The sequence below is a fragment of the Microbispora amethystogenes genome (assembly GCF_016863015.1).
GTDB classification, from domain to species: Bacteria; Actinomycetota; Actinomycetes; order Streptosporangiales; family Streptosporangiaceae; genus Microbispora; species Microbispora amethystogenes.
In genome coordinates, this window is the sequence record NZ_BOOB01000037.1 from 1 (window position 1) to 56,005 (window position 56,005).

The 56,005-nt window shown below is 71.9% G+C and carries 54 protein-coding genes and 1 pseudogene (1 of these 55 cut by a window edge); 32 read left to right on the forward strand and 23 right to left on the reverse strand.

Annotation, left to right across the window (positions count from 1 at the left end; translation table 11 throughout):
- The coding region (locus Mam01_RS23080; protein WP_204287308.1) for a GntR family transcriptional regulator at positions 1–712 on the reverse strand (712 nt) is incomplete at its 3' end.
- Positions 713–1,173: 461 nt separating this feature from the next.
- Here Mam01_RS23080 and Mam01_RS23085 point away from each other — a divergent pair.
- From Mam01_RS23085 to Mam01_RS23110, 6 genes are all read left to right on the forward strand, one after another.
- A complete protein-coding gene (locus Mam01_RS23085; RefSeq protein WP_204287309.1) occupies positions 1,174–2,538 on the forward strand; it encodes an extracellular solute-binding protein in 1,365 nt (454 codons plus the stop codon).
- Complete coding sequence (locus Mam01_RS23090; protein ID WP_204287310.1) at positions 2,535–3,485, forward strand: carbohydrate ABC transporter permease; 951 nt, start codon at positions 2,535–2,537, stop codon at positions 3,483–3,485. The genes Mam01_RS23085 and Mam01_RS23090 overlap by 4 nt, the downstream gene beginning before the upstream one ends.
- Positions 3,485–4,396, forward strand: coding sequence for a carbohydrate ABC transporter permease (locus Mam01_RS23095; RefSeq protein ID WP_204287311.1), 912 nt, complete (start codon positions 3,485–3,487; stop codon positions 4,394–4,396). The genes Mam01_RS23090 and Mam01_RS23095 overlap by 1 nt, the downstream gene beginning before the upstream one ends.
- Positions 4,396–5,463 (forward strand): ABC transporter ATP-binding protein, encoded by a 1,068-nt coding sequence (locus tag Mam01_RS23100; protein WP_150934170.1) that lies wholly within the window; start codon positions 4,396–4,398, stop codon positions 5,461–5,463. Before Mam01_RS23095 ends, Mam01_RS23100 begins: the two co-directional genes overlap by 1 nt.
- The gene (locus Mam01_RS23105) at positions 5,463–6,539 is read left to right on the forward strand and encodes an ABC transporter ATP-binding protein (protein WP_204287312.1); all 1,077 of its coding nucleotides are present in this window, start codon (positions 5,463–5,465) and stop codon (positions 6,537–6,539) included. The genes Mam01_RS23100 and Mam01_RS23105 overlap by 1 nt, the downstream gene beginning before the upstream one ends.
- A gap of 208 nt (positions 6,540–6,747) precedes the next feature.
- A complete protein-coding gene (locus tag Mam01_RS23110) occupies positions 6,748–8,208 on the forward strand; it encodes an NAD-dependent succinate-semialdehyde dehydrogenase (RefSeq protein WP_150934172.1) in 1,461 nt (486 codons plus the stop codon).
- Here the strand turns inward: Mam01_RS23110 and Mam01_RS23115 are convergent.
- Entirely contained in the window at positions 8,184–8,369 is a 186-nt protein-coding gene (locus Mam01_RS23115) for a hypothetical protein (protein WP_204287313.1), read from the reverse strand. The two genes, Mam01_RS23110 and Mam01_RS23115, sit on opposite strands and share 25 nt — an antisense overlap.
- On the opposite strand from Mam01_RS23115, the gene Mam01_RS23120 reads away from it, so the two are divergent.
- Positions 8,368–9,603, forward strand: coding sequence for an iron-containing alcohol dehydrogenase (locus Mam01_RS23120; protein WP_204287314.1), 1,236 nt, complete (start codon positions 8,368–8,370; stop codon positions 9,601–9,603). The genes Mam01_RS23115 and Mam01_RS23120 overlap by 2 nt on opposite strands.
- 179 nt (positions 9,604–9,782) lie before the next feature.
- On the opposite strand, the gene Mam01_RS23125 is transcribed toward Mam01_RS23120, so the two are convergent.
- Positions 9,783–12,674: a hypothetical protein gene (locus Mam01_RS23125; protein ID WP_204287315.1), complete on the reverse strand. Its 2,892-nt coding sequence runs from the start codon at positions 12,672–12,674 to the stop codon at positions 9,783–9,785.
- A 338-nt stretch (positions 12,675–13,012) separates the two neighbouring features.
- Between Mam01_RS23125 and Mam01_RS23130 the strand changes: the two genes are divergently transcribed.
- The gene (locus tag Mam01_RS23130; RefSeq protein ID WP_204287316.1) at positions 13,013–14,770 is read left to right on the forward strand and encodes an AfsR/SARP family transcriptional regulator; all 1,758 of its coding nucleotides are present in this window, start codon (positions 13,013–13,015) and stop codon (positions 14,768–14,770) included.
- A gap of 55 nt (positions 14,771–14,825) precedes the next feature.
- On the opposite strand, the gene Mam01_RS23135 is transcribed toward Mam01_RS23130, so the two are convergent.
- From Mam01_RS23135 to Mam01_RS23160, 6 genes are all read right to left on the reverse strand, one after another.
- Positions 14,826–15,005 (reverse strand): hypothetical protein, encoded by a 180-nt coding sequence (locus tag Mam01_RS23135; RefSeq protein ID WP_204287317.1) that lies wholly within the window; start codon positions 15,003–15,005, stop codon positions 14,826–14,828.
- A gap of 109 nt (positions 15,006–15,114) precedes the next feature.
- Positions 15,115–15,585 carry a S26 family signal peptidase gene (locus tag Mam01_RS23140; RefSeq protein ID WP_204287318.1) on the reverse strand — a complete coding sequence of 157 codons (471 nt, stop codon included), beginning with the start codon at positions 15,583–15,585 and terminating at the stop codon, positions 15,115–15,117.
- Positions 15,582–17,465, reverse strand: a complete 1,884-nt coding sequence (locus Mam01_RS23145) for an ABC transporter ATP-binding protein (protein ID WP_239101536.1) — start codon at positions 17,463–17,465, stop codon at positions 15,582–15,584. Before Mam01_RS23145 ends, Mam01_RS23140 begins: the two co-directional genes overlap by 4 nt.
- A complete protein-coding gene (locus Mam01_RS23150) occupies positions 17,462–18,004 on the reverse strand; it encodes a TlpA family protein disulfide reductase (RefSeq protein ID WP_204287319.1) in 543 nt (180 codons plus the stop codon). Before Mam01_RS23150 ends, Mam01_RS23145 begins: the two co-directional genes overlap by 4 nt.
- A 6-nt stretch (positions 18,005–18,010) precedes the next feature.
- Complete coding sequence (locus Mam01_RS23155; protein ID WP_204287320.1) at positions 18,011–18,577, reverse strand: MauE/DoxX family redox-associated membrane protein; 567 nt, start codon at positions 18,575–18,577, stop codon at positions 18,011–18,013.
- Between the two features lie 128 nt (positions 18,578–18,705).
- Positions 18,706–19,944 carry an APC family permease gene (locus tag Mam01_RS23160; protein WP_204287442.1) on the reverse strand — a complete coding sequence of 413 codons (1,239 nt, stop codon included), beginning with the start codon at positions 19,942–19,944 and terminating at the stop codon, positions 18,706–18,708.
- A 177-nt stretch (positions 19,945–20,121) separates the two neighbouring features.
- Between Mam01_RS23160 and Mam01_RS23165 the strand changes: the two genes are divergently transcribed.
- The 4 genes from Mam01_RS23165 to Mam01_RS23180 all read left to right on the forward strand — a co-directional run bounded on the left by Mam01_RS23165 (position 20,122) and on the right by Mam01_RS23180 (position 23,748).
- Positions 20,122–20,301 carry a MiAMP1 family antimicrobial peptide gene (locus Mam01_RS23165; RefSeq protein ID WP_204287321.1) on the forward strand — a complete coding sequence of 60 codons (180 nt, stop codon included), beginning with the start codon at positions 20,122–20,124 and terminating at the stop codon, positions 20,299–20,301.
- Between the two features lie 67 nt (positions 20,302–20,368).
- Positions 20,369–20,818 (forward strand): helix-turn-helix transcriptional regulator, encoded by a 450-nt coding sequence (locus Mam01_RS23170; RefSeq protein ID WP_204287322.1) that lies wholly within the window; start codon positions 20,369–20,371, stop codon positions 20,816–20,818.
- A 5-nt stretch (positions 20,819–20,823) separates the two neighbouring features.
- Positions 20,824–21,234, forward strand: coding sequence for a VOC family protein (locus Mam01_RS23175; protein ID WP_204287323.1), 411 nt, complete (start codon positions 20,824–20,826; stop codon positions 21,232–21,234).
- Positions 21,235–21,366: 132 nt separating this feature from the next.
- The gene (locus Mam01_RS23180) at positions 21,367–23,748 is read left to right on the forward strand and encodes an ATP-binding cassette domain-containing protein (RefSeq protein WP_204287324.1); all 2,382 of its coding nucleotides are present in this window, start codon (positions 21,367–21,369) and stop codon (positions 23,746–23,748) included.
- Positions 23,749–23,794: 46 nt separating this feature from the next.
- On the opposite strand, the gene Mam01_RS23185 is transcribed toward Mam01_RS23180, so the two are convergent.
- Complete coding sequence (locus Mam01_RS23185; protein ID WP_204287325.1) at positions 23,795–24,415, reverse strand: dihydrofolate reductase family protein; 621 nt, start codon at positions 24,413–24,415, stop codon at positions 23,795–23,797.
- Between the two features lie 154 nt (positions 24,416–24,569).
- On the opposite strand from Mam01_RS23185, the gene Mam01_RS23190 reads away from it, so the two are divergent.
- Positions 24,570–25,190 carry a TetR/AcrR family transcriptional regulator gene (locus Mam01_RS23190; RefSeq protein WP_204287326.1) on the forward strand — a complete coding sequence of 207 codons (621 nt, stop codon included), beginning with the start codon at positions 24,570–24,572 and terminating at the stop codon, positions 25,188–25,190.
- Positions 25,187–26,602, forward strand: a complete 1,416-nt coding sequence (locus tag Mam01_RS23195; RefSeq protein ID WP_204287327.1) for an MFS transporter — start codon at positions 25,187–25,189, stop codon at positions 26,600–26,602. The genes Mam01_RS23190 and Mam01_RS23195 overlap by 4 nt, the downstream gene beginning before the upstream one ends.
- A 12-nt stretch (positions 26,603–26,614) precedes the next feature.
- Here Mam01_RS23195 and Mam01_RS23200 read toward each other — a convergent pair whose 3' ends face one another.
- Entirely contained in the window at positions 26,615–27,700 is a 1,086-nt protein-coding gene (locus Mam01_RS23200) for a methyltransferase domain-containing protein (RefSeq protein ID WP_204287328.1), read from the reverse strand.
- A gap of 403 nt (positions 27,701–28,103) precedes the next feature.
- Here Mam01_RS23200 and Mam01_RS23205 point away from each other — a divergent pair, with 403 nt between their 5' ends.
- Positions 28,104–28,895, forward strand: a complete 792-nt coding sequence (locus Mam01_RS23205; protein ID WP_204287329.1) for a putative protein N(5)-glutamine methyltransferase — start codon at positions 28,104–28,106, stop codon at positions 28,893–28,895.
- Here the strand turns inward: Mam01_RS23205 and Mam01_RS23210 are convergent.
- Positions 28,892–29,551: a TetR/AcrR family transcriptional regulator gene (locus Mam01_RS23210; RefSeq protein ID WP_204287330.1), complete on the reverse strand. Its 660-nt coding sequence runs from the start codon at positions 29,549–29,551 to the stop codon at positions 28,892–28,894. The two genes, Mam01_RS23205 and Mam01_RS23210, sit on opposite strands and share 4 nt — an antisense overlap.
- A gap of 68 nt (positions 29,552–29,619) precedes the next feature.
- On the opposite strand from Mam01_RS23210, the gene Mam01_RS23215 reads away from it, so the two are divergent.
- Entirely contained in the window at positions 29,620–30,879 is a 1,260-nt protein-coding gene (locus Mam01_RS23215) for an FAD-dependent oxidoreductase (protein WP_204287331.1), read from the forward strand.
- Here the strand turns inward: Mam01_RS23215 and Mam01_RS23220 are convergent.
- A complete protein-coding gene (locus Mam01_RS23220; protein WP_204287332.1) occupies positions 30,800–31,720 on the reverse strand; it encodes a pentapeptide repeat-containing protein in 921 nt (306 codons plus the stop codon). The genes Mam01_RS23215 and Mam01_RS23220 overlap by 80 nt on opposite strands.
- 202 nt (positions 31,721–31,922) lie before the next feature.
- Between Mam01_RS23220 and Mam01_RS23225 the strand changes: the two genes are divergently transcribed.
- The 7 genes from Mam01_RS23225 to Mam01_RS23255 all read left to right on the forward strand — a co-directional run bounded on the left by Mam01_RS23225 (position 31,923) and on the right by Mam01_RS23255 (position 37,622).
- The gene (locus Mam01_RS23225; protein WP_204287333.1) at positions 31,923–32,171 is read left to right on the forward strand and encodes a hypothetical protein; all 249 of its coding nucleotides are present in this window, start codon (positions 31,923–31,925) and stop codon (positions 32,169–32,171) included.
- 85 nt (positions 32,172–32,256) lie between these two features.
- Positions 32,257–33,222 (forward strand): tetratricopeptide repeat protein, encoded by a 966-nt coding sequence (locus Mam01_RS23230; protein ID WP_204287334.1) that lies wholly within the window; start codon positions 32,257–32,259, stop codon positions 33,220–33,222.
- Positions 33,223–33,232: 10 nt separating this feature from the next.
- Entirely contained in the window at positions 33,233–34,351 is a 1,119-nt protein-coding gene (locus Mam01_RS23235) for a SagB family peptide dehydrogenase (protein ID WP_204287335.1), read from the forward strand.
- 100 nt (positions 34,352–34,451) lie between these two features.
- Positions 34,452–35,012: a helix-turn-helix domain-containing protein gene (locus tag Mam01_RS23240; RefSeq protein WP_150934194.1), complete on the forward strand. Its 561-nt coding sequence runs from the start codon at positions 34,452–34,454 to the stop codon at positions 35,010–35,012.
- The gene (locus Mam01_RS23245) at positions 35,005–35,856 is read left to right on the forward strand and encodes an SRPBCC domain-containing protein (RefSeq protein ID WP_239101537.1); all 852 of its coding nucleotides are present in this window, start codon (positions 35,005–35,007) and stop codon (positions 35,854–35,856) included. Before Mam01_RS23240 ends, Mam01_RS23245 begins: the two co-directional genes overlap by 8 nt.
- 110 nt (positions 35,857–35,966) lie before the next feature.
- A complete protein-coding gene (locus Mam01_RS23250; protein ID WP_204287336.1) occupies positions 35,967–36,449 on the forward strand; it encodes a cation:proton antiporter regulatory subunit in 483 nt (160 codons plus the stop codon).
- A 9-nt stretch (positions 36,450–36,458) separates the two neighbouring features.
- Positions 36,459–37,622, forward strand: a complete 1,164-nt coding sequence (locus Mam01_RS23255; protein WP_150934197.1) for a cation:proton antiporter — start codon at positions 36,459–36,461, stop codon at positions 37,620–37,622.
- Here the strand turns inward: Mam01_RS23255 and Mam01_RS23260 are convergent.
- Together Mam01_RS23260 and Mam01_RS23265 are read right to left on the reverse strand one after the other, a co-directional pair.
- The gene (locus Mam01_RS23260) at positions 37,594–38,403 is read right to left on the reverse strand and encodes a cytochrome c oxidase assembly protein (protein WP_204287337.1); all 810 of its coding nucleotides are present in this window, start codon (positions 38,401–38,403) and stop codon (positions 37,594–37,596) included. The genes Mam01_RS23255 and Mam01_RS23260 overlap by 29 nt on opposite strands.
- Positions 38,400–38,945, reverse strand: coding sequence for a DUF2243 domain-containing protein (locus Mam01_RS23265; RefSeq protein ID WP_239101538.1), 546 nt, complete (start codon positions 38,943–38,945; stop codon positions 38,400–38,402). The genes Mam01_RS23260 and Mam01_RS23265 overlap by 4 nt, the downstream gene beginning before the upstream one ends.
- Before the next feature lie 153 nt (positions 38,946–39,098).
- Between Mam01_RS23265 and Mam01_RS23270 the strand changes: the two genes are divergently transcribed.
- A complete protein-coding gene (locus Mam01_RS23270; RefSeq protein WP_204287338.1) occupies positions 39,099–39,527 on the forward strand; it encodes a glutaredoxin domain-containing protein in 429 nt (142 codons plus the stop codon).
- A 371-nt stretch (positions 39,528–39,898) separates the two neighbouring features.
- On the opposite strand, the gene Mam01_RS23275 is transcribed toward Mam01_RS23270, so the two are convergent.
- Positions 39,899–40,645 carry an MBL fold metallo-hydrolase gene (locus Mam01_RS23275; RefSeq protein ID WP_204287339.1) on the reverse strand — a complete coding sequence of 249 codons (747 nt, stop codon included), beginning with the start codon at positions 40,643–40,645 and terminating at the stop codon, positions 39,899–39,901.
- Positions 40,646–40,803: 158 nt separating this feature from the next.
- Here Mam01_RS23275 and Mam01_RS23280 point away from each other — a divergent pair, with 158 nt between their 5' ends.
- From Mam01_RS23280 to Mam01_RS23300, 5 genes are all read left to right on the forward strand, one after another.
- Positions 40,804–43,023, forward strand: coding sequence for an ATP-binding protein (locus tag Mam01_RS23280; RefSeq protein ID WP_204287340.1), 2,220 nt, complete (start codon positions 40,804–40,806; stop codon positions 43,021–43,023).
- A gap of 114 nt (positions 43,024–43,137) precedes the next feature.
- Positions 43,138–43,647 (forward strand): alpha/beta fold hydrolase, encoded by a 510-nt coding sequence (locus Mam01_RS23285; RefSeq protein ID WP_204287341.1) that lies wholly within the window; start codon positions 43,138–43,140, stop codon positions 43,645–43,647.
- A gap of 46 nt (positions 43,648–43,693) precedes the next feature.
- Positions 43,694–46,507 carry a helix-turn-helix transcriptional regulator gene (locus Mam01_RS23290; RefSeq protein ID WP_204287342.1) on the forward strand — a complete coding sequence of 938 codons (2,814 nt, stop codon included), beginning with the start codon at positions 43,694–43,696 and terminating at the stop codon, positions 46,505–46,507.
- Positions 46,508–46,667: 160 nt separating this feature from the next.
- Positions 46,668–47,477: an alpha/beta hydrolase gene (locus tag Mam01_RS23295; RefSeq protein WP_204287343.1), complete on the forward strand. Its 810-nt coding sequence runs from the start codon at positions 46,668–46,670 to the stop codon at positions 47,475–47,477.
- A gap of 19 nt (positions 47,478–47,496) precedes the next feature.
- Positions 47,497–48,282: an SDR family NAD(P)-dependent oxidoreductase gene (locus Mam01_RS23300; RefSeq protein ID WP_204287344.1), complete on the forward strand. Its 786-nt coding sequence runs from the start codon at positions 47,497–47,499 to the stop codon at positions 48,280–48,282.
- A gap of 17 nt (positions 48,283–48,299) precedes the next feature.
- On the opposite strand, the gene Mam01_RS23305 is transcribed toward Mam01_RS23300, so the two are convergent.
- Both Mam01_RS23305 and Mam01_RS23310 read right to left on the reverse strand, forming a co-directional pair.
- Positions 48,300–49,445 carry an RNA polymerase sigma factor gene (locus Mam01_RS23305; RefSeq protein WP_204287345.1) on the reverse strand — a complete coding sequence of 382 codons (1,146 nt, stop codon included), beginning with the start codon at positions 49,443–49,445 and terminating at the stop codon, positions 48,300–48,302.
- The gene (locus tag Mam01_RS23310) at positions 49,442–49,849 is read right to left on the reverse strand and encodes a YciI family protein (RefSeq protein WP_204287346.1); all 408 of its coding nucleotides are present in this window, start codon (positions 49,847–49,849) and stop codon (positions 49,442–49,444) included. The genes Mam01_RS23305 and Mam01_RS23310 overlap by 4 nt, the downstream gene beginning before the upstream one ends.
- 199 nt (positions 49,850–50,048) lie before the next feature.
- On the opposite strand from Mam01_RS23310, the gene Mam01_RS23315 reads away from it, so the two are divergent.
- On the forward strand, positions 50,049–51,002 hold the full coding sequence (locus Mam01_RS23315) for a tyrosine-type recombinase/integrase (RefSeq protein ID WP_204287347.1): 954 nt from the start codon (positions 50,049–50,051) through the stop codon (positions 51,000–51,002).
- 6 nt (positions 51,003–51,008) lie between these two features.
- Here Mam01_RS23315 and Mam01_RS37395 read toward each other — a convergent pair whose 3' ends face one another.
- Positions 51,009–51,683 (reverse strand): class I SAM-dependent methyltransferase, encoded by a 675-nt coding sequence (locus Mam01_RS37395; RefSeq protein WP_204287348.1) that lies wholly within the window; start codon positions 51,681–51,683, stop codon positions 51,009–51,011.
- A 62-nt stretch (positions 51,684–51,745) separates the two neighbouring features.
- Positions 51,746–52,324 carry a TetR/AcrR family transcriptional regulator gene (locus Mam01_RS23325; RefSeq protein ID WP_204287349.1) on the reverse strand — a complete coding sequence of 193 codons (579 nt, stop codon included), beginning with the start codon at positions 52,322–52,324 and terminating at the stop codon, positions 51,746–51,748.
- A gap of 129 nt (positions 52,325–52,453) precedes the next feature.
- Between Mam01_RS23325 and Mam01_RS36855 the strand changes: the two are divergent.
- Positions 52,454–53,653 (forward strand): annotated as a pseudogene (locus Mam01_RS36855) (MFS transporter); the annotation flags it as partial.
- 130 nt (positions 53,654–53,783) lie between these two features.
- On the opposite strand, the gene Mam01_RS23330 reads toward Mam01_RS36855, so the two are convergent.
- The 3 genes from Mam01_RS23330 to Mam01_RS23340 all read right to left on the reverse strand — a co-directional run bounded on the left by Mam01_RS23330 (position 53,784) and on the right by Mam01_RS23340 (position 55,745).
- A complete protein-coding gene (locus Mam01_RS23330; protein ID WP_239101539.1) occupies positions 53,784–54,320 on the reverse strand; it encodes a GNAT family N-acetyltransferase in 537 nt (178 codons plus the stop codon).
- 238 nt (positions 54,321–54,558) lie between these two features.
- Positions 54,559–55,158 (reverse strand): DUF4865 family protein, encoded by a 600-nt coding sequence (locus tag Mam01_RS23335; RefSeq protein ID WP_239101551.1) that lies wholly within the window; start codon positions 55,156–55,158, stop codon positions 54,559–54,561.
- A 20-nt stretch (positions 55,159–55,178) separates the two neighbouring features.
- A complete protein-coding gene (locus tag Mam01_RS23340; RefSeq protein ID WP_204287352.1) occupies positions 55,179–55,745 on the reverse strand; it encodes a TetR/AcrR family transcriptional regulator in 567 nt (188 codons plus the stop codon).
- Between the two features lie 208 nt (positions 55,746–55,953).
- Between Mam01_RS23340 and Mam01_RS23345 the strand changes: the two genes are divergently transcribed.
- A protein-coding gene (locus tag Mam01_RS23345; RefSeq protein ID WP_150934510.1) for a lysophospholipid acyltransferase family protein crosses the window boundary here: on the forward strand, positions 55,954–56,005 show its beginning. The gene runs 572 nt beyond the window's last position; the window shows 52 of its 624 coding nt (coding positions 1–52); its start codon is at positions 55,954–55,956; its stop codon lies off the right edge, out of view.

Below are 56,005 nucleotides of genomic sequence, written 5' to 3' on the forward strand. Positions count from 1 at the left end.
CCTCGTCGAACAATCGCCGGAACCGTTCGCCGGACCGCAGGATGTGCTGGCGCATGGCATAGGCGGCGGCGTCGGGGTCACGCGCGGCGATCGCGGCCAGGACTTCTTCGTGCTCTGCCATGGCCAAGTAGGTGACCTGGGTGTCGTGGAGAAGCCGGAACAGGTGCACGTGCGTGTGCAGGCGAGCGAGTGCTTCGCGGATGACCTGGTTCTCCGCGCTCAGGGCGACGAGATCGTGAAAAGCGGCGTCGCGTAGCCCGAAGGCGCCGTAGGCCATGAGCCCGTTGCCGCCCCCCTCCAGCTCCGCCATCTCCTCCAGCATTCGTCGCAGGCCGGCCACCTGCTTGGAGGATGCGCGTTCGGCGGATCGGCGCGCCGCCGCCGGCTCGAGGAGAAGGCGGAGCTCAAGCATGTCCTCGAATCGCTGACGGGTGATCTGGGGGGGAATGCGATAGCCGGCGTGGGGCACACGCACGACCAGGCCCTCGGCCTCCATACGGTTCAGAGCGTCTCGGATCGGCGTCTGTGAGACCCCCAGCTCTCGCGCCAGGACGTCAATCGTGACGCGGGAGCCAGGCTCGATCCGTAGCGACATCAGCTGTCCGAGCAGTGTGTCGTACACCTCGTCGGCGAGCCGGCCGCGAGATCTTCGCGGCGGCGTTCCGCCCGTCATGGCCCCACGGCGCCGCGCGATCATCACTTCGTCGTCCATCGTGACGTGAGGCCTTTCTTACGTTTTCGGAAAGCTGTTGACTTCGGTCGCAACGCTGCGGGATGTTGACGCCCCCACTCGGATCGTATAGGAAAGGTGGCGGATGCCAGCCATCCTTCACCCTCGCGAAATCCCCCCGTCATCTGCTCCGCTTCGATCAGTTGGAGCTCCAATGAGCATGCTCGACGTCCTACTCGGTTCGCCCCCGGGCCGATAAGGACCAAAGGACTTCTTGACTGCTTGAAGCCCCATCACGTCGCGGCGTACCCGTGACGCCGGTCTGCGGGTCAGCCCTGCGACAGCCGGCAACACGCCTGAACACCCCCAGCAACTGCTCGGCGAACCACGCAGCAGGGCTCCAGAACCTCCCCACCCAGAAAGCAGGCACGAAGATGCGGTATCCAAGGCGAATAGGACGACTGTCCGTTCCCAGTCGCAAGGCGCAGCTGGCGGCGGCGGCCATGTTGGTGGCCACGACCATGGCGGCCTGCGGCGGTGGCGGCGAGGACGACGGCGCGACGTCGAGCGCCCCCAAGGCGCCGGCGACCATCCCGGAGCTCACCAAGGACCCGCTGACCCTCAGCTTCATCTGGTTCGACTGGCCCCCCGCCCACGCGCTGGAGGACTTCGCGAACGCGGAGTACACCAAGGAGCGGTCGAACGTGACCATCAAGGTCAAGACCGTGCCGAACGCGAACTGGCACGACGCGATGTTCACCCAGTTCGCAGCGCGCAAGACCGACTTCGACATCCCGATCCTGGACTCGCAGCACATCGGCGAGGCCGTGACGAACGGCAACATCCTCGACATCACCGACTTCGTCAAGAAGAACATCGATGTCAAGGCCTACAACCCGTACCTCCTGGCGGCCTACGGCCAGTACCCCCAGGCGGAGACCGGCAAGCGCGACGAGAACGCCAGCCTGTACGGACTGCCACTGCTCGGCGACACCTGGACGATGATCTACCGCAAGGACCTGATCGGCGACAAGCCGCCGCAGACCTGGGACGAGATGATCTCCGTCGCCGAGAAGTGCCAGGCGGACAACCCCGGCGTCAGCGGGCTGGCTTTCCACCAGGCCAACGGCTCCGACGCCGCGGCCGTGACCTACAACACGGTCAACGGCGTCTACGGCGGCAACCTCTGGGACGCCAAGTCGCGCAAGATCGACGGCGTCGTCAACGACGCCGCGGGCCAGGAGGCGATGGACGTCCTGGTCAACAAGATGAAGCCGCTGACCGCCAAGGGCTCCGGCAACTGGTTCATCGACGAGGTGAACGCGGCGGTCGCCCAGGGCAAGGCATGCATCGCGTTCAACTGGATCGCCGCGAGCGGCGGCCTGCTCGACCCGAAGCAGTCGACGCTCGGCACCACCCGGGAGCAGATTCTCGACAAGCTGGGCTTCGCCCCCCTGCCGAGCCAGAAGACGAACCTGGTGCCTCTCGGCGGCATGGGGATGCACATCTCGGCCTACTCGCCCCAGGCGAACCAGGCGGAGGCCCTGAACTTCATGAAGTGGTTCGAGCAGGCTGACATCCAGAAGAAGTGGGCCGCGGCCGGTGGCGTGCCGGCGCGTACGGACGCCCTGGAGTCGCCCGAGTTCCTCAATGCCGGGCCGTTCAACAAGGTGTACGCCGACTCGGTTTCGCGGATGCGGGACATGTGGAATGTGCCCGAGTACGCGCGCCTCATCGACATTGAGAACACCAACGTGAACGCGGCTCTCAACGGCGCGAAGAAGCCGAAGGACGCGCTCGACGACATCGCCAAGGAGCAGCAGGCCGTGCTCGACTCCGGCAACCGCAAGGGTGGCGGCGGACTGTGAGTGAGTCCGCTCCTCTGACGATCGACCAGCCCGGGCAGGTGGCGTCCGCGACGCCGCCTGCACCGGGCCGGTCCCGCCGCCTGAGCGACCGCTGGCTCGCCGGGGCCTTCATCTCCCCCGCGTTGCTGCTGTTGCTCGCGATGTCGGTGTTCCCGTTGCTGTGGGCGTTGTACCTGTCTTTCACCGACTACTCGGCCACCCGCGGGGGGCCCGCCCATTTCGTCTGGTTCGAGAACTACACCGCCATCCTGACGTCGGCGCAGGTCCACCTGAGGGCCCTGACGACGTTGATCTACGTGGTCGGCGCGGTCGCCCTGCAGACCACGCTCGGTTTCTCCATCGCCTACCTGATCTCACGGCGCACGCACGGGCGAGGAGTGCTGACCACTCTGTTCCTGGTTCCGATGATGCTGTCGCCGGTCGTGGTCGGGTTGTTCTGGCGATTCATGCTCGACGCGCAGTTCGGCGTGATCAACAGCATGCTCGGCTCACTCGGCCTGGGGCAGGTGGAGTGGCTCACCCGGCAGGGAACGGCATTGCTTTCCCTGATCGTGGTCGACACCTGGCAGTGGACGCCGTTCATCATGCTCATCGCACTCGCGGGCCTTACCGCGGTCCCCAAGTACCTGTACGAGGCCGCCTCGATCGACCGGGCGTCCGAGTGGTTCCGGTTCCGCACCATCACTCTTCCGCTGGTGTGGCCGCTGCTCCTCATCGCCGTGTTGTTCAGGGCCATCGAGGCCTTCCGGCTGTTCGACCTCGTCTACATCCTCACCAGTGGAGGTCCGGGGGTCTCCACCGAGACGTTGTCGTTCCACGTCTACAAGGTCGCGTTCCTGGGCTTCAACACCGGAACCGCCTCGGCGTACGGGATCCTCATGGTCCTCATCGTCCTCGTCCTCACGCAGCTCTACCTGCGTTACTTGAACAAGCTCAAGGAGGACTGATGGCCGTCTCCGTCGACGAGGCCGTGTCCGCAGGTCCTGGCCGGGATCACACGCCCTCCAGACGGCGCCGTGGCGGCCGGGGCCGCTCGGTGCTGGAGGTCGCGCTGCTGACCGTGCTGGCCGTCGTGATGCTCTTTCCGGTGCTGTGGATGATCGAGACGTCCATCAAGGAGAACCGGGACGTCTACGCCATCCCGGCCAAGTTCTTCGACTTCAAGGTCACTCTCGACCACTTCAAGGACGTGTTCGCCGGCTCCGGCGGCGGTCGCTCGGCCTTGTCCGTCTCGTTCCTCAACTCCGTCGTGGTCGCCGGGGTCTCCACGGCGCTGGCCACCGTGCTGGGGGTCCCGGCGGCCTGGGCCTACTCACGCTTCTCCGTGAAGGCCAAGAAGGACCAGCTGTTCTTCATCCTGTCCACCCGCTTCATGCCGCCCGTGGTGGTCGTGATCCCGATCTTCCTCATGTACCGCCAACTCGGGCTCATCGACAACAAGCTCGGCCTGATCCTCATCTACACCGCGTTCAACGTCCCGTTCACGATCTGGATGATGAAGGGGTTCGTCGACGAGGTGCCCGCAGAGTACGAGGATGCCGCCATGCTCGACGGCTACACCCGCCTGCAGGCGTTCTGGAAATTCACCCTTCCCCTGCTCCTGCCCGGCATCGCCGCGACGGCGGTCTTCGCACTCATCTTCTCGTGGAACGAGTTCGTGTTCGCCATCTTCCTCACCTCCAGCGACAGCGTGCGGACGGCCCCACCCGCCATCGCCGGCCTCATCGGTGGAACCACTATTGACTGGGGTCTCGTGGCCGCCGCCTCCGTGGTCTTCGCCCTACCGGTGCTCGTCTTCGCCTACCTGGTGCGCAAGCACCTCGTCGCCGGTGTGACGCTCGGGGCGGTGCGACGCTGATGGCGGGCATCGAGGTGACCACCCTCCACAAGCGCTACCCGGACGGGACGGTCGCGGTCGAGCACGTGGACCTGTCCATCGGCGACGGCGAGCTGTTCGTGATGCTCGGCCCTTCGGGTTGCGGCAAGACGACCACGCTGCGGGCCATAGCCGGCCTGGAGAGGCAGACGTCGGGCGACATCCACATCGGCGACACGCTGGTCAACGACCTGCCGCCCGCCGAGCGCGACATCGCCATGGTGTTCCAGTTCTACGCTCTCTACCCGCACCTGAGGACCCGCGACAACCTGGCGTTCCCGCTGCGGGCCGAGGGACTGCCCAAGGCGGAGGTGCAGGAGCGGGTCGACGAGGCCGCCCGGCTGATGCGGCTCGGTCCGCTCCTGGACCGGCGACCGCACCGGCTGTCCGGCGGGGAGCAGCAGCGCGTCGCGCTCGCTCGCGCCCTGGTGCGACGACCGCGCGCATTCCTCATGGACGAACCCCTCACCAATCTGGACGCGGAGCTGAGGGCGGACATGCGCACGGAGATCAAGCACCTGCAGGGGGAACTGGGGACGACGATGGTCTACGTCACCCACGACCAGGTCGAGGCGATGTCGCTCGGTCACAGAATCGCCATCCTCAACAAGGGCCGCGTCGAGCAGATCGGCACGCCGCTGGAGGTCTACGACCGTCCGGCGAGTCTCTTCTGCGCCGCGTTCATCGGCTCCCCGCCGATGAACCTGATCGAGGTGGAGGTGGCCGACGGGAAGCTGCGCAGTCAGGGCGGACTGGTCCTCACGCCACCGCCAGGCCTGCCGCGCGACCGTCGCCTGGTCGCAGGCGTCCGTCCGGAGGCGCTGGAAGTCACAGAACCAGGGGCGGAAGGTTCGGTCCCGGCCCGCGTGGTCTCGGCGGAGTGGCTGGGCGACGAAATCATCTACGTGGTCGACCACGGCGGCCAGCGCGAGGTACGAGTTCGGATGGCACCGACTGTCCGTTTCGCTGCTGACGCACCGGTCGGGCTGCGGCACACCGGCGGGCCCCCGCCGGTCTACGACGTGGACACGGAAGAGCTGGTGGCCTGATGGGAACCGTGGCAGTACACGGGCTGCGCAAGTCCTTCGGCAAGGTCCAGGCCCTGGACGGGGTGACGCTGGACGTGCCGGACGGTTCGTTCTTCGTCGTGCTCGGGCCCTCCGGAGCAGGCAAGACGACGACCCTGCGAGCGATCGCCGGCCTTGAGAAGCTTGACGCCGGGTCGGTGCATCTGGACGGGAGGGACGCGACCGCTGACACCCCGGCCGCACGCGACCTGGCCATGGTCTTCCAGAGCTACGCCCTCTACCCGCGACGCACGGCGTACGAGAACATCGCTTCGCCGCTGCGGGCCCGCCGCTGTTCTTCGAGCGAGATCGCCGCTGCCGTCGAGCAGATGTCGAGCCTGCTGCACATCGAACGCCTGCTGCAGCGTCGTCCCGCGCAGATGTCGGGCGGTGAGATGCAGCGTGTCGCCCTGGCCCGGGCGCTGGTCCGTCGCCCGCGCGCGTTTCTCATGGACGAGCCGCTGACGAACCTCGACCTCAAGCTCCGCGTCGAGATGCGCACCGAGCTCACCCGCATCCACCGGAGCCTCGGGGGGACCTTCGTCTACGTGACCAACGACCAGGTCGAGGCCCTGTCCATGGCCGACCGGGTCGCGGTCCTCAAGGAGGGCAAGGTGCAGCAGGTCGGAACGCCGGCCGAGGTGTACGAGCGTCCCGCCAACCAGTGGGTCGCAGGCTTCGTCGGGAGCCCGGCGATCAGCCTGCTCGCCTGCCGCGCCGAGGGAGATCGTCTGGTCGGGGCGGAAGGCTGGACGCTGCCGCGGCCCCGCTGGACCACGGCTGAGAACGGTCGTCCGCTGCTGCTGGGCCTGCGCGCGGAGGACCTGTCCGTCGAGCGGCGTGGGGACACGTCGTTGCCGGGTGAGCTCTACGGCCTTGAGCCGCTCGGTGACCGGACGGTGGTCGACGTCCAAGTGGGGACGGAGATGCTCAAGGTCAAGGCACGGCCCACCTTCACCGGTACGCCGGGCGAGCGGCTGCATGTCACGGTCGACCTGGACCGTGCGCACCTGTTCGACGCGGGCACCGGGCTGGCGCTGTCCGAGTCCGGGAGGTAAGCGCGCAGGGCGGCGACGTCACCATGCGCCCGCACACGGCAATCGAGCCTCGGCGGACCGTCACCGGTGAGCACGGCCTGACGACGCCGAAGCAGCCATGGCCCGAGAAGGCGATCGGTGGCGCGGGGCGTCGCCCTGCAGCCACGCGCGTGGCGCGATCGCCGAGGTCACGCTGGACACCACCAAGAACATCACAGGAGGCGACGCGATGAGTGACCCGATGAACGTCCTGGCCCCCGAGCACCGGCGGCTCCGGATCGGCGACGCCTGGCGCGACGCCGCCGGCGGAGCCACCTTTGCCGTCGAGGACCCGGCCACCGGCGAGACCATCGCCGAGGTGGCGGACGCCGAGGTCGGCGACGGGCTCGACGCTCTGGACGCGGCGAGCAAGGCGATGGCGGAGTGGGCGGCGACCCCGCCGCGAAAACGGTCAGAGTTGTTGACCGCGACGTACCGGGCACTGACCGAGCGATCCGAGGAGGTCGCCCGGCTGATAACGCTCGAGATGGGCAAGCCGCTCGCGGAGGCTCGGGCAGAGGTGGCCTACGGCGCCGAGTTCTTCCGTTGGTTCGCCGAGGAGGCGGTGCGCGTCGAGGGGCGCTACAACACCGCTCCCAATGGTGGATATCGCATCCTCACCGTGCCGAAGCCGGTCGGACCGTGCGTCTTCGTGACGCCCTGGAACTTCCCGTTGGCGATGGGTGCCCGCAAGATCGCTCCTGCGCTGGCGGCGGGCTGCACGACGATCACCAAGCCGGCCGCCCAGACGCCACTCACCATGCTGTTCCTGGCCCGCATCATGGAGGAGGTCGGCGTTCCCCCGGGCGTCGTCAACGTCGTGACGACCAAGCGTTCCGGCAAGGTGGTCTCAGCACTGCTGGCCGACCGTCGGACCCGCAAGCTTTCGTTCACCGGGTCGACCGAGGTCGGGCGCGTGCTGCTACGACAGGCGGCGGACAACGTGCTGCGCACCTCCATGGAACTGGGCGGCAACGCGGCCCTGATCGTGTGTGCCGACGCGGACCTGGACGTCGCGCTCGACGGTGCCATGGTCGCCAAGATGCGCAACATCGGGGAGTCCTGCATCGCGGCCAACCGGATCTACGTCGAGGAGCCGGTGCGCGAGGAGTTCACGGCGCGCTTCGCCAAGCGGATGGGCGCGCTCTCGGTGGGCCATGGTCTCGACGACGGCGTGGACGTCGGGGCGTTGATCGACGATGCCTCGGTCACGCAGATCGACGAGCTCGTCGCCGACGCGGTCGATCGCGGCGCCCGTGTCCTGGTGGGCGGCGAGCGTCCGGATGGGCCGGGCCACTTCTACCCGCCCACGGTCCTCGTCGACGTGCCCGAGGACGCGCGGATCCTGGAGACGGAAATCTTCGGCCCGGTGGCGCCGATCATCTCGTTCACGTCCGACGACGAGGTGATTGCTAAGGCCAACGACACCGAGCACGGCCTGGTCGGATACGTCTTCACCCGTGACCTCCAGCGGGCGCTCCGGTTCGCCGAGGGGCTGGAGACGGGGATGGTCGGCATCAACCGTGGCCTGATCTCGGACCCGTCTGCTCCGTTCGGAGGCGTGAAGCAGTCGGGGATCGGCAAGGAGGGGTCGCACGAGGGCATCCTCGAGTACCTCGACGTCACCTACGCGGCGATCGACCTGCCGTGACCGGCCTGCTGCTCCGGGCGCCCGGGCACGACCGAGTCCGGGCGCCCGGCGCGCGCCCGCGCCACCCGGCAGCCAACCTCGCCGACGCCGTCCCGGTCTCGCAGGTGACCTGGACGTCCGCCCAGCACATCACCGCCGACGTTCCAGAGAGGCACTGACATGCTTGAGACCGTCCGCGGACCACGCCAGCTGATAGTGGGCGAAGGGGTCGCGCAGAACATCCCGCGAGTGGTGGCCGAGTGTGGCTCGCGGGTCCTCGTCGTGACCGACCGGGTTCTTCTGGGGCAGCCGAGTGTGGCCGAGATTGTGGCCGCCGTGCGGGAGAAGGTCGCAGTCGTCGGGGTGTTCGCCGACGCGACTCCGGACGTGCCACTCACCGATGTCGCCCTGGCCGTCTCGGTCGCCGCAGAGGTGGACGCCGACGTGATCCTCGCCATCGGCGGTGGCACGGTGATCGACCTCGCCAAAATCGTCGGCGTCATCCGGCGCCACGGTGGGTCGCCGCGCGACTTCTACGGCGAGTCGAAGGTGCCGGGGCCGACGATTCCTCTCGTCGCGGTCCCGACGACGTCAGGCACCGGCTCCGAGCTCACGCCCGTCTCGGTGCTGACCGACCCGGACCGCGAGCTGAAGGTGGGGGTCTCCAGCGTCCACATCGTGCCCGACTTCGCCATCGTCGACCCCGAGCTCACCTACAGCTGTCCTGCGACCGTCAGCGCCCACTCCGGCATCGACGCGTTCTGTCACGCGGTGGAGAGCTACACCGCGCGGCCCCGGGCCCACGAACCGCGCGACCCGGTGGAGCAGGTCTTCCTCGGCCGCAACCCGGTCACCGATCACTACGCGCTGCTGGCCGCCGAGCGGATCGCCCGCAGCCTGCCCCGCGTCGTCAGGGACGGAGGCGACAAGGACGCGCGCGCGGACATGTCCTACGGGTCCATGCTGGCCGGGCTCGCGTTCGCCCACGCGGGCACCGCGGCTCCGCACGCCCTCCAGTATCCCATCGGCGCAGCCACCCACACGCCGCACGGCCTGGGCGTCGGGCTGCTGCTGCCCTACGCTCTGGACGCGGCCAAGGATGCCATCAGCGACCGGTTGGCCGTCCTCGCCAAGGTGTGCGGGCTCGACGTGACCGGCGCCTCGGATGCCGAGGCCGCGGACATGTTCCTCACCTGGCTCGACGGGCTCCTTGCCGACATCGGCATCCCTGCCTCCTTGGCGGACATCGGCGTGGCACGCGCCGACCTCCCGCGCTTCGCGGAGATGGCCGGCGGCGTCACCCGCTTGATCCAGAACCATCCGGGCCCGGCCGACACCGCCAGCCTGACCGCGATCCTCGAAGCGGCCTGGAGCGGGGACCGGACCCGACGCGTCCTGACTCCCGAGCAGCGATAGCGACGGGTCTTTCACAAGACGACAGGTTCCCTTCCCAGGCCTGACGTACGGCTGCACACCCACCAGGCCGGCCACCACCCCGGGATCATTTCCTCACCCGCCCGACAGGTGGCCGGCGCTGCGGGGTGAACTCGTGCGCCGGCCGGTCGAAGGATTTCCGGCGAATACTACGGCGACCCCTACTTGACCGCTCGGGCGACCAGCTCGCGTAGCTGCTTCGCCTCCTTCGACTCCCCCGCGGCGTCGAGCTTGAGGGTCGCGGCGATGGCCTTGAACCGCCAGGGAGCGAGGACCACCGCCGCGCGGCACAGCGCCGCGAGGACGGCGGGGTCGCTGCCGGGGTTCTTCGCCTTGAACGTGAGCAGCTCGTCGGCGAGATAACGCTGGGTCTCGATCGTGACCGAACCCGCCGGCCTCGTGAAGAACTCGACGAGCAGCGGCATCACGTTGCCCTTGCCCATGACGTTCTGGAGGGCGAACGCGCAGTAGGACGCCACGATGTTGTCCCGGTACTTCGCGATGAGGGAGTCCTGGTCGTCCCGGACGTCGCCCAGTGCCACCAGATGTTCCTTCACCACGTCCATTGTCAGCGCGCCGAGATCGACCTTCGAGCCTTCCGGCTTCTTCGCGCCGGGGGGCGTGTTGAGCGCCAGGTGGCCGAACGCGTAGAAGTACTCGACCATCGTCGCCTTCGACTCGTGGCCGGTGTTGATGCGCACGTACTTGCCCTCGACGCCACCGGCGCTCGGGATCCCGCCGACGAACGACGTCCGCAGGAACGAGAAGCTGTCGCGCTTGTCGATCATCTGGAGCTTCTGGAACAGCTTGTCGACGTCGCCGGTGGGCGTCGTACGCAGGATCAGGGGGATGCCCTCCACGTACGGCGTGCCCTGCCGGAGGTCCGTCTTGTCGATGGGCCAGCAGAACTCGTCCACGAACCTGGCGTTCACGGCGGCGCTGCGCATCAGCGCCAGCTCGTCGCGGTGCCCGTGCCTGAGCATGTGCATCACGAGCTGCGCCTCGTCGTGCTGGGTGAGGTCGAGACTGAGGTCCTGCAGCAGCGCCTCGGCCCGCGCGGACGCGGATTCGAGGTTGCCCTTCGCCGACAGCAGCGTGAGATCGCCGGCGGCCACCTTGCCGGTGCCGAACGAGGCGTACTTCTGGAAGCTCTTGCACAGGAAGATCTCGAGCGCGCCGGCGGCGACGGCGTCTTTCAGGCCGTCGAGCACGATCTCGGTCTGGCTCTTGCCGCCCTGCTTGGGCGCGATCTCGATGGTGGTGTCGATGATCAGCGCGAACGGCGCGTCACCCTTCTTGTGCGTCTTCACACTCTGCAGGACGTCGGTCACGAGTTTCTCCGGGGACGGCGCGAAGGCGGGCGTGCTCGGGTTCAGCGCCGCCACCAGGACGTCCTTGTGGGGCGTCACCTTCTCGCCCTTCTTGAGCTTGCCGAGCAGGAACGCGGTCTCGTAGTAGTCGATCGTCTCCGTTGACCGCGAGACCTCCTCCTGGTCCCGCGACGACAGCGCGATGTGGAGCGCGGTGGCGATGGCGTCCATGCCGCTCGTCGTGAGGTGGCTGTCGACCTGGATCTTGTCGCCCTCCACCAGCTTCGCGATGCCCGGCGCCCGCTCCAGCAGGATCGCCCGCATCGTCGTGCGGTAGTCGGTCCAGTTGTAGTACTTGGCCACGGCGACGACGACGGCGATCTCGTCCATCATCAGGTCGACCGCGCGCATCGCCACCGTGGGGTTGTCCACGTTCTCCACGACGATGTCGAGGAGCCGGCTCAGCGAGCGCAGGGCGTTGGCGGTCAGCGCGTCGAAGCGCTTCGGGCCGAGCTCGTCGGTCAGGCCCAGAACCAGGTGCTCCACCATCGCGCACACCGGCGCGATCTCCCTCTTCTCCCGCGCGATCTCCTGGAGCCGGGAGAAGGGACTGCCGGTGATGAGCCGCACGAGGTCGGCCCGGGTGTCGACGGTGAAGTTCGTCTTCGGCGGGGTCTTGCCCGTGTCCATGAGCTCGTACAGCTGGTAGGCCGACGGCGTCGCGCCGAGCTCGTACAGGATCTTGTCCCACTCGATCTTCGTGTACGCGCCGGTGCCGCTCAGCACGCTGACGCCCGACTTCCCGACGAGCGGCGTGACCGTGAGGTTCTCCAGCACGTCGGGGCCCACCACCATCTCGAGCTTGCGCAGCACGCGCGGGCTGCTGACCAGGATGTCGGTGCCCGACCTCCCGACCTTCTTCAGCTTCTCGGCGAGTTCGCCGAGCGCGTCGTGCTGGTCCGACGCCCCGCTTCCCTTCAGCTTCTTGACGAACTCGTCCAGGGTGTCGCGGAAGTTCGTGCGCCAATAGCTGGCCGCGAGATCGTTCTGGGTCGACAGGCCCGTGAGCGAGCTGCGCTGGCTCTTCGCCGCGCGGAACCCCATCTGGGCGACGAGGTGCTCCTGTGTCGTGTCCCGCACGATGTCCCCGAGCTCCTCACGGCGCCCCTTCGAGTACGCCGCCTTGACACCGATGGAGTCGAGGAGATCCAGCACCACCCGGAGATGCCCCACCGAGGAGGCGTCGCTCTCGTCCTCGACCCGGCGCGCGAGCTCGACCAGGTCGACGGTGACCTTCCCCGCCGCGGCCAGGTCGAGCGCGTCCAGCGTCTCCCAGTCGGGGCCCTTGTCGGTCTTCTCGGGAGGCGCCGGCTTCGACTTCGGCGGGAGGAGGTCGAGGCTGTGGCGTATGTCGGTGTGCTGCGACGTGGACTGCTCCTTCGGCGCCTCCCGCACCAGGTGGGCGAGCCGGACCGCGGCGGTCGCCTTCATGAAGCCCCGGGCGATGTCGCCCATGAGCTGCCTGACGAGGAGCTCGGACATCGTGCTGCGCTCGCGCGCCGACCGCTGGGCCAGCGTCTCGGCGATGAGCTTCACCGACGCGAGCGCGTTGGCCGGGCTGGGGTCCTTCTCCAGCTCCTGGGCGACCGCTTCGGCCGTTGATTCGCCGGGCAGCGCGACGAACGCCTTCCAGCTCCTGGGTAACGCCGCACCTGCCGAAGACTCGCTCGACATGATCGACATGATTTCCTCCTGGTGGCCCCCGTACGCGGGGACGGGCGGACGACGGCGGCGGCGACGCCCCCGATGCTGGCCCTTGGAACGGTCCGCGTCAACGGTCCGCGTCAATGGGCGCGCCGCCCCGCCGCGGCCGGCCGTCCGGAACAGTCCGGAACCGCTGTCCGAGGCACTGTCCGGAACTGTTCCGGACACCCACGGCGCTTGTGAGCGGCTCGCCAGGACAGCGATCTTGGTGAGGTTCTCCTCACCCGCTCCTCGCGAGACGCCACGGGAGGCTTCCGCATGCACCGATCACGACGCTCGACGCGAACGTGCGCCCCGTCCGACCCCCGGAGGGAGGAGTGAACCTCCGCTTCGGGTTGCTCGGCCCGGTTCAGCTGCACCGGAACGGCCGGCCGGTCCCGGTCGGCACCCCCAAACAGCGCGCCCTGCTGACCGCGCTGCTGCTGGAACCCAACCGGGTCGTGTCGATCGACCGGCTCGTCACGTCCGTGTGGGACGCCGAGCCGCCCCGCTTCGCGGTCGCCAACGTCCGCACCTACGTCAACCGCCTGCGCGGCACGATCGGCGACGGCGACCGGCTGACAGCCCGCCAGCCCGGCTACGTCCTCGCCGTACGGGACGGCGAACTGGACGTGACCGAGTTCGCCGACGCCCTGCGGCAGGGCAGGCGGTCACTGTCGGCCGGTCGGCCGGACGCGGCGCTGCGGCAGGTGTCCGCGGCTCTCACGCGGTGGCGGGGCGACCCCGCCGAGGACGTGCCCCGCTCGGCGGCGCTCGGCCCGCGCCTGGACGCCCTCGCCGAGCAGCGGTGCCTCGCCCTGGAGACGCTGGCGGAAGCCCGGCTCATGCTGGGCGAGCACGCCGACGCGGTGGCGGAGTTACGCGAGACGGTGGCCGCCCATCCGACCAGGGAACGGCTGTGGGGCGCCCTCATGCTCGCGTTGTACCGCACCGGCGACTCCGCCGCCGCACTCGCCGCCTATGGACAGGCACGGGCGTTCCTGGCGGAGGAACTGGGCGTCGAGCCCGGCCCCGAGCTGGCCGGGCTGCACCGGCGGATACTCGACCGCGACCCCGTGCTCCGCGCGGCTCCCGAGGCGCCCGTCCCGGGGCCGGTCCCGGCGGTGACGGCGCCGGGATGTCTGGTGGGCCGCGAGCCGGAGCTGAAGGAGATCGTCGCGGCGATCGGCGCCTGTCCGCCGCGACCTGTCGCCATAAGCGGCCCGGCTGGGGTGGGCAAGTCGGCCCTGGCCCGGCACGCCGTCCACGCGGCGGCGCCCGGCTTCCCCGGCGGCGTGCATCACATCGATCTGCGCGCCCTTCCCCGGCCCGGCCCGTACGAGACGCTGGTCCGGCTGCTGGGACGGCTGGGGCTGGCCGACGGCGAGATCGCCGCGGATCTCGACGAGGCGCTGCACCAGCTCAGGACGGCCACGACCGCGAGGCACGCGCTGGTCCTCCTCGACAACGTGACCAGCGAGGAGCAGGTGCGCCCGCTGGTCACCGGCTGCCCGGGTTGCCGGTTCGTCGTCACCAGCAGGAGGACGCTCGCGGCGCTCGACGACGTCGAGCACCTGCCTCTCGCTCCCCTTGCCGACGACGCGGCGTACGAGATGCTCGCCCGCCTCTGCGGCCGGGACCGGGTCGACCCGGCGCAGGCGAGCAGGGTGGGCCGGCTCTGCGACAACCTGCCGCTCGCGCTGGAGATCGCGGGCAAGCGCCTCGCCGTCCGACGGGAGTGGACGGCCGAGGCGTTCGCCGACATTCTGACCGGCGACGAGCACCGGCTCGACCTGCTGACCTGCGGCGACCTTTCCGTACGGGCCGCCATCGACCTCGACTACCAGGCCCTGCGGCGCTCCGGGGAGACGGCGGACGGCGGCGCGCTGGCCCTGTTCCACCGCCTCGGCGAGCGCGGCCTGGCCGACTGCGGGCCTGCGGCGGCCGCCGAGCTCCTCGGATGCGACCGGCGTACGGCGGCGGCGGCGCTCGGCAGGCTGGCCGATCTCCGCCTGATGGAGCCGCTGGCCCCCGACCACTACCGGATGAACGGCCTCACCCGCCTGTACGCCATGGAGATGGCCGCGACCACGTGACGACGGCGGCGGAGCGCCCCGGCCCCCATGTCTGAGGGCGCTCCGCCGTGCTCGTTCAGCAGGTGTATTCATATCCGGTGCAGTAGCGGCCGCCGGGGATCTCCGCTCCGCTGCAGCAGTACCGGCGAGCGCAGGTTCCCGAATACTCGTACCAGCAGTTGATCGCCTCGGCCTTCGCGGCCGGGACCAGGCGGGCGACCATCCGGTCGGCCAGCCGCTGAATCGTCCGTGTCATGTCGTCTTCCTCCTGGTGAAAGGACATCTTCCACACCGACGTTAGGAGCGGCCTCGATCATCGAGATACCACTCCGATACACGGGCGCTTGTATGGCCGGGCAGGCGGTTCACGCGTTCAGCCGCCGGAGCACGACACCGGTGATCCTGCTCTCGGGCAGGAGGCCCCACTGCCGCGAGTCGGTGCTCCGCGACGGGTTGTCGCCAAGGACGAGCAGCCGCCCCGGCGGCACGCGGGCCTCCCCCGACCCCTCTCCGGGCGCCTCTGCATGGGCCTCGAATCCGGGCGGGATCGGGTCCCCCGCCACGGCCGCCGCCCGCTTGATCACCAGATTCGTGCCGCCGTCGAGCGTCAGGCCCTCCCCCGGGCCCACGCGGGCGATGACGACGACGTCCCCCCGCCGGACGCGCGCCCCCGCCCGGCCGGGCCGCAGGTTCCGTACGAGGACCCGGTCGCCGGGCCGCAGCGCGGGGCGCATGCTCTCCCCGTGGACCTCGACGACGCGCAGGGTCCGCCTGAGTGCCGTCACCACCCCTGCCGTGAGCACAGCCGTGGACAGGACGAACGGGACCGGTGTCATCGGGCCTCCGAGAGCCGCTGGTGGGGAGCGTCGGCGTCCGGGTCGTCCCGCTGCCGGTATCCCTCCGCCTGCAGGGCGAACAGCTGGGCGTAGATCCCGCCGCGCGCCAGCAGCGTGGCGTGCGTGCCCCGCTCGGCGATCCGCCCGCCGTCGAGGACCACGATGTGGTCCGCGTCGCGTACGGCGCCGAGCCGATGGCTGATCAGCACGCTCGTGCGGCCCCGGCGGTGCTCCCGCAGGCCCTGGTGGATCTCGTGCTCCGCCTCGGCGTCGAGGCCCGAGCTGGGCTCGTCCAGGATCAGCAGGTCCCGCTCCCCCCGCAGGTAGGCGCGGGCCAGGGCGAGCCGCTGCCACTGCCCGCCCGACAGGTGGACGCCCGCCGCGCCGCCGTCCTCGGCGGAGCCGTCGGGATCGGCGGGATCGGCGAAGATGCGCGACAGCATGGTGTCGTACCCCCGGGGCAGGCCGCTCACGGCGCCGTGCGCGCCCGCCCGCCGCGCCGCCGCCTCGATCCTCCCCCGGTCGCCCATCGCGCTCAGATCGCCCAGGCCGATGTTCTCGGCCGCGGTCATGTCGTACTCCATGTAGTCCTGGAACACCGCCCCGATGCGGGCGCGCAGCTCCGCCGGGTCGATCTCCCTGAGGTCGACGCCGTCCCACAGGACCGCGCCGCGTTCGGGGTCGTACATCCGGCACAGGAGCTTGACCAGCGTGCTCTTGCCCGCGCCGTTCCTGCCGACGAGCGCCACCGAGGCGCCGTACGGGATGGTCAGGCTGACGCCGCGCAGGGCCCAGGGGTGGCCGGGCGAGTAGCGGAACCACACGTCGCGCAGTTCGATCCCGCGGCGCGGCGGCCCCGCCCGCCGGGGGTGGTCCGGGACCGGGAGGTCCGGCCCGGCGTCGAGGACGGCGAGATAGTGGCCGAACAGCAGCACCTGCTGATGCGCCGAGACCACTTCGAGGACGAGGCCGCCGGCTGCGGCCTGCACCCCGGCGACGGCGGCGACGAACAGCGCCACGTCGCCGGCCCCGCCCGTGCCGTTCACCGCGTCGAGCAGAACCCACAGCAGGCCGCCTCCGGCCGCCAGCGCGGCGATGGTCCCGGTGGCGGCCTGGACGCGCAGCTCCCACCGGTCGGTACGGCTCCGCTCGGCGTTCGCGGCCCGCCGCTGGGCGTTCAGCAGCCCGCGCAGGTGCGCCCCGACGCCGAAGAGCCTGAGCTCCTTGGCGGCCCGGACGTCGACGAGGAGCTGTCCGAAGAAGAACTCGCGGCGCTCGGCCGGGCCGATGCCCCACAGCATGGCGGCGCGCCGCCGCGACAGCCACAGCTCCGCGGCCAGGGACGGCGCCGACGCCGCGATCACGAGGACCGCCGTCCACGCGTTGATCGTCACGAGTGAGACGAGGAAGGCGGCGCCGGTCAGCACCGTCCTCACCGCGCCCAGCGCGGCGGAGACCAGCATGCCGGGGGTCGCCCCGCCGTACTGCTGGGCCATCCGGATCCGGTCGAGGAACGCGGGGTCCTCGAACCTGGCCAGGCCGGCGAACCGCTCGACGGCCTGGAAGAGGCGGTCCTGGGCGACGAGGCCGACCCTGCGCCCGCTCTCGTCCCTGACGTACTGGACGACCTGCGGCCCGAGCGCGGCCAGCAGCCCGCACCCGGCGAGCGCGGCGCCCAGCGCCGCCGTCGCCCCGGGCCGGGGGTGGGTGCCGCCGATCTCGTCGAGCACCAGCTTGGTGCACCAGGCGATCGCCACCGGCAGGGCGGCCATGAGCGCGGTGAGGACGGCGAAGGCGAGGGTCAGTCCCCTGCTCGCCCGCCACGCCAGGCCTGCGGCGGCGACCACCGCCCGCGTCGAAGCCGTCGTCGAAGCCGTCACGCGGATGCGGGAAGCGCGTCGAGCTCGGCCAGCGTGCTCCCGCTGGCGAGGATCCTGCCGTGCCCGTCGAGCAGGGCGAGCGACGGAAAGCCCTGGACCCGCAGCGCCTTCGTCACGCCGGTGCCGAACTCCTCGACCAGCACCAGGGCGACGGGCTCCAGCGCCCGCCGCTGGGCCGCGACCTCCTCCTCCGTCCCGACGAGCACGGCCAGCACGTTGCCGCGTCCTCCGGGGAAGGACCGTGCGCGTTCGGCGAACTCCGGCAGGCGGTCGCCGCAGGCGGGGCAGTCGGGTGAGAAGACCCCGACGAGGACCGGCTCGGTCAGCGTCTCGGCGGAGACGTGCATGCCCTCGGTGCTCACGGCGGAGAAGGCGCCGATCGTCGCTCCGGGCGGGAGCATGATCGGCGGGGCCGCCCCCGGTCGCGCCGCGAGCATCTCCTCGTGCGTACGCAGCCTGCGGATCACCCCGACCGTCAGCACCAGGTCGATCAGGCACAGGACGCCGATGCCGAGGACGAGTGCGGTGAGGAACGGCATGAGGGATTACCTCCGTGGGTGCGTGTTCGTGAAGAGGCCGGCGATCTCGCCGGTCGCCGACAGCAGGACGGCCGCGGCCCCGGCCGTCAGAGCGGCCGCGGCCGGCCCGGCCACTCCCAGGTCCGCCGGGGCTCCGGCCGATCCCGCCGCCGATCCCGTCAGCGCACCCGTCATCGCGGCCTGCGCCGCTCCGGTCGCCGCCGCGGCGGCGAGCACGGCGTTGCGTACGAGATGACCGGGGCCCACCGGGACGGTGGACGCGCCGAAGCAGCGGCAGAGGACCCGGCGGCGCCGCCGCAGAGCGGCGGCCATGGCCACGGTGAACGCGGCGAGGAGCCCGAGCGCGACGCAGAAGCCGGCGAGCGCGGTGGGCCGCCAGGCAAGCAGCGGCGCGACGGCGGCCTCGGCGGCGACGACGAGCGCCGCGGCGGGCCTGGCCGGCAGGCGCGGCGCGAGCGCGCGGGTGGCGGCCGTGAACTCCTCGTACGCCGCCCGTCCGCGCAGCTTGCTCACGGCGGAGGCGAGGAAGACGATCCCCGTGAGCAGCCGGCAGAAGTCGAAGAGAAGGGCCACGGGCGTCCTCATCCCCGGTCGGGTGGGCGGGTCGCCCCCACGCTAGGAACGGCCCCGGCAGCCGGGGTACACGGCGGCTACACGCGGCGATGTATCCGGGGTATGCGGGTGGGGATCCGGCGGGTTCCTCAGGCGCGGCGGCGCAGGACCAGCCATCGGCCGGCCAGTCCGGCGGCGAACATGACCACCCCGGCGAGCACGGACGGCCAGGGCAGGGTGGCGACCAGGGTGAGGCAGCCGGCGACGCCGACCACATTGAGCGCGCGCGGCCAGCGGCGCTCGGCCGGGGGCTGGGTGAACGCCGAGGCATTGGCGACGGCGTAGTAGACGAGGACGCCGAAGGAGGAGAAGCCGATCACCCCGCGCAGGTCGGCGGTGGCCACCAGGACGCAGACGACGGCGGCCAGGGCGATCTCGGCGTGGTGCGGCACCCGGTAGCGGGGGTGGACGGCCGCCAGCCAGCCGGGCAGGTCGCGATGGCGGGCCATGGCGAGGCCGGTGCGGCCGATCCCGGCGATCAGGGCGAGCAGCGCGCCCAGCGCCGCCGGCGCCGCGCCCGCCCGCACCACCGGGGCCAGGCCGCCGGCGCCCGCCGCCTCGACCGCGGTGGTCAGCGGCGCGGGCGAGGCGGCGAGCCGGGCGGGCCCGGCGGCCAGCAGCGCCGCGACCCCGACCACCAGGTAGACGGCCACGGTGACGAACAGGGCGATCGGGATCGCGCGGGGAATGGTGCGGCTCGGGTCGCGGACCTCCTCGCCCATGGTGGCGACGCGGGCGTATCCGGCGAAGGCGAAGAACAGCAGCCCCGCGGCCTGGAGGACGCCGTACGCGCCGCCGGTGCCCCGCCAGTCGCCCAGGCTGCCCGGCGCGGCGCCGCCACCCGCGGCGATCCCCACGGCGATCCCCGCCACGACGACGGCGAGGGCGGTCAGGGTGGCGGCGACGAGGACCCGGGTGAGCAGGACGGTCCTGGTGACGCCGTGGTAGTTCAGCGCGGCCAGCCCCAGCACGGCCGCGACGGCGACGGCCCGCTGCGCCCACCAGGGGCCGGGCACGGCGTAGGAGGCGAAGGTGAGCGCCATGGCGGCGCACGACGCGGTCTTGCCGACGACGAAGCCCCACCCGGCCGTGAACCCCCACCAGTGACCGAGGCGCTCGCGGCCGTAGACGTAGGTGCCGCCGGAGACCGGATACACCGCGGCCAGCTGCGCGGAGGCGACCGCGTTGCAGTACGCGATCACCGCGGCGATCACCAGCCCGATCAGCAGGCCCGTGCCCGCGGCCCGCGCGGCGGGACCGAACGCGGCGAACACGCCCGCCCCGATCATCGACCCCAGCCCGACGACCACCGCGTCCGCGGTGCCCATCCGGCGCGCGAGGCCGCCGCCGTGGTTCTGCCCGTACGGCCCGGTCTGTGGCTGGGACGCCACCGCCCCCCCTCGGGGTCAGATGCATCAAACACGTTTGATGCATCGTCCGGGTCGCGGCGCCGCGGAGTCAAGCCGTCCCGGGGCGTGCATTCTTTACCGTCCAGACACTGAGCGTTGCTATACGATTCCAACATCCCCTACCACGGGTCGTACAGGTGGTACGGAGACGGGCAGAGCGGCCGCATGTACAACCAGCCCAACGCGCAGGGGGTCGCCCACTTCACCCTTCCCAGCGACCGGAACGCCGAGCAGCGCACGCCCGTCGGCTGGCAGAGCATCTTCATCGTCTGCTGACCGTCCCGTCCCACCGCCGGCGGCCGGATCACCCGGCCGCCGGCGGTCGCGGCGTACGATGCCCGATATGACCGGCCCGCCCGTCTCCAAACAGCGCCTCGGCGACCTCGCGCGGCTGCGCCGCGTCCGGGACCGGATCGACCGGGAGTACGCCCAGCCCCTTGACGTGGAGGCGCTCGCCCGTGGCGTGAACATGTCCGCCGGGCACCTGAGCCGCCAGTTCCGGCTCGCCTACGGCGAATCGCCGTACGGCTATCTCATGACCCGCCGCATCGAGCGGGCGATGGCGTTGCTGCGCCGCGGCGACCTCAGCGTCACCGAGGTCTGCTTCGCGGTCGGTTGCTCGTCGCTGGGCACCTTCAGCACCCGCTTCACCGAACTGGTCGGCATGCCGCCGAGCGCCTACCGCCGCGCCACGGCGGGCGCGGCGGCGGGGATGCCGTCGTGCGTCGAGAAACAGGTGACCCGGCCGGTCAGGAATCGAGAAGCGCGGGCCGTCGCTCCGAAACTAGCCTGACCTGTATGAACCTCACTATCCACGCGACGTTCCTCCCGCACGACGACCCCGAGGCCGCGCTCGCCTTCTACCGCGACACCCTCGGTTTCGAAGTGCGGGGCGACGTCGGATACGGCGGCATGCGCTGGATCACGGTCGGCCCCGCCGGCCAGCCCGGCACGTCGATCGTCCTGCACCCGCCGGCCGCCGACCCCGGCATCACCGAGGAGGAACGCCGCATCATCGCCGAGATGATGGCGAAGGGCACCTACGGGATGCTCACTCTGGCCACCGACGACCTCGACGGGATCTTCGACCGGCTGCAGGCGGGTGACGCGGAGGTCGTCCAGGAGCCGACCGACCAGCCGTACGGGGTGCGCGACTGCGCCTTCCGCGACCCTGCGGGCAACATGATCCGCATCAACCAGCTCGGCTGACGCGAGCGCGCGGCCCCGCCGGGGCCGCGCCGCCGCGCCGGAGCCCCCGATCGGGTAGACAGGGGGGCCGTTGCCGCGCCCGCAGACCGCCGGCACGACCCCGCGTAATACGCAGATGGAGACACAGAAACGATGAGCCTGCCCTTGAGCCCGGACACCCCGCCGCACGCCGCCGACAGCCACGATCTGATCCGCGTGCACGGAGCGCGGGAGAACAACCTCAAGGACGTCAGCGTCGAGATCCCCAAGCGCCGGCTGACCGTCTTCACCGGCGTCTCCGGCTCGGGCAAGAGCTCGCTGGTGTTCGGCACGATCGCCGCGGAGTCGCAGCGCCTGATCAACGAGACCTACAGCGCGTTCGTGCAGGGCTTCATGCCGGCGCTGGCACGGCCCGAGGTGGACGTGCTCGACGGCCTGACCACGGCGATCATCGTGGACCAGCAGCGGATGGGCGCCAACCCGCGCTCCACGGTCGGCACCGTCACCGACGCCAACGCGATGCTGCGCATCCTGTTCAGCCGGCTCGGCACGCCGCACATCGGCTCGCCCCAGGCGTTCTCCTTCAACGTCGCCTCGATCAGCGGGGCGGGCGCGGTCACCATCGAGCGGGCCGGGCAGACCGTGAAGGAGCGCCGCAGCTTCAACGTCACCGGCGGCATGTGCCCCCGCTGCGAGGGCATGGGCCGGGTCTCCGACATCGACCTGTCCCAGCTGTACGACGACTCCAAGTCGCTCAACGAGGGCGCGCTCACGATCCCCGGCTACAGCGTGGACGGCTGGTACGGCCGCATCTTCAGTGGCTCCGGCTTCTTCGACCCCGACAAGCCGATCCGCGACTTCACCGAGACCGAGCTGCGCGACCTGCTCCACAAGGAGCCGACCAAGATCAAGGTCGACAACATCAACCTCACGTACGAGGGCCTGATCCCGCGGATCCAGAAGTCGATGCTGTCCAAGGACAAGGACGCGCTGCAGCCGCACGTCCGGGCGTTCGTGGAGCGGGCCGTGACGTTCACCGCCTGCCCCGACTGCGGCGGCACCCGGCTCAGCGAGGCCGCCCGGTCCTCGAAGATCAACGGCATCAGCATCGCCGACGCCTGCGCCATGCAGATCAGCGACCTGGCCGAGTGGGCGCGCGGCCTGGACGAGCCGTCGGTCGCGCCGCTGCTGGCCACGCTGCGGCAGACCCTCGACTCGTTCACGGAGATCGGCCTCGGCTATCTCTCACTCGACCGGCCCTCGGGCACGCTGTCGGGCGGCGAGGCCCAGCGCGTCAAGATGATCCGCCACCTCGGCTCCTCGCTCACCGACGTCACCTACGTCTTCGACGAGCCCACCACCGGCCTGCACCCCCATGACATCCAGCGTATGAACACCCTGCTGCTGCGGCTGCGGGACAAGGGCAACACCGTGCTCGTCGTGGAGCACAAGCCGCAGACCATCGCGATCGCCGACCACGTCGTCGACCTCGGCCCCGGCGCGGGCACCGGGGGCGGCACCGTCTGCTACGAGGGCGGCGTCGAGGGGCTGCGGACCGCCGGCACCGTCACCGGCCGCCACCTCGACGACCGGACCCGCCTCAAGGAGAAGGTGCGCACGCCCTCCGGCAGGCTGGAGATCCGCGGCGCGCGCACCCACAACCTGCGCGACGTCGACGTCGACGTCCCGCTCGGGGTCCTCGTCGTCGTCACCGGCGTGGCCGGCTCGGGCAAGAGCTCCCTCGTCCGCGGGTCGATCCCCGCCGGCGCGGGCGTGGTGTCGGTCGACCAGGGCGCGATCCGCGGCTCGCGGCGCAGCAACCCCGCGACGTACACCGGGCTGCTCGACCCGATCCGTAAGGCGTTCGCGAAGGCCAACGGCGTGAAGCCGGCGCTGTTCAGCGCCAACTCCGAGGGCGCCTGCCCGGCCTGCAACGGCGCGGGCGTCATCTACGTCGACCTCGCGATGATGGCGGGCGTCGCCACCACCTGCGAGGAGTGCGAGGGCAAGCGCTTCCAGGCCGCGGTGCTCGGCTACACCCTCGGCGGCAAGGACATCAGCGAGGTGCTCGCGATGCCGGTGGCCGAGGCGGAGGAGTTCTTCGGCGCCGGCCCGGCCCGCACCCCCGCCGCGCACGCCATCCTCCGCCGACTCGCCGACGTCGGGCTCGGCTACCTCAGCCTCGGCCAGCCGCTCACCACCCTGTCGGGCGGCGAGCGGCAGCGGCTCAAGCTGGCCACCCACATGGCCGACGACGGCGGCGTCTACGTCCTCGACGAGCCCACCACCGGCCTCCACCTCGCCGACGTCGAGCAGTTGCTGGGCCTGCTCGACCGGCTCGTCGACTCCGGCAAGTCGGTCATCGTCATCGAGCACCACCCGGCGGTCATGGCGCACGCCGACTGGATCATCGACCTCGGGCCCGGCGCCGGCCACGACGGCGGACGGATCGTCTTCGAGGGCACCCCCGCGGACCTCGTCGCCGCCCGCTCCACCCTCACCGGCGAGCACCTCGCCGACTACGTCGGCGCGTGACCGCGGGCCGGCGCACCGCCGCCTTCATCCCGGCCGGTCGGGGCCCTCAGGCCGTCGCATACCGCGGGCGCCCGGCCGGCCGGTAGACCTGGGTCGTCACGCCCTTCGAGTCGACGCGCGACTCGACCAGGTCGAGCGCGAGATCCGGGCCGGCGTCCGGGAACAGCCGCGCGCCCTGGCCGAGAACGACGGGGACGACGATCAGGGTCATCTCGTCGACCAGATCGTTCTCCAGCAGCCACCGGGTCAGGGCGCCACTGCCGTGCACCTGCAGCTCACCGCCCGGCGTGGCCTTGAGGTCCGCGATGGCGGTCGCGAGGTCGCCGGACAGGAGCGTGGTGCCCGCCCACGCCGGGTCGGTCAGTGTGGCCGACGCGACGTACTTGGGCCGGGTGTTCAACGCCCGCAGGACGGTCTCCCAGCCGGGGACATCCCGGTCCGTCCAGGACCCCCACGAGCCGGCGAACAGCTCGTAGGTCCGCCGGCCGAGCAGGAACGCGTCGGCGCGCTGGTAGGTCTGCTTGATGAACGCGTGGGTCTCGTCGTCGCCCTTCCCCAGAGCCCATCCGCCGCGCTCGAACCCGTTCCTGCGGTCGTCGTCCGACGCACCGCCGTTTCCCTGCATCACTCCGTCGATGGTGACCTGAGTCATGGTCGTGAGCTTCATGAGCGCGTTTCCTCCGCCGTGGCGCCGCCCCTCGTGGGCGGCCTCACCCCTGCTACGAACGCCACCGCCCCGATCCGACGCCACCTCCCGGATTTCTTCGAAGGAACTTTCCCGGGTGATAGACAGTGTCTACTCGCAGTGGTAGACAGTGTCTATGTCAACCGAGGGCTCCCTGCGGGAGCGGCTGGTGGAGGTCGGGGTCCACCTTGTGATGACCGAGGGAACCACCGCTGTGGGCCTGCGGGAGATCGCGCGCCGGGCGGGGGTGTCGCACGGCGCGCCGCGCCGGTACTTCCCCACCCACCACTCGCTGCTGTCGGCCATCGCCCGCCGGGGCTTCGCCGACCTCGAAGCGCGGTTCGCCGCCGCCATGGCGGGGCTGACCTCACCGCGCGACCTGCTGCGGGTGTTCGCGCGGGAGTACGTCGCGTACGCGCTGGAGTGCCGCGGCATGTTCGAGCTGATGTTCCGCCACGAGTTGCTCGACAGCGACAGGCACGGGTCCGCCGGGCCGAGGTTGCGGGAGTCCACGCTGCCGCTGTTCGAGCGCCTCGTCGCGCTGGTCGCCGAGTGCCGGAGTGCGGGGAACCCGCCGGAGGACCCCGCGGTGGCGGCGGCGGCCTTCTGGTCCGCCCTGCACGGGCTCGCGCAGCTGTGGGCGTGGGGCAGCCTGCGACTCGTCCTCGACGCCCACGCCGGCGTGCCGGACGGCGAACGTCTCGACCGGCTGGTCGCCGAAGTGCTCGACGCCCACCTCGGGCCCGCGGTTCCGTGAGCGGAGCCCCGCGACCGCGGCTGGCGCTGGCGGTGAGCGCGGCGGGTGCGATGGTCGTCGCCCTGGACGGCACGGTCCTGGTCGTGGCGCAGCCCAGCCTGCAGCGCGACCTCGCCGCGAGCCTCACGCAGGTCCAGTGGACCAGCACCGGCTACATGGTCGCGGTGGCCGCGCTCCTTGTCGTCGCAGGGCGGCTCGGCGACCGGTACGGCCATCGGCGCCTGCTGTTCGCCGGCGTGCTCGGCTTCGCGGCCGCCTCGGCCGGCATCGCGCTCGCTCCCGCGATCGGCTGGGTGATCGGGCTGCGGGTCCTCCAGGGCGTGTTCGGCGCGCTGCTCCAGCCGGCGACCCTCGCGTTGCTGAGGCTCGCCTACCCGGCGGACCGGCTCGGGACGGCGATCGCCGTCCGCACCGGCGCCATCGGTGTGGCCGGTGCCGCCGGGCCGGTCGTGGGCGGGGCCGTCGTCGCCGAGCTGGGCTGGCGCACCGTCTTCGTGCTCCAGGTCCCGATCGCCGCGCTGATCGCCGGGCTCACCCTCGCCGTGCGCACGCCCCGGCCCGACACCTTCGTACGGCCGCGGCTCGACCTCACCGGCGCGGCCCTGCTTACGATCGTGCTGGCGTTGGGAGTCCACACACTCGCCGGCGTGCCCGGGCGCGGGTGGACCGCCGGGCCGACGCTGTTCGGGTTTCTCGCCGTCGCGGTCCTGTCGGCCGTTTTCGCCGCGCACGAACGCCGGGCCGCGCATCCGATCGTGCCGGGCGTGGTGGTCCGGTCCCTGCCGGTGACGGCGTCGATGTTGCTCCTGCTGGCCGTCACCGGCGGCGTGTTCGGCGCGCTGTTCGCCGTCACCTTCGCGCTGCAGGAGGGGCTCGGGCTCGGCCCTCTCGCGGCGGGGGTGCGGCTGCTTCCCGTGACGGTGGTCATGGTTTTCGGCGCGCCCCTGGCAGCCGCCGCTCTGCGCCGGCACGGCCCACGCCGTACAGCGGTCACCGGGACGGCGCTCGCCGCCCTCGGCGTCGCGGCCGTGGCCCGGCTCGGCCCGGACGCCGCGCAGGCGGCCGCCTGCGCGGCCTTCGCCCTCGTCGGCGCCGGGTTCGCGACCGTCATGGTCACCGCGACCGGGACCGTCGTCGGCGACGCCCCGGCCCGGTACGCCGGAGTCGTCGGCGGGCTGAAACAGACCGTGATGAACATCGGCCCGAGCCTGGGCATCGCCGTGGCCGCCGGGATGACGGCCACGGGAGTGACGGCCACGGGAGTGACGGCCACAGCGGCCCCCGCCACAGGGTCCACCCTGCCGGTCATGGCGGGGCTCGTCGTCCTCGGCCTGGTGCCGGCGTCGCTGCTCCCCGCCGGGCCGGCCGCGGGCCCCTCCACGGAGCCGGTCGCGCAGGCGGGGGACGCGTAGGGCGGGGCCGCCTCATCGCGACCCGCGTGCGGGTCTCGGCGCAGTCAACCGGATGAGGAACGACTCCGCTCCGGCGATCCGTACACGCTGGAGGTGCACGGGCGTGAGGCCCTGACGGAGGGCGAGGGGAAGGTCGCCGACGCCGGGAAGCAGGACCACGGCGGCCCCGCCGGGGGCGAGCACCCGGCGCACCTCCGCCCACCACCGCGCCGGGGACGCGGCGAGCAGGCCTCCGGGGGCGACCTGACCACCCCAGGGCGGGTTGGCCAGCACGCGGTGGGCGACGCCGTCCCGGACCGGCAGCCGCCCGGCGTCGGCGCGGGCGACGGCGACGGGCAGCCCGGCCGCGTTCTCCCGGGCCGCCGCCACCGCCCGCCCGGCCAGGTCGAACCCGTACAGGCGGGCGGCCGAGCCCTGCCGCGCCGCCTCGATCAGCAGGGTCCCGGCGCCGCAGCAGGGATCGAGGACCGTGTCGCCGGGCTCGACACCGGCCATCGCCACCATGGCGGCGGCCAGCGGGGGGTGCAGGGTTCCCGGGACCGACTGCCGCTTGTAGTCCCGCCGGTGCAGGGGGCGCTCGGCGATCCGCAGCAGGAGCGTGGCCCGCTCGCCGTCCAGCGTGACGCGCCAGCCGCTGTGACCCGGCGGCGGCGCGACCGCGCCACGCCGTGAGTGGTAGCCGACCCCCAGCCGGCCGGCCAGGACGCGGCCCACCGCGTCCTCCACGTCGTACCTGGTGAAGGCGCGCCTGCCCAGGAACGACGCCGACACCTCGACGCCGGTGAGCCCGCGGGGGCCGCCGTGCTCACCGCGCAGCCGCGCCAGCGCGGCGAGGTCGGCCGCGCCGGCGAGGGTGCCGGCGAGCCCCGCGAGCGCGGCGGCGCCCTGCCGGGTCGTGCCGACGTCGGGGCCCTGCGCCGCCAGCAGGAACACGTCGTCCGCCGTGCGCAGACCCAGGGCGGGCAGGCGCGAGGCGCTGAAGCGCACCTCGCGATGCCCGATGTGTGTGATGACGCCGAGGCCACGCCGCAGGATCTCTGCGGCGAGCGTCGGCTCCAGCCCGTGGACGCACCGCGCCACCAGGCTCGCCGCCGTCACGTGACGGCGAGAGCGCTGGGACGCGGAGCGGTGAGAGTGACAGCGCGAACGCGCATGGTGATCCTTCTTCTCCCGCGTCAGCCCGGGACGGCACCGCGCCGCCCCGCCTCGTCGGCGACGGGTCGTTCCTCGCTTCGCCGACGGCGGCTAGCGGAGGTGGAAGAAGGACGTGAACGTCATGGCGGTGATCCTAGGCCCGCGAGATGCGGATGACCAACCCGGCGCCCGCCTCTTCGCGGAGGGTGAAGACGCGCTCTGATAATGTGCCGTCCACGGCGGCGACGACGCGAGGAGGTGAGCCCCATTACCGCTGAACTGGTCGGGTGCTCCCCTCTCCCCGTGCGGACGGCCCCTTAGAGACAAGGCGACCGCGGGAGCGCCCTCGCACTCCGGAAGGCTCCCCATGTCCCTGACATCCTGCTCCCCCGCTCTGCCTTCGATCGTGGCCCGGCTGCGCGCCGCCGGGTGCGTGTTCGCCGAGGACGAGGCCCGGCTGCTGGTCTCCGCCGCGGCCACGCCCGCCGAACTCGACGCCATGGTGGACCGGCGCGTCGCCGGCCTGCCCCTCGAACACGTCCTCGGCTGGGCCGACTTCTGCGGCCTGCGGCTGTCCGTCGAACCCGGGGTGTTCGTGCCCCGGCCCCGCACCGCCTTCCTCCTCGGCGAGGCGGTCGCGCTCGCGCGGCCGGGGATGGTCGTGGCCGACCTGTGCTGCGGCTCCGGCGCGATCGGCGCGGCGCTGGCCGCCGCCGTGGGACCGATCACGCTGCACGCCGTGGACGTCGATCCCGCCGCCGTCGCCTGCGCCCGCCGCAACCTCGCCGCGGCGGGCGGCCGGGTCCACCACGGCGACCTGTACGCGCCGCTGCCCGGCGACCTGCGCGGCCGGATCGATCTCATCGTGGCCAGCCCGCCGTACGTGCCGACGGACGCGATCGGGCTGCTGCCGCCCGAAGCGCGGGACCACGAGCCGAAGGTCGCCCTCGACGGCGGCGCGGACGGGCTCGACGTCGTCCGACGGGTCGTCGCGGAGGCCGCCCGCTGGCTCGCGCCCGGCGGGCACCTGCTGGTGGAGACCAGCCGGGGCCAGGCCGGGGAGGCCGCCGAGGCCGTCGCCCGCGCCGGGCTCACGCCACGCCTGACCGTCAGCGACGAACTCGACGCGACCGCCATCTCCGGCGCGCTGCCCGGCTAGCTGTTCTGCCCCACGAGGCCGGGCCCGGCGCTCTCACCCCCGGCCAGGCCGTGCAGCAGCAGGCCGGTGAGCGCGTCGACGATCTCGTCGTCGCCGGCGGCGGGCCCGTGCTCGCCGGCGGTGAGGACGGCGTAGCCGAACATCGACAGCATCGCCGCCATCATCGGGGCGAGCAGGGCGGGATCGCCCGGCAGCGGGCGGCCGTGCTCCCGCAGATACTCCAGGTGGTCGCGCAGCACCTCCGACTCGGCGGTCAGGCTCGCCCAGGCGGCTCCGGAGGCCGGGCGCTCGGCGATCAGCGCCTGCATCCGCGCCGCCACGACCGGCAGGTTGGCCCGCAACACGCTCCAGGCGACGGCCATGTGCCCGCGCAGCTGCGCCCGGTCGGTGAGGTCGTGGTCGCGGGGATGCCCGGCCGCCCCGATCTCCTCGTCGGCCTGGCCCTCCAGGTCGGCCATCAGCGCCTGGAGCAGCTCCTCCTTGCTTGTGAAGTGCTCGTAGAACGACCCCGTGGCCCGCCCGGCCTCCGCCGCGATGTCCGCGATCTTGGTGTTGAGATAGCCGCGTTCCATGAACAGGCGGCGCGCGGCGTCCTTCAACGCGGCCCGGGTCTCGGCCGCCCTCGCCTTGCGCACCCCGCCTTGACGCTCGTTCATGGACGACATCATACTGAATCAGAATTCGCCGAATAATTATTCAGTGAACTGAGATTCAGGAGGATGGGATGCAGGTCATCGTGGCAGGCGGCGGGGTGGCCGGGGCGACGACCGCGCTCGCGCTGCGGCGCGTCGGAGCCGCGGTCACCGTGTATGAGGCGTACGCCGACCCCGCCGGAGCGGTCGGCTCGTTCCTCAGCCTGGCCGCCAACGGGCTCAAGGGCCTGCGCGCGCTCGGCTGCCTCGACGCCGTACAGCAGGCGGGCTTCGACGTGGCACGCCAGCGCCTGTGGGCCGACACCGGCAAACTCCTGGGCGACGCGCCGCGCGGACGCCCCGAGGGCGAGCCCCTGCACAGCGTCACCCTCGAACGCGGGCGCCTCGTCGAGACGCTCCGCGCCCGCGCCGCCGCCCACGGCGCACACTTCGTCACCGGCGAACGGCTGACCGGCGCCGTCCGCGACGGCGGCGGCATCCGGGCCGGGTTCGCGAGCGGCCGCACCGCCCGCGCGGACCTCCTGGTCGGCGCCGACGGCATCTGGTCGGCGACCCGGCGCGTGCTCGACCCGGCCGCACCCGAACCGGCGTACGCCGGGTTCTACTCCGTCTCGGGCGTCTCACGCGGCGTCGACGTCGACCCCGGCGTCTTCAACCTGGTCTTCGGCCGCAGGGGCGCGTTCGTCTACCTGGCCGCCCCCGGCGGCGAGGTCTGGTGGTCCGCCCAGGTCGCCTCCGCGGCACCCCCCGGCCCGGACGAGGCCGGCCTGGACGACCTCCGGTGCCTCTACCGCCACGAGGAGACGCCGTCCGCCCTGCTGCGCGCCGCGACGAGCGTGCGGCGCCCGACGCTCATGCACGCCCTGGCGACGGTGCCGGTCTGGCACGACGACCGGATCGTCCTGGCCGGTGACGCCTGGCACCCCGTCGGCGCAGGTCAGGGCGCGTCGATGGCCATCGAGGACGCCGTCACGCTGGCCCGCTGCCTGGCGGCCGCCGGCGACACACCCACCGCTGTACCAACCGCCGCTGTGCCCACAGCCCTCGCCGCGTACGGCCGGGCGCGGCGGGACCGCGTCGCCAGGATGCTCAAGGCCGGGGACGACAACAGGGACGCCAAGGCCCTGGGCCCGATCGCCCGCCGGCTCCGCAACCTGATCATGCCGGTCGTCTTCCCGTTCGCCTACGAACGCGCCACGGCCTGGCTCTACGACTACAACCCCGCCGCCGACGACGGCGTTGCTGTCGGCGCTACCGGCGAAGCGACCAGTGCGCCGGGCGGCCGAGAGCGGGCGGAAGCCTCGTCGCGTCGTCACCCTGGGCGGCGTTGACCTGGGGCTGGGTGAGGAAGAGGCTCTCGGCGAGGTTCGCCCCGCGCAGGTCGGCCGCCCGCAGATCCGCCCCGATCAGATCCGCGCCCCGCAGGTCGGCTCCCGACAGGTCGGCGCCGATGAGGCAGGCTCCCCTGAGATTCGCCCCCCGCAGGTCGGCCCCCCTCAGCCGGGCGCCGGCGAGGTCGGCACCCCGGTGATCGGCTTTCCGGCGCTCGCGGCCCCTGCCACCCTGCCCCTTGCCGCCCCGGCTCCTGCCACCGCTGTCGGGGCCTCCCGCCGCCGCCCGGACCAGCTCGCTGACCCGCAGCAGCAGCCCGTTGACCGCGTCGTGGTGAGCGGCGACGTCCAGAGCCAGCAGTTCGCCCGGGCCGGAGAGGGTGAGACGCTCGGTGTCCTCGAACGCCCGGCGCAGCTCCGCGTGGACCGGCCGGGCCTCGGGCAGTGACAATCCCTCGCTGAGGTACCACAGCAGCTCGTGCAGGTGCCGCATCACCGCGAAGACCTCGAACATCCGCCCCGCGTTCGCGGGCTCCTCCCGCCAGCTGCGCCCGAAGGTCACCTTCGAGACCTTCTGCCCCGCCCCGAAGCAGTCGTACACCGTGCAGCCGGGAAAGCCGCTCTCGCGCAGGCGCGCGTGGATGCCGCAGCGGAAGTCGGTTCCCAGGTTGGGGCACGGCCGGCCGGCGTCCTTGGTGATCGCGAAGTCGGCCGAGGCGGCGAAGGGCAGCGCCACGCAGCACAACCCGAAGCAGTCGGCGCAGTCGGCCCGCAGGGCGAGCCGGTCGCCGCCGGGCGACGTGTCCACACCGGGGCGCGCGTGGTCGTGCGTGTCGGGCACGTGCTTGGTCTCCTCGTGTCGCGGGGTCGCACAACGGACCAGTATCGCCGGTGAACCGGCCCTCACTGGACCTGGCGAGAGATCGTGCCGCTGAGATGCTTCCGGAGTCGGAGCCAGAGTAACGGTGGTGCGTGGTCACCCCGCCTGTACGAGGCCGGTTTCGGGCCGGCCGTCACAGGAGTCCCCCGAAAGGAGCGCCCTGATGTCGCAGAGGACGTCCGAAGTGTTCGAGGTCCACCAGGACGACTACACCCAGCCCGAGTCCGCCCTCACCTACAACCACAACGAGACTCCGGTGTTCGAGGTCCACCAGGACGACTACACCCAGCCGGAGTCCGCCCTGAACCTCAACCACAACGAGGTCGCGGTGTTCGAGACCCACGAGGACGCCTACAGCGAACCGCACGCCCACATGAACGTCAACCACAACGAGGTTCTGATCGAGGCGTGAGTGCGTCTCGGCGTCCGCCTCCCCGGGCTCACCGGCTCCGGGAGGCGGACGCCGCCGTCGGTCGTGACGTCGTACGGGAGGCCAGGTGAGCGGCGAGTCCCGTCCCGCCGGGGCGGTAGAGCTGCTGCGGCACGCACGGGAGCGGTGCGCCGCAAGAGCCTTCGAGGAGGCGGAGCGGGCGTTCCGGGCCGCCGCCGGCCAGGCCCGGCGCCAGGGCCAGAACGCGCTGCGCGTCCACGCCCAGTGCGAGCTGGCGAGCGCGTGGCGTATGTGCGGCCGCTACCGCAGGGCGGGGCTGCTGTTCGCTCTCACTCTTCCCGCCGCGGAGCGGGTCTTCGGCCCGGAGTCGGTCGAAGTGGCCAAGGTGTGCAACGAGTGGGGTGTGCTGGGCAAGTACACCGGCCGGTTCCGGCAGGCCGAGGCCCTCTACCGGCGGGCCCTGGCGATCCTGGAGGCGGCCCACGGCGGTGAGCACGAGGACGTCGCCTCCGTCTGCCACAACCTGGGCGGGCTCGCCCACGCCCGTGGCGACCACGAGGCCGGTGAACCGTGGGCTCGCCGGGCGGCGGAGGTCCGCGCCCGGCTGCTCGGCGAGCGTCACCCGAGGGTGGCCGCGGACCTCGCCGCCTGGGCCGCGCTCGTGGAGGGCCGCGGACGCCCGGACGAGGCCGAGGCGCTGCTCCGGCGCGCTCTGGCCGTCTTCGAGGCCGCGTACGGCCCGGAGCACCACGACGTCGCCGCCGCACTGCACAACCTCGCCGCGCTGCGGCATCGTCGCGGTGACCTGGACGATGCCCTGGCCCACTACAACCGAGCCCTGGCCGTCAAGGACGCGGTTTTGGGTCCTGGCCACCCGGAATCCGCCGTCACCCTGATCAATCTCGGCGCCCTGTACCGCGCCCGCCGCCAGCCCGGCGAGGCCCACGCCTGCTACAGCCGGGCCGTGGAGCTGCTGGGCCGGGCGGCGCCGGACCATCCTCATCTGGCGGCGGCACGCCGCGGCCGGGAGGCGGCCCGCGCGCTCCCGGCCCCGCCCGCGAACGAGAAGTGAGAGACCCGTCGTGAACGTACGCCTGTCCGGCTGTGGCGCCCTGCTGTGGGACGCCGGTCAACTGGTCTGGGACGACTACCTCGACCATCGCCAGTTCGCCCTCACCGACGGCGTCGAGCGCGTGTTGCGGTGGTTCACCGGCTTTCGCGACCTGGGCTCGGTGCGAGAGCTGGGGGGCGATCCCGACGAGGCCGCCCACTGGCACCGGGTCGCCACCGTCCTCGCTCAGCACGACATCCTGATCGCGGAGAACGGGCCCCGCCACCAGCGCGAACAGGCCATAGAAGAGGCCTGGCAGCCGTGGGGGCCGCTGGCGCGCGCCTACCACTTCTCCACCCGCTCCCATGCCGGCACCGCCATGCGCACCGCCGAGCAGGACAACGAGGACCTCGAAGCCAAGGTTCTCACCGACCCGCCGCCTCCGGCCTTCTGGTCCCTGCCCGGCGCCACCCGCCTCGCGCTGCCCGACGCCGACCCCGGCGTCTGGCGCCATCGCGACCTGATGGACGTGCTGCACCGGCGCCGCAGCCGCCGCTACTTCGGGCCCGCCGCGCTGCCGCTGGAGACCGTCGCTGCCCTGCTCAAGACGGCCGCGGGACCTCTGCCGCGGGCCGAGGGCCCGCTGACCCAGGCGGGTGTGGACCTCGACCCCGACGGGGTGGTGACCGACTCCTGGCAGCGGGTGTTCAAGACCAGCCCCTCCGGCGGCGCCCGCCACCCGACCGAGGTCTACCTCTACGCGCGCAACGTCGAGGGCCTCGAGCCGGGCGCCTACCACTACGCCGCCGCCGACCACACCCTCGAGTTCCTCGGGCGCCGTCTCGACGACGAGCGGCTCGTGGCCGCCGTCGGCGACCAGGACTGGGTCGCCGGCGCCGGGGCGCTCATCTTCTACACCAGCGTCATCGCCCGCAACCAGTGGAAGTACACCTTCCCCCGGGTCTACCGCGCGCTGATGATGGACGTCGGCCACCTGAGCCAGACCGTCTACCTGCTGGCCACCGCGGCCGGTCTGCACATCACCTTCACAGCTGCCCTTCGGGACCAGATCGTCGAGGAGCTCCTCGGCTGCGATCCCGCCCGCCACCTTGTCATCGGCACCTCCGTCATCGGCGCGCCCAACCGCTGACCAACTCGCTGACCCGTACGCCGGCCTGCCGGGACGCCCGGCAGGCCATACGCGTAGGCCATTGACAAAGAGAATTTTTACGTACAGGATTGTTTTTGCGATGAGAGACGTCCTGTACCTGGATCAGATCGAGCAAGCGGAAGCCCTGCTCAAGCCGCAGCGCATCGAGGTGCTGCGGCAACTGGCCGAGCCGCGCACCTGCACCGAGGTGGCGGCGGTGCTCGGCCAGACCCCCCAGCGCGTGTACTACCACGTCAAACGCCTCGTGGAGGCCGGCCTGGTGCAGCAGGTCTCCGAGCGGCGGGTGCGCGGCATCACCGAGGGCATCTACCGGGCGAGCGCCAGGTCCTACTGGCTGTCGCCCGGCCTCGTCGGCCGGATCGGCGGACTGCGGCGGCGGCAGGACGAGCTCAGCCTCGGTTACCTGCTCGACCTGATGGAACAGGTGCAGGCCGACGTCGCCGCCCTCGACCGGACGGCGCCGGAACTGCCGTCCATCGGCGTCTCCGGGGAGATACGCGTCACCCCCGAACGCCGTCAGGAGTTCCTCAACGACCTGCGGTCCGCACTTCAGGACCTGTTCACCCGCTACGGCGGCACCGAAGGCGACGCCTTCAAACTCGCCGTGGCCTGCTACCCCAAGGGAGACGACAGTGAGTGAGCCGATGATCATCCGCGTCCGCCTCGATGCCCCGATCAAGGAGGTGCGCCACGCGCTCACCGACCCCGCGGCGATGCGGGTGTGGCTGGCCGAGCACGCCGAGGTGGACCTGCCCGAGCGGTACGAGTTCTGGGGCCGCCGCACCCCCGAGGGCGAGGCCCCCCACCAGCGCCTGCTGCACGCCGACGACCACACCCTGCGCTTCACGTGGCTGCTCGACGGCGAGGAGACCACCACGGAGATCACCCTGCGGGAGGAGGACGCCGGCACGACCGTCCTGACCCTGTCGCAGACCCACTTCGACTTCCAGGACGCCATCACCGGGGCGAGCATCCGCGGGGTGCTGCAGGTGTTCTGGTCGCTCGCCCTCTCCAACCTCGCCGACCACGTGCAGGGACGGGAGATCGGCCCGCAGCCCGACTACACCACCACCGACTTCCGCGGTCACCTGGACATCGCCGCGCCCGTGTCCACGGTGTACGAGTCGCTGATCGACTCCGACAAGGCCACGGAGTGGTTCGGGTACCCCATCGGCATCGAGCCGTACGTCGGCGGGCGCTTCGCGATGGGCGGCCTCGACGCCAACCCCCAGCCCGCCAAGATCATCGACCTGGTTCCCGACAGCGCGATCTCGGTCGACTGGGGACCGATGGGCGTCGTCACCTGGGACCTGGAGGACACCGGCGGCGCCACCCGCCTGACGTTCGTCCAGAGCGGCTTCGACACCGCCAACCCGCCGTACGGCGCCTGGACCGGATGGCTGTCCGGCCTCGCCGAGCTGCGCCGCTACCACGAGCAGCCGAACTGGCGCGCGATCTGGATCGCCGACGACCAGGCGGCCTGACGCCCGAGCACCGTCGTCCCGCCGCCGAACGACACCGGCGGCGGGACGACGGCGTCTTATTGGTAGGTTCTCCGGACAAGTATCCACATTACGAACGGAGGAGCAGCGCCGTGGAAGTCGAGCAGACGGTGTTGCCGGGGATCGGATTGCGGCACGAGTTCACCACTCGCTCGGGCCGGCGCATCGGGGTCGTCTCCCACCGCACGGGACGGCGCGACCTCGTCATCTACGACCCCGACGATCCCGACAGAGCGTGTGAGACCGTCAAACTCAACGACGAGGAAGCCGACGCGCTCGTCGAGCTCCTGGGCGCCCCCCGCATCGTCCAGCGCCTGAACGCCATGCACCGCGAGGTCGAGGGCCTGGTCAGCCTCCAGGTTGTGATCACACCCGGCTCCCGCTACGACGGCCGTCCCATGGGCGACGCGCAGGTGCGCACCCGCACCGGCGCCTCCATCGTCGCCGTGGTCCGCGCCGGACGCGTCTTCGCCAGCCCCGCACCCGACTTCGTCCTGACCGGGGACGACATCGTGGTCGTGGTGGGCGGCGAGGAGAGCACCACCGCCGTCGCCGACATCTTCGCCAGCGGCTGAGGGCAGCGCGTGCACAACACCGCAATACTCTTCCTCGAATTCGGCGCCGTCGTCCTCGGACTCGGCATTCTCGGAGCACTGGCGCTGCGCGTCGGCATCTCCCCCATCCCTCTCTATCTCCTCGCCGGCCTCGCCTTCGGCACCGGCGGCATCCTCCCGCTGGGCACCAGCGAGGACTTCATCGCCACCGGCGCCGAATTAGGCGTCATCCTCCTGCTGCTCACCCTCGGCCTGGAATACAACGCCGACGAACTGGTGACCAGCCTCAAGGGCAACGCCCGCGCCGGTCTGGTCGACCTCCTGCTCAACGCCGCCCCCGGCGCGATCCTCGCCCTGCTGCTCGGCTGGGGACCCGTCGCCGCGGTCGCCATGGCGGGCGTCACCTACGCCACCTCCTCCGGAATCACCGCAAAGGTCCTCTCCGACCTGGGCTGGATCGGTAACCGCGAGACCCCGGTCGTGCTGTCGCTGCTGGTGTTCGAAGACCTCACGATGGCGGTCTACCTCCCGGTCCTGACCGCCATGCTGGCCGGCCTGAGCCTCGTCGCCGGGGCGGTCACCGTGGCCATCGCGCTGGCCGCGGTCAGCGTGGTGCTGCTCGTCGCGCTCCGCTTCGGCCGCTACATCGAGGCGTTCGTCGCCAGCCCCAACTCCGAGGTGCTCGTGCTCAAGGTGGTCGGGCTCGCGCTGCTGGTCGCCGGGCTGGCCCAGCAGCTGCAGGTCTCGGCCGCGGTCGGCGCGTTCCTGGTCGGCATCGCCCTGTCGGGCGAGCTCGCCGAGGACGCCCACGCGCTGCTCGCTCCCCTGCGCGACCTGTTCGCCGCCGTGTTCTTCGTCTTCTTCGGCCTGCAGACCGACCCGACCAAGATCCTGCCCGCGGCCGGGCTGGCGGCCGGCCTCGCCCTGGTCACGATGATCACCAAGTTGATGACCGGGATCTACGCGGCCCGCCGCGCGGGCATCGCCCGCGCCGGACGGGTGCGCGCCGGCATCGCGCTCATCCCCCGCGGCGAGTTCAACATCGTCATCGCCGGGCTGGCCGTGGCCGCCGGCGCCCACCCCGATCTGGGTGCCCTGGCCGCCGCGTACGTCCTCATCCTCGCGGCCTTCGGCCCGCTGGCGGCCCGCCTGGTGCAGCCGCTCCTCACCAAGATCGCCGCGCGTACCGCGTGACGGCCGGCCCGCGCCCCGCACCCGTGCGGGGCGCGGGCCGCCACGTGGCGACCAAGGCCGCCGCGAGAAGAAGCTCGGCGATGTCGCCGCCGTAGTACATGATCTCCGCTCCGCCCTGGACCTCGGCGATCGGGGCGTGCACGTCCACCCAGAAGCCGCCGTACATCAACTGGGCCACGACGGCGTGCACGGCGACGGCGCAGCCGAGGTACACCAGGCGGGCACGGACCCCGGGCCGGCCCGGCGCCGGATCGGGCCCGGCGATCACGTAGGCGAACAGGCAGCCCGACAGCAGGAAATGCGCGTGCAGCAGCCAGTGCCCCGCCGCCGACGTCGTGGCCGCGTTGTAGAGCGGGGTGAAATACAGCACCACGAGGCTGCCGGTGGACAGCAGCAGCGCGACCACCGGATGCGCCACCACCCGGGCGGGACGGCTGTGCAGCACGGCGGTCAGCCGCCGCCCGCCGCCGGCGGGCAGGGCGCGCAGCATCAGGGTGACCGGCGCGCCGAGCACCAGCGCGAGCGGTGCGTACATGCCGACGATCAGGTGCTGGACCATGTGACCGCGGAAGTCGGCGTGGGCGAACGACGCGACGGGCGGCGCCGGCGCCGCGCCCAGCAGGGCGAGCCCGGCGACGAACCCCGCCGTACGCCACCGGCTCCAGCCCCGCGCGGGATTGCGGCGGCGGGCCCGCCGCGCCAGGCACAGGTAGCCGATCGCGCACCCGAGCACGGCCAGGATCGGCAGCGAGCCCGTGACGTGGGCGCCGTGTTCTGTCACTGCTCTACCAGCTCGAAGGACCGCCCGCTCCGCGCCAGCAGGTAACCCCCGGCGACCAGCAGCGCCCCCAGGACGAGGAACGCGATGTCCCACCACAGCTGGTGCGGCCCGCCGTGCACGTGATGGATGGCCAGGAGGTGATGGTCCACGACGCCCTCGACGAGGTTGAACAGTCCCCACCCGGCCAGGATCCAGCCCCACAGCACCCGCGAGCCCCACACCCGGCGGCGGTCCCGCGTGACCCGGGAGTACAGGATCGCCAGGCCGGCCAGGACCGCCAGCCAGCACACGGTGTGGAACAGGCCGTCCCACACCGTGTTCATCTCCAGCCCGGAGACGGTGCGCGGATCGTAGTACCGCACGCCGATGTGATCGCTGTCGGTGCCGCTCAGCATGTGATGCCACTGCAGGATCTGGTGCAGCAGGATCCCGTCGGCGAATCCGCCCAGTCCCACGCCCAGCACGATGCCCGGCAGCCGGAGACCGACCGGTTCCAGCCCGGCGCGGGTCCCGCCCGCGGTGGTCGCCATCGGCTCGTCCACCCCTCCGTCCTCGGCACCGGTGATCGGGTCCAGTGATCAGGTCCCCGCCAGGTTCCCGGGACGGACGGATCCAGTCACGCGGACGCGCGCGGATCGGCCGCGTGACCTACCAACTTTTGCGGCGCGGGAGAACCGCCGGATAGCGTGACCACCATGGTGCGCGGATGGACACTGCCGGTCGTCTTCCTGGCCTGCGGGATCGCCTCGGCGTTCCGGCAGACGGCCCAGGGGTCAACCGGCGGCGCCGTCACGCTCTTCCTGCTGTTTCTGTTCGCCGCCGCCCTCCTGTCTCCCCTGGCGTTCCCGAGATCGATCGGCGCGGCCGAGGCACGGCGCCGCAGCGAGGCCGACGGCCGCCCGATCGTCTACTGGCGCCCGGGCTGCCGCTACTGCCTCCGGCTCCGGCTGCGCCTCGCCCGCGACGCCCGGCGGCTGCACTGGGTGAACATCTGGCGGGACCCCGAGGGCGCGGCGGCGGTCCGCGCCGCCACCGGCGGGGACGAGACGGTGCCGACCGTCGTGGTCGCCGGCAGCCCTCACGTCAACCCCGACCCCGAATGGGTACGCCGCCACCTCCCCTGACCACGCACATCTGCGGCGCAGTCAGGGACGGATGCCGAAGGGGCCGAGCAGACCGGTGTCGATTCGCATGGACTCCAGCAGGCCGAAGGCGTTGTCCTTGGTGAACACGTCGGCGGCGGCCAGAGTGCCGAGGTAGTCGGCGATGACCGGGGCGGCGGCCTGCTCGGCGACCGCGTTCAGGTAGGCGGCGAAGACCGCCCACGAGTTGCCGGCTGGACCGTACCTGGCGAAGAACGGCGCCGGGTCGAGGCTGGAGACCGTGTCACGGACGCTGGTCTGCAGGTCGGCCAGGTATCGCTGTTGCAGGTGTCCGTCGGCGCGGGTGCCGAGGCGGCCGAGGTGACCACCGACGAGGGTGCGCCACGGATAGCTCAGGCGATGCCGTGGGCCCGCAGCCAGCCGGGGATGTCCTGGGAGACGGCGAGGTTCTTGAACGGCACCCAGCCGGGATAGAGCACGTCGACCACCATCAGCGTCTGCTGCTGGGGGGCGTAGACGAAGATGTTGTCGGGTGAGTGGTTGGGGCCGTGGTAGGCCAGTTCGAGACGCTCGCCGCCGACCTCCAGGACGTGGTGGTCGTCGAAGGTGAGCGTGGGCGCCGGCCGGTTCGGGTCCGCGTCCCGGCGCAGGAATCTCGCGGTCTCGGTATGTCCGATGCGGACGACGTCCCTGCCGAAGATCGAGGCGGCCCCGATGTGGTCGGCGTGCGAGTGGGAGTAGACGAGGTGGGTCACCTTCCGGGGACGGCCGTTCGCCCGGGTGACCTCCTCGATGGCGCGCAGCAGGTTGTGCCCGATGGTGGGTGGCGCGTCGACGAGGACGACGCCCTGGCGCGTGGTCAGGAACATGGCCTGGTAGGAGGAGTCGGTGACCCAGTGCAGGTCGCCGTCGATCCGGCCGACGAAGTAGCCCCTGTCGTTGAGCGCCGGGCCCTTCGACGCCTCGGGGATGGGCGCGTAGTCGGGGAGTACGCCGGACGCCCGCGCCTCACCGGCCCCGAGCAGGCCGGCGGCCAGGGGCAGCGCCGATGTGACGGCTGCTCGGGCGAGGAAGGTTCGCCTACTCGAGTGGGTGGTGGACGCCGTGGCATCGCTGCCTGTGGCGCGATCTGCGTTCATGGGGCACACCGTAGAAACCGGCCCGCCTGCCGCGCGTGCGTCACCTGACTGCGTCACCGAGCGCTATGGGGCACAGGTCTTCCCCGTAAGCTGTGGGTGATCTCCATTGCTTCGCGGAGTAGGAGCACCCGATCACCACCCCACCCAGCTTCGCCGAGGTGCTGCGCCGTCATCGGCACGCGGCGCGTCTGACACTGGAGAAGCTCGCCGAGGCCTCGGGAGTCAGCGCACGGACGCTGTCGGACATGGAACGCGGACGCAGCAAGGGCCCCCAGCATCGGACCGTCACCGCACTGGCCGACGCCCTCGGCCTGACGGACGCCGACCGCAAACAGCTCGTCGAGCTGGCGCGCGAGGGCCGCCTGCGCGATCACTGGGACCGCCCGACCGGGCTGTGCGAGCTGCCGCGCTCCGTCGACGACTTCACCGGCCGGGCCGCAGGACTGGCCTGGATCAGCGAGCTCCTAGGCGCTGAGAACGCGAGTGTGGTGCTCATCACCGGCTCCGCCGGGCTGGGCAAGACCACGCTGGCCGTCCGCGCCGCCCACACCTTGAGGCCGGACTTCCCCAAGGGGGTGCTCTTCCTCGACCTGTTCGGTATGTCCCCACAGCCCCTGGCCGTCGACGACGCCCTGGGCATGTTGCTTCGCGCACTCGGCACGGCGGAGCAGCAGATCCCGCGCGACGTCGCCGGGCGCGCTTCCCTCTACCGGTCCCTGCTGCGTGACCGGCACGTGCTGATCGTGCTCGACAATGCCGCCTCCGAGGAGCAGGTCCGGCCGCTGCTGCCGGGCGGCGGCGCGGGCAAGGCCCTGGTGACCAGCCGCCGCCTGCTGGCCGGCCTGGAAGGAGTGCGCAGACTCGGTCTCGGGTCCCTGCCCCTGCTCGAAGCCACCGAGCTGCTGACGGGAATCCTCAAGGACCGCAGCACCTCGGACGACGGATCGGCCGTCTCGCAACTCGCACAGATGTGCGGCGGTCTGCCCCTCGCGCTCCGGATCGCCGGAAATCGGCTGGTCAGCCGGCCCGGCTGGAACGCCGCCGACCTCGCCGCCCGGATGACGAACGAGGAGCGCCGCCTCGACCAGCTCAGCGCCGGCGATCTCAAGATCGCCAGCGCCTTCGGGTTGTCCTACGAGCAGCTGGCCGACGCGCCGCGGCGGGTCTTCCGCCGTCTCGCCCTGGTGCCGGGGCGCAACTTCGACGCCGCCCTGGCCGCCGTGGTGGGCGGCACATCGATCGAGGGGGCATGGGACGCCCTCGACGAACTCGTCGACCTCGGTCTGCTGCAGGACAGCACGTCGGGCCGCTACCGCTTCCACGACCTGGTCCGGCTGTTCGCCCGCGACCGGCTTCAGCAGGAGGAGCCCGCGGCCGATCGCGACGCGTTCACCGAGGCGATGACATCGTGGCTGCTGCGGATGGCGACGACCGCCGGACGGTGGTTCGAACCCGGGTACGGTGATCCTGGTCACGCCGGCCCCGACACCACCGGCCTGTCCTCCCCGGAGGAGGCCGACCACTGGCTGCGTGTGAACGCGGACAACTGGCTGGGCGCGTTACGTCACGGGGCGAGCATCGGCCGGTACGCCGCCGTCCTCGACTGCGCCGAGTCGATGGACTGGTTCTCCGACCGGTGGATGCACGCGCCGCACTGGTACGAGGTCTTCACCCTCGGCGCCGAGGCCGCCGCCGCCCTGGGCGATCCGGCCCGGCAGGCGGTGCTGCTGAACATGCTGGCCTGGGTCCATCTGCTGCCACGGGACGACCCGGAGACCACACTGCGCTACACGGCCCAGGCGACGGAGCTGGCCACCCGCGGTGGTGCCACAGCGCAGGTCGCCCTGGCCCTCCACCATGCGGGGGGCGCGCTTCGACGGCTCGGGCGGCTCGACGAGGCCATCGCGTCGGAGACCCGGGCGGCGGAGATACACAAGAAGAACGGCGACATCGATCGTTACTGCCACTCTCTCGGCGCCCTCGGCACCTGCCTTCGCGATGCCGGACACCACGCCAGGGCACTGGAGCAGTACCTCGACCTGCTGGCCCTGCTGGACGACGACCGCTCGGGGGCGACACCGAGCGTCGCGGCGGTCATCCGGCCGATCGCGCTGGCCCGCGTCGGCGAATGCCTGGGACTGCTCGGCGACCGGGCCGAGGCGATCACCAAGCTCACCGAGGCGATCAGCCTCATGGAGCAGGTCCAGCTGCCCGTCCCGCAGGCCCGCTCCTTGGAGACGCTGGCGGCCATGCTGGCAGAGGAGGAGCGGACCGGCGAGAGCCGCCACGCCTACGCGCGGGCGGCCGAGGTGTACCAGGCCGTCGGCGACGCCGAGGCGAGCACCCGCTGCCACGAACTGGCGAACGCCGCTCCCTGACGGTCTCCGCGCTACTTCTGCGTCCTGTTCTGCGTGGCCGGGCCGCGTGCGCGCGACTTGGATGGAGAGCACCAGGACGGGCTCCGAGCCTGTCCGCCCAGCTCGGGAGCGACCATGACCACCATCAGGAACATCGTGCTCGTACACGGTGGATTCGTGGACGGATCGGGCTGGCAGGGTGTCCACGAGGAGCTGACCAGGGCAGGACTGCGCGCACACATCGTCCAGAACCACATCGTCCAGAACCAGATCGTGCGGAACGCGACGCTGTCGCTGGAGGATGACGTCGCGGCGACCCGCCGGGTCCTGGACGGCCTCGACGGCCCGGCCGTCCTGGTCGGCCACTCCTACGGCGGGGTCGTCATCAGCGAGGCCGGCACGCACCCCAACGTCACGTCGTTGGTGTACATCGCCGCGTTCGCCCCTGACCAGGGCGAACCGGCCTGGCGGCACAAGCCCAGCTGGTACCTCGTCGCGACCGAGGACCGGATGATCCCGCCGCCGGCCCAGCGCATGATGGCCGAGCGCGCCGGAGCGAAGGTCGTCGAAGTCATCGCCGGCCACGCCGTCCACGTCTCCCAGCCCGCCACGGTCGCCGACCTCATCCGCGAAGCCGCCGCCTGACGACGTCCGCCCCCGATCGAGCGCATCAGCGAAAGGCCGGAATCCTTTGACCCTCGTTAACGACGCCGGCTTGGTGCTCGTCCCCGGCGGTCCCCTCGTCACCACTCTCGTCACCCCCACCCTTGACGCCACACCCTCACTTTTCGGGCGGGAGTCCGAACAGCGGCGTCTCGGAGATTTCGTGCACGGCGTCCGCATGACCGGCGGGGCGATGCTGGTGCGCGGCGAGGCGGGAATCGGGAAGACGGCCCTGTTGCTGGACACGGCCGGGCTCGCGGCCGCACATGGCATGCGAATCCTGCGGACGGCCGGCGTGGAATCAGAGACACACATGCCCTTCGCCGGTCTCAATCAGGTGCTGTTTCCGCTTCGCACCGAGTTCGCGGAGCTGCCCACCCCGCAGCGTGACGCGCTGGGAGCAGCGTTCGGGCTGACCGACGTCCGGGTGCCGGACCCGTTCCTCATCGCCCTGGCCACGCTGAACCTCCTGGGCGAGGCCGCCGCCCGCTCGCCCGTCCTGCTCCTGGTCGAGGACGCCCACTGGCTCGACCGCGCCAGCGCCGACGTGCTCGCGTTCGTCGCGCGGCGGCTGGACTCGGAACCGATCCTGCTGCTGGCCGCCATCCGCGACGGCTTCCAGAGCCCGCTCGACAGGGCAGGGCTGCCGGAGCTGCTCCTCGATCGGCTCGACGACGCCGCCGCGACCGCCCTGCTGGAGACGCACAGCCCCACCCTGACATCGGCGGTGCGCACACGGTTGCTGCGGGAGGCCGCGGGAAACCCCCTCGCCCTCGTCGAACTGCCGATCACCGCGGATACGCGAAACGGGAGAAAGCCCCTGCCGCCGGGGTGGCTCCCGCTGACCACCCGTCTGGAACAGACATTCACCGGCCGCATGTCGGGGCTGCCACCGGCCGTCCGGACCACGCTGCTGGTGGCCGCGCTCAACGACGGCACCACCCTTTCCGAGACCCTCGACGCCACCGCGCTGATCACCGGTCTCCCCGTCACCGCGGACGATCTCGCTCCCGCCGTCGCCGTACGGCTGGTCGACGTGCACGAGACCGAAGTGACGTTCCGGCACCCGCTCATGCGCTCGGCCATCTACCAGGGCGCGAGCGTCTCCCAGAGGCACGCCGCGCACGCCGCCCTGGCCGGCGTCCTCACCGGCCGCCCCGACCGCAGCCTCTGGCACCGCGCGGCATCCACCCCCAAGCCGGACGAGACCATCGCCGCCGAACTGGAGACCGCGGCCGGAAGCGTACGACGCCGGGGCGACCTGTTGTCGGCCGTCGCGGCGCTGGAGCACGCGGTCAGGCTCAGCGAGAACCCCGATCACCGGTGCGAACGGCTGGTCCTGGCCGCCGAGTACGCGGCCGAGATGGGACGGCGCGACATCGTCGTGCGACTGCTGGGCGAAGGCGAGCGGCTGCGGCTGTCGCCCCGGCAGCGGGCCCGTATCGTGTGGATCCGCGAGAGCTTCGAGGACGGCATCCGCGACGACAGCGCGGCGGCGCACTCACTGGCCGACCTCGCCGAGAGCATGGCGGCTCAGGGAGACGTCGATCTCGCGCTGAAGCTCCTGTCCAGTGCGTCCCTGCGATGTTTCTGGGCTCATGCCGACGAGCGGGCCCGGCAACGCGTCGTCACCGTGGCCGAGGCCCTGCCCGTCGACGATCTGGACGGGCGGTTGCTGACGGTCCTGGCGTTCGCGGCTCCGATCGAGCGCGGCAAGGTCGTGATCGAGCGGCTACGCCATCTGGCCGCCCACCCGACCGGCGGCCGCCCGCCCGCCCGCCTCCTCGGCAGTTCGGCCTTGATGGTGGGGGCGTTCGACCTGGCAGAGAAATTCTGCGCCGCGTCGCTGCCCGTCCTGCGCGCGCAAGGCCGGCTCAGCCTCCTGGCACGGGACCTCGGAGCACAGGCGTGGAGCGCGGCCCGGCTGGCCGACCTGAGCGTGGCCATTCCCGCGGCCGAGGAGGCCGCCCGTCTGGCGCACGAGACCTCCCAGCCGCTGATGCACGCCATCGCCCAGGCCTCGGGCGCGGTGCTCGCCGCGCTACGCGGCGAGCAGGATCGCGTGGAGATCCTCGGGATGGCGGCCGAGCAGGTGGCCCTGCCCGTCGGAGCCCGCCCCGTTCTGGCCACGGTGCAACTCGCGCGCGGGCTCGCCGCGCTGGGCGAGGGACGTTACGCCGACGCCTTCGACCATCTGCGACGGATGCACGACCCCGCCGATCCCGCCTTCCACCTGGCGTTGCGCTGCTTCTCCGTCGCCGAACTCGCGGACGCCGCGGCGCACAGCGGTCAAGGCCGCGCGATCGCCGGCATCATCGAGGAACTGGAGACGGTGGCGCTCACCACACCGTCGCCGGCCCTGCACGCCGACCTGCGCTACGCCCGGGCCGTTCTGGCCGACGAGGCGGCGGCAGAGCCCTTCTTCGCCGCCGCGCTCGCGGCCGACCTGCGGCGATGGCCCTTCGTGCGGGCCCGGGTGCACCTGGCGTACGGGGAATGGCTACGGCGCCAGCGGCGTACGGCCGAGTCGCGGGCGCCCCTGCGCATGGCGCGCGAGACGTTCGACGCCTTGGGGGTGATCCCCTGGAGCGAGCGAGCGCGTCAGGAGTTGCGGGCCTCCGGCGAGAGCAGCCGCAGCCGCATCAGTGAAGCGCGCGACGTGCTGACCGCGCAGGAACTCCAGATCGCCCAGATGGCGGCCGACGGCCTGACGAACCGGGAGATCGGCGAGAAGCTCTATCTCTCCCATCGAACCGTCAGCTCCCACCTCTACAGGATCTTCCCCAAGCTGGGGATCACCTCGCGATCGGCGCTGAGCACCGCCCTGCGCGCGTCAGCCTGAACTCACCGCTTCGCTCGGGTGACCCTAGGGTGACGCTCGGTGACGCAGTCATGTGACGCTAGCGAGGTGCGCGGAGGCCTTCCTACGGTGAGGCCCTGGTCACCCACATTCATACCGCCGCCGCGACCCAGGCGGTCGAGCACACGCAGAGGAGCAGCCGATGACCGCACCGGCCATTCCCGTCATCTTCATCCACGGCCTGTGGCTACACGCCACCTCCTGGTCCTCCTGGATCGAGCTGTTCACGGCCGCCGGCTACGACGCGACGGCCCCCGGCTGGCCGGGTGACGGCGAAAGCGTCGAACTGTCCCGGAAAGACCCCGACAGCATCGCCGACCACGGCATCGACGACGTCGTCGCCCACTACACGGAGATCATCAACGCTCTGGACGTCAAGCCGATCCTGATCGGCCACTCCTTCGGCGGCATGATCGCCGAAAAACTGCTCGGGCAGGACCTGGCCAGAGCCGCGATCGCGATCGACGCCGCGCAGATCAAGGGCGTGCTGCCGCTGCCGCTGTCGGCGCTGCGCTCGACCCTGCCGGTGTTCAAGAACCCGGCCAACAAGCACCGGGCCGTCTCCCTCACCCTCGACCAGTTCACCTATGCGTTCGGCAACGCCATCCCGGCTCAGGAGGCCGCCGAACTCTACGAACGCTGGACCATCCCCGCACCGGGCAAGCCGCTGTTCGAGGCCGCCGCCGCCAACTTCTCCCCCCACTCCTCCGCCAAGGTCGACACCGGCAACAACGCCCGGGGACCGCTGCTCCTGATCGCCGGCGGCAAGGACCACACCGTCCCCGAGACCGTCACCAAGGCGACGCTCAAGCAGTACCGGGACTCCACCGCGATCACCGACTTCCAGGAGTTCCCCGACCGCGGCCACTCCCTGACCATCGACCACGGCTGGCGTGAGATCGCCGACGCCTGCCTGACCTGGCTCGCCAGGAACGACCTACAGGCACGCTGAAGGCGCCGAAAGGGGTCCCATGGACATGGAACTGCAGGGCAAGGTCGCGGTGGTGACCGGCGCCGGCAAGGGAATCGGCCTGGCCGTCACCCGGGCCCTGGTCGAGGAGGGAGCCCACGTCGTCGCCGGATCACGCCGAAGCACCCCCGAACTGAAAGAACTGGGCGGAAGAGGAAGCGTGCAGGGGGTTGAGGTCGATCTCGCCACCGCCACGGGCCCGGCCGACCTCGTCGCCGCCGCGCTGGCACACGGACGCCTCGACATCCTGGTCAACAACGTCGGCGCGGTCACGCCGCGCCTGACGGGGTTCCTGAACGTCACCGACGAACAATGGCTGCACAGCCTGACACTCAACCTGATGGCGGCGGTGCGCACCACCCGCGCCGCGCTGCCGGCCATGCTCGCGGCCGGGCACGGCAACATCGTCACGATCAGTTCGGTCAACGCCTTCCTGCCCGACCCAGGAGTGATCGACTACAGCGCCGCCAAAGCCGCCCTGACCAACTTCTCCAAGGCCCTGTCGAAGGAGGTCGGGGCCCACGGCATCCGGGTCAACACCATCAGTCCCGGCCCGGTCACCACGGACCTGTGGCTCGGGAAAGAAGGCGTCGCCGCCACCGTCGCCCGCGCGAGCGGCGCCGACCCGGAAGCGGTGGCCAAGCAGACCGCCGCGCAGGCCGAAACCGGCAGGTTCACCCACCCACACGAGATCGCCGACCTGGTGCTGCTCCTGTCCGGCGACCGGGCGGGGAACGTCACCGGCGCCGACTTCGTCATCGACGGAGGACTCACCAAAACCCTGTGAACCTCCCGCCCTCCTGATCAGCGCCGCAGCAGCTGCCGCACCCGCGCGGCCTCCCGGGTGAGGTGGTCGCGCTCCGGCACACTGGCGGCGGCACGCGAAGCCTCGGCGTACAGCTCGGCCGCGCGCTCCAGGTCGCCGGCGCGTTCGTGCAGGTACGCCGTCACCGCGGCATATCGGGGCAGGCCGGGGTCCACGCCGGCCAGCGCCGCCAGGCCGGCCTGCGGCCCGTCCGCCTCCCCCACCGCCACCGCGCGGTTCAACCGCACCACCGGGCTGCCGGTGAGAAGGAGCAGCTCGTCGTACCACTCCACGATCTGCACCCAGTCGGTCTCGCAGGCGGCTGGGGCGTCCGCGTGCAGCGCGGCGATCGCGGCCTGCGCCTGGTATTCGCCCAGCCGGTCACGGGCCAGCGCGGTCTGCAGGATCGTCACCCCCTCGGCGATCAGGCCGGTGTCCCAGCGCGATCGGTCCTGCTCGGCGAGCGGCACCAGGCGGCCTCCCGGGCCGGTGCGGGACGCCCGGCGGGCGTGGTGCAGCAGCATGAGCGCGAGCAGCCCCGCGACCTCGGGTTCCTCGGTCAGGGCGGCGAGCTGACGGGCGAGCCGGATCGCCTCGGCCGCCAGGTCGACGTCTCCGCCGTACCCCTCGTTGAAGACGAGGTAGAGCACCCGCAGAACCGTCCCGAGATCCCCAGCCTGGTCGAGCGGCAGCCCCGCGATCTTCCGCTTCGCCCGGCTGATCCGCTGCGCCATGGTCGCCTCGGGGACGAGGTACGCCGCCGCGATCTGCCGGGTGGTCAGGCCGCCGACCGCGCGCAGCGTCAGGGCGACGGCCGAGGCCGGCGGCAGGGTGGGGTGCGCGCACAGGAAGTAGAGCCGCAGCGTGTCGTCCGTGGCGGGCGCCGGACCGGCGGGAGGCTCGGCCTGTACGGCCACCTCCCGCCCCCGCCGCGACGCCTCGGCCCGGGTGGCGTCGAGGAACCTGTGCCACGCGACCGCGACGAGCCACGCCTTCTGATCGCGCGGTGGATCGTCCGGCCAGGTCGCCAGCGCCCGGATCAGGGCCTCCTGCACGGCGTCCTCGGCCGACGCGAAGTCGGCTCCGCGCCGGACGAGGACACCGATGACCGCGGGCACGAGCTCCCGCAGCAGCGACTCGTTCACTCGGTGACCACGGGCGGCTCGGTGAGGAACGGCCGGACCTCCAGCCACTCGCGGATCGGCTCGCCTCGGGGCCCGGGAGCGGCGGACAGCTCCCCGGCCAGCTCGACCGCGCGGTCCCACGATTCCACGTCGATGACCATCCACCCGGCGATCAGGTCCTTGGTCTCGGCGAACGGCCCGTCGGTCACGGGTGGGCGCCCCTCGCCGTCGTACCGCACGAACGTGCCCTGAGGCGCCAGCGCCTGGCCGTCGACGAACTCGCCCGTCTCCTCCAGGCGGGCGGCGAAGTCGCGCATGTACTGCACGTGCGCGTCGACCTCCTCCGGCTTCCACTGGTCGATCGACCCGTAGTCGACGATGGGAGCCGGGCCACCGCGGTAGTGCTTCAGGAGCAGGTATTTCATCGTGCTTCTCCTTCGTCGTCGTGCGGCCCGTTCGGCCGCTCATGCCCTTGGGACGGAGCCGACGCCACATTCTCGACACACGGCACGAGATTTTTTCGAAGCGGTTCCCCTGCTGGTGAGGTTTCTGATCCTGTCGCTTGATGGTTGTGCAAAAACCCGAGCGCCTTTACATTGTAGATTCATAGTATGATCGGGGCCGATGAGCATCCCCGCGGTTCCCGAGCGGCGCGTCCCCGCACCCTCCACACCCGATCCGTACGAGGTGTATCTCGGCGCGCTGCAGAGCCCGGAGTCCCGGCGCACGATGAAGGGCTGCCTCGACCGCATCGCCCGCCTCGTCACCGGTGACCCCGAGGCCACCGGGGCCGGGCAGCCCTGGGAACTGCTGCGTTACGAGCACACGGTCCGCCTCCGTACGCTGATGCGCGAGCAGGGGTGGTCCCCCTCCCACGTCAACAAGCACCTGGTGGCGCTGCGCCGCGTGCTCAAGGAGGCGTGGCGGCTCGGCCTGATGAGCGGCGAGGACTACCAGCGCGCCGCCGACCTGCCCGCCTACAAGCACACGCGCGTCCCGGCGGGACGGCACGTCGAGGCCGAGGCGCTCGCGGCCGCGCTGGAGGTGTGCGACGAGGACCACTCCCCCGCCGGCCGCCGGGACGGCGCCATGCTGGCGGCGCTGTACTCCAGCGGCTGCCGCCGGGCCGAGATCGCGGGGCTCCGGCTCGCCGACTTCGACCCGCACGCCCGCTCCCTGCGGGTACGTGGCAAGGGCGACAAGGAACGGCTCGTCTACCTGACCCCGCAGGCCGTCGAGCGCCTGAGCCTGTGGCTCGCCGTACGCGGCCGGGCGGCCGGGCCGTTGTTCTGCCCGATCAACAAGGCCGGGCGGCTGCGCCTGGCCCACATGACCGGCCAGGCCATCGCCGACATCGTCTCGCGCCGCCTGGCCGCCGCCGGGGCCTCGCCCCGCACCCCGCACGACTTCCGGCGCACGTTCATCGGCGAACTCCTCGACGCCGGGGTCGATCTCGCCACGGCCCAGGCCCTGGTCGGCCACGCCTCCCCCGCCACCACCGCGCGGTACGACCGGCGGCCCGAGCGCCGCCGCCGCGAGGCCGTCGACCGGCTCCGCGTCCCCGGCGCCCCCGGCTGAGCGTGGTCACCGGCGGCGGACGGCGCGCACGACGACGTCGTGAAGGGGGCCACCATGGCCGGAGAGCGTACGCGCCTGCTCCTCGGCGGTGACGATCTCCCACTCCACGCCGTCCAAGCGAGCGACGACGGCGGCGGAGGTGACCGACGCCTCGGCCGGCGGGTGATGCCCGTGCCCCCCGTGCCCCCCGTGTCCGCCGTGTCCGCCGTGCTCACCGTGTCCGCCGGAGCCGGTGGCGTGCAGGTGCCCCACGATGAGCAGCGTGCCGCCGGGAGCCACCCATCCGGCGATGCGGTCGTAGAACGCCAGCTGCGGCATCGCGGGATGGGCGTAGTGGGTCATGACCAGGTCGAACCGCGTGTCCGGGTCCCAGACGCCCAGGTCCGCCTCCACCCACCGCACGCGCTCGCCCGCCCCGCTCGCCGCCGCGCGGTCGGCGGCCCGGGCGAGGGCCTCGGACGAGATGTCGGCCGCGGTGACCTCCCAGCCGTGCGAAGCGAGCCAGAGCGCCTCGGCGCCGCCGCCGCACCCCGCGTCCAGTGCCGTGCCCGGCGCCAGACCGCCGATCTCACGAGCGAGGTACGGATTCGGCGGGTTGCCGCCCATGGAGCCCGGCCCCCCGTCCCGCCCCTGCCGCCAGTGCCGCTCCCAATAGTCCCTGTCGAACCCGTGCGTCGTCATGCCCCTCATCGTGTGGACAGGCACGACTCATCGCAAATCCCGTTGCCAAACCAGCAAAATGATCAACACTGGGCACGGAAGCCGGAGATCACCAGGTCGATCAGGTGGCCGGTCTCGTCCCGGCCCTCGCCCGCCTGGCCCGCGGCCAGCACCACGGCGTTGACCAGGATCAGGGCGCGCTCGGCGTCGACGTCGGGGCGGATCAGGCCGGCCTCCTGCGCGGGCCGCAACAGTGAGTCGACGGCCCGCGACAGGCTGCTCCGGCAGCTCCGGAACAGCTCGGCCTCGCCGTCGTACCGGCCGGTGATCAGTCCCTTCATCCCGCGGTGCTCGATGAGCAGACCGGCGAACTCGTGCAGCCAGCCGACGAGTGCCGCCAGCGGGTCCTCGGAGGAGGCCGCGAGTTCGTCGGCGCGGACGGCGAGCGCCTGGACGTGCCCGGCGTACACCGCGGCGAGCAGCGCCTCCCTGGTGGGGAACCTGCGATACAGCGTGGCCGTGCCCACGCCCGCCGCCCGCGCGACCTCGCTGAGCGGTGCCTCCGGCCCCTGCTCCTCGAAGACCCGGGTCGCCATCTCCACCAGACGCTCGACGTTGCGCCGGGCGTCGGAGCGCAGTCCCTTCGCGTGATCCGCGGGCATCGTCGGCCTCCAATAAGTGGGCGGGTCGCCCATTTACAAAGTGGGCGGGTCGCCCATATCGTAGTGGGCGCCTGACCAGGACGTGGCCACGCCTGGAGCACCTGCCCGTCTCCCCTGGAAGAGGCTCACATGACCGGACGGCCGGCGATCGTGCTCGCCGTGGTGCTCGCCTGCCAGCTGATGGTCGGGATCGACGCCACCATCGTCAACATCGCCCTGCCCGAGATCCAGGCGCGGCTGCACTTCACGCAGACCGGCCTCGCCTGGGTGTTCAACGCCTACACCCTCGCGTTCGGCGGGTTGCTGCTGCTCGGCGGCCGCGCGGGCGACCTGCTGGGCCGTCGCCGGATGTTCGCCTCCGGCGTACTGCTGTTCACCGCGGCCTCACTGGTCGGCGGTCTCGCCACCCACTCGTGGTGGCTGGTCGCGGCCCGCGCGCTGCAGGGCGCCGGCGGCGCGATGGCCTCGCCGAACGTGCTGTCGCTGATCATGTCCGCGTACGAGGACGGCCCCCGCCGGACCCGGGCGCTCGGCGTGTTCGCCGCGGTCTCCAGCGCCAGCCTCGCCCTCGGCCTGCTCGCGGGCGGCGTGCTGACCTCGGCCGGCTCCTGGCGCTGGGTGTTCTTCGTGAACGTGCCCGTCGGCGCGGCGATCCTCGCCCTCACCCCGGTCTTCGTACGGGAGACGGACAGGCACCCCGGCCGGTTCGACCTCGCGGGCGCGGTCACCGCGACCACCGGCGTCGCCGGGCTGGCCTACGGAGTGATCCGCACCGCCACCTCCGGCTGGGGCGACCCGGTCACCATCGCCGTCTTCGCCGCCGCCTCGCTGCTGCTCGCCGGTTTCACTCTGATCGAAGCCCGGGCCGAACAGCCGATCATGCCGCTGCGGCTGTTCGCCGACCGGCGCAGGGCCGGGGCGTACGTGAACACCCTTCTGGTGCCGAGCACCGTCTTCGCGGTCGTCTACTTCCTCACCCGGTATCTGCGGGAGGGCTTCGGCTACGGCCCGGTGGCGTCGGGCTTCGCGTTCCTGCCCATGACCGTCGTGCTGATGGGCGTGGTCCGCCTCGCCGGCCGGCTGATCACGCGATGGGACGCCCGCCCGGTGATGGCCGCCGGGATCGCCTTCGTCACCGCCGCGTTGCTGTGGCTCTCCCGGCTGACCGGCGGCAGCGGCTACCTGACCGGCGTACTCGGCCCGCTGGTGCTGCTCGGCGCCGGCGCCGGGCTCACCACCGTCTCGCTGAGCGTCACCGCATTGTCGGGCGTACGCCGTGAGGACTCCGGCGCCGGGGCCGGCGTGTTCCAGACACTGCAGTGGACCAGCTGGTCCCTCGGCCTCGCGGTGCTGGTCGCCCTGTATCACGCGGCCGCGGGCGGCGGCGGGGCGGAGTCGATGGCGCGCGGCACCTCCTCGGCGTTCGCCGGCGCGTCGGTGATCGCGGTGCTCGCCCTGCTCAGCACGCTGGCCTTCGTACGCGGTAGAGCACGTGACGGCGCAGCGGATGCCCCTCGGGAAGCACCGGATGGTCGAAGTCTTCCCCCGGGTCGCGGGTCATCCCCAGACGCCGCATCACGGCCTGCGAGCGGACGTTCGGCACCGCCGTGAACGAGACGATCTCGGTCAGCCCCAGCGTGCCGAACCCGTGTTCCAGGGCCGCCCGCGCGGCCTCGGTGGCGTACCCGTGCCCCCAGGCGGATCTGGCGAGCCGCCAGCCGATCTCCACGCACGGCGTGAAGTGCGCGGCGAACCTCGGCACCTGCAACCCGGTGAAGCCGATGAACACGCCGTCCGCCTCGACCGCCCACCAGCCGAACCCGCGCTCCTCGAACACCGCCTCGACGCGCTCGACGAGCGCGTCGCTCTCCTCGCGGGTGAGCGTGGCCGGGAAGTGCTCCATGACGACCGGGTCGGCGTTCAGCGCCGCGAAGGGCTCCTTGTCGTCCTCGCGCCAGCGCCGCAGCACCAGCCTGTCGGTTTCGATGAGATTCACCCCCCGAGAATAGGGGGTGGGAGAAAGCAGGGGCCGGCGTCGGCTAGAGTCGGTTGTGGCCGATGTGGTTTGTGTCCCCCGGGCCGCAAACACCGCCTTCACGGAATACCGTTCGGCTGGAGCCGTGTTGTGCATTCCGCCGAGGAGGCGACCGCCACATCGGCCCTCGACGTGGACGCCCCGCGAGACCCTGTCTCGCGGGGCGTCGTCTTTTGGGGCTGTACAGTCCGTCGGCCCGTCACCAGGCCCGGCCCTCGCGCAGGAGCGCCAGGCCGGGCGCGGACACGTGCAGCACCTCGTAGTGTTCGGCGTCGTAGTGTTCGGTGTCGCCGTGGGAGCCCGGCGCCTCCCGCTCCCACAGGGCGAACGTCATCAGCCTCCAGCGACCGGGATCGAGCGCCAGGGCGGCGGTGTGCAGGCCCGCGACGCCGCCCAGCGCACGCAGGCCCGCCAGTGCCTCCGCGACGCACGCCGTCAGGTCGGCGGTCTCGGGCAAGGAAGTGACGAGGCGGGAGGCGGCCCGCGGGGCCGTTCCCCGCGCCGGGCCGGGCTCGACGGCGAGGCCGGACCACTGCCGCACCGCCGGACGCCCGAAGTCGGCGACGATCCCCTGGAAGCCGCCGCCGCCGACCAGGAACTCCCCCATCCGTCCGGCGTCGTGCCACAGGTAGAACGGGGCGTACTGGTTCACCGGCGACCCCGCCACGCCCCGCTCACGGATCAGGTAGGCCTTGAGGCCGAGCCCGGCCCGGTCGTCGAGGGCGTGCCCGCGCGTCGCCACCCGCTCCCGGATGACCGTCATGTCGTAGTCGGCGGGCAGGGTGATGTCGTACTGCATGGCGTACACGCCGGGGCTCCTCAGGAGGGTCGGGAGGGGGACAGCAGGGCGAGCAGCCCGTCGACGGCCTGGTGGAACGGCTCCGGCGAGGCCGCGGCGCGGGCCAGGACGTATCCGCCCTGCAGCACGGCCACGACGGCGGACGCGGTGGCGGCGGGGTCGAGCCCGGCGCCGATCTCGCCGCGGTCCCGTCCTTCGGCCAGCACCGCCGCGAGCCGGTCGCGCAGCCAGGCGAAGGTCTCCTCCACCGGCCGCCGCAGCGCCGGGTCGGCCATCACCTCGGGGTCCTGGGTCAGCCGGCCGATCGGGCAGCCCCGCAGCACCTCCCGCTCCCGCCGCAGGTAGGCGGAGACGCGCTCGGCGGCCGTGCCCGGCCCGGACAGGATCTCCTCCACCCCCGCACGCATCTCCCCGGCCGTACGGCCGATCGCGGCGAGCGCGAGGTCCGGCTTGCCGGAGAAGTGGTGATACATGCTGCCCTGGCCCGCTCCCGCCCGCTGCTGGATGGCCCGCGGGCTGGTCCCGACGTAGCCGCGCTCCCACAACAGCTCGCGCGTGCTCTCGATCAGGCGATCCGGTGTGCTCATGCTGTACATACTAGTAGGTACAGCGAAGTGTTGGCGATGCCGTACAAAACACGGGAGGGTGTGTTGCAGGGGGCGTACACCTGAACGGCACCCGGCGCGGCCTAGGGTATGTCCGTCGAGCCGAGTCCGAGCCCGAGTCCGAGTCCGGTGGTGCTGAGAAGGAGAGGCCGTGCTCTATTCCGCCCTGAAGGCCGTCAGCGTTCCCGTCATGCACCTGCTGTGGCGGCCGCGGATGGAGGGACGCGAGCACGTCCCCGCGC

What these genes read in the sequence shown, in the direction of transcription:
- Mam01_RS23100 (WP_150934170.1), top strand. Translation starts at nt 4,396, where the DNA reads ATGGCGGGCATCGAGGTGACCACCCTCCACAAGCGCTACCCGGACGGG.
- Mam01_RS23315 (WP_204287347.1), top strand. Translation starts at nt 50,049, where the DNA reads ATGAGCATCCCCGCGGTTCCCGAGCGGCGCGTCCCCGCACCCTCCACA.
- Mam01_RS23215 (WP_204287331.1), top strand. Translation starts at nt 29,620, where the DNA reads ATGCAGGTCATCGTGGCAGGCGGCGGGGTGGCCGGGGCGACGACCGCG.
- Mam01_RS23170 (WP_204287322.1), top strand. Translation starts at nt 20,369, where the DNA reads ATGACCGGCCCGCCCGTCTCCAAACAGCGCCTCGGCGACCTCGCGCGG.
- Mam01_RS23210 (WP_204287330.1), bottom strand. Translation starts at nt 29,551, where the DNA reads ATGAACGAGCGTCAAGGCGGGGTGCGCAAGGCGAGGGCGGCCGAGACC.
- Mam01_RS23120 (WP_204287314.1), top strand. Translation starts at nt 8,368, where the DNA reads ATGCTTGAGACCGTCCGCGGACCACGCCAGCTGATAGTGGGCGAAGGG.
- Mam01_RS23115 (WP_204287313.1), bottom strand. Translation starts at nt 8,369, where the DNA reads ATGTCAGTGCCTCTCTGGAACGTCGGCGGTGATGTGCTGGGCGGACGT.
- Mam01_RS23205 (WP_204287329.1), top strand. Translation starts at nt 28,104, where the DNA reads ATGTCCCTGACATCCTGCTCCCCCGCTCTGCCTTCGATCGTGGCCCGG.
- Mam01_RS23335 (WP_239101551.1), bottom strand. Translation starts at nt 55,158, where the DNA reads ATGCAGTACGACATCACCCTGCCCGCCGACTACGACATGACGGTCATC.
- Mam01_RS23325 (WP_204287349.1), bottom strand. Translation starts at nt 52,324, where the DNA reads ATGCCCGCGGATCACGCGAAGGGACTGCGCTCCGACGCCCGGCGCAAC.
- Mam01_RS23160 (WP_204287442.1), bottom strand. Translation starts at nt 19,944, where the DNA reads ATGGGCACCGCGGACGCGGTGGTCGTCGGGCTGGGGTCGATGATCGGG.
- Mam01_RS23310 (WP_204287346.1), bottom strand. Translation starts at nt 49,849, where the DNA reads ATGAAATACCTGCTCCTGAAGCACTACCGCGGTGGCCCGGCTCCCATC.
- Mam01_RS23105 (WP_204287312.1), top strand. Translation starts at nt 5,463, where the DNA reads ATGGGAACCGTGGCAGTACACGGGCTGCGCAAGTCCTTCGGCAAGGTC.
- Mam01_RS23125 (WP_204287315.1), bottom strand. Translation starts at nt 12,674, where the DNA reads ATGTCGATCATGTCGAGCGAGTCTTCGGCAGGTGCGGCGTTACCCAGG.
- Mam01_RS37395 (WP_204287348.1), bottom strand. Translation starts at nt 51,683, where the DNA reads ATGACGACGCACGGGTTCGACAGGGACTATTGGGAGCGGCACTGGCGG.
- Mam01_RS23085 (WP_204287309.1), top strand. Translation starts at nt 1,174, where the DNA reads ATGTTGGTGGCCACGACCATGGCGGCCTGCGGCGGTGGCGGCGAGGAC.
- Mam01_RS23150 (WP_204287319.1), bottom strand. Translation starts at nt 18,004, where the DNA reads ATGCCGTTCCTCACCGCACTCGTCCTCGGCATCGGCGTCCTGTGCCTG.
- Mam01_RS23180 (WP_204287324.1), top strand. Translation starts at nt 21,367, where the DNA reads ATGAGCCTGCCCTTGAGCCCGGACACCCCGCCGCACGCCGCCGACAGC.
- Mam01_RS23225 (WP_204287333.1), top strand. Translation starts at nt 31,923, where the DNA reads ATGTCGCAGAGGACGTCCGAAGTGTTCGAGGTCCACCAGGACGACTAC.
- Mam01_RS23175 (WP_204287323.1), top strand. Translation starts at nt 20,824, where the DNA reads ATGAACCTCACTATCCACGCGACGTTCCTCCCGCACGACGACCCCGAG.
- Mam01_RS23190 (WP_204287326.1), top strand. Translation starts at nt 24,570, where the DNA reads ATGTCAACCGAGGGCTCCCTGCGGGAGCGGCTGGTGGAGGTCGGGGTC.
- Mam01_RS23270 (WP_204287338.1), top strand. Translation starts at nt 39,099, where the DNA reads ATGGTGCGCGGATGGACACTGCCGGTCGTCTTCCTGGCCTGCGGGATC.
- Mam01_RS23240 (WP_150934194.1), top strand. Translation starts at nt 34,452, where the DNA reads ATGAGAGACGTCCTGTACCTGGATCAGATCGAGCAAGCGGAAGCCCTG.
- Mam01_RS23110 (WP_150934172.1), top strand. Translation starts at nt 6,748, where the DNA reads ATGAGTGACCCGATGAACGTCCTGGCCCCCGAGCACCGGCGGCTCCGG.
- Mam01_RS23140 (WP_204287318.1), bottom strand. Translation starts at nt 15,585, where the DNA reads ATGACACCGGTCCCGTTCGTCCTGTCCACGGCTGTGCTCACGGCAGGG.
- Mam01_RS23285 (WP_204287341.1), top strand. Translation starts at nt 43,138, where the DNA reads ATGACCACCATCAGGAACATCGTGCTCGTACACGGTGGATTCGTGGAC.
- Mam01_RS23275 (WP_204287339.1), bottom strand. Translation starts at nt 40,645, where the DNA reads ATGAACGCAGATCGCGCCACAGGCAGCGATGCCACGGCGTCCACCACC.
- Mam01_RS23185 (WP_204287325.1), bottom strand. Translation starts at nt 24,415, where the DNA reads ATGAAGCTCACGACCATGACTCAGGTCACCATCGACGGAGTGATGCAG.
- Mam01_RS23095 (WP_204287311.1), top strand. Translation starts at nt 3,485, where the DNA reads ATGGCCGTCTCCGTCGACGAGGCCGTGTCCGCAGGTCCTGGCCGGGAT.
- Mam01_RS23300 (WP_204287344.1), top strand. Translation starts at nt 47,497, where the DNA reads ATGGACATGGAACTGCAGGGCAAGGTCGCGGTGGTGACCGGCGCCGGC.
- Mam01_RS23295 (WP_204287343.1), top strand. Translation starts at nt 46,668, where the DNA reads ATGACCGCACCGGCCATTCCCGTCATCTTCATCCACGGCCTGTGGCTA.
- Mam01_RS23340 (WP_204287352.1), bottom strand. Translation starts at nt 55,745, where the DNA reads ATGAGCACACCGGATCGCCTGATCGAGAGCACGCGCGAGCTGTTGTGG.
- Mam01_RS23135 (WP_204287317.1), bottom strand. Translation starts at nt 15,005, where the DNA reads ATGACACGGACGATTCAGCGGCTGGCCGACCGGATGGTCGCCCGCCTG.